At 68.6% G+C, this 48816-nt stretch carries 62 protein-coding genes (1 of these 62 only partly in view); 38 read left to right on the top strand and 24 right to left on the bottom strand.

Annotation, left to right across the window (positions count from 1 at the left end):
- The 13 genes from EZ216_RS17680 to EZ216_RS17620 form a co-directional block, all read left to right on the top strand.
- Window positions 1–74: EF-Tu C-terminal domain-related protein (locus EZ216_RS17680; protein WP_500690378.1), on the top strand; the 74-nt coding region annotated here is incomplete at its 5' end.
- 13 nt (window positions 75–87) lie between these two features.
- The gene (gene rpsJ, locus EZ216_RS17675; RefSeq protein WP_027102403.1) at window positions 88–402 is read left to right on the top strand and encodes a 30S ribosomal protein S10; all 315 of its coding nucleotides are present in this window, start codon (window positions 88–90) and stop codon (window positions 400–402) included.
- 180 nt (window positions 403–582) lie between these two features.
- Window positions 583–1257 carry a 50S ribosomal protein L3 gene (gene rplC, locus EZ216_RS17670; RefSeq protein ID WP_135251107.1) on the top strand — a complete coding sequence of 225 codons (675 nt, stop codon included), beginning with the start codon at window positions 583–585 and terminating at the stop codon, window positions 1255–1257.
- A gap of 2 nt (window positions 1258–1259) precedes the next feature.
- Window positions 1260–1880 carry a 50S ribosomal protein L4 gene (gene rplD / locus EZ216_RS17665; protein WP_135251106.1) on the top strand — a complete coding sequence of 207 codons (621 nt, stop codon included), beginning with the start codon at window positions 1260–1262 and terminating at the stop codon, window positions 1878–1880.
- Window positions 1877–2212, top strand: coding sequence for a 50S ribosomal protein L23 (gene rplW / locus EZ216_RS17660; RefSeq protein WP_135251105.1), 336 nt, complete (start codon window positions 1877–1879; stop codon window positions 2210–2212). Before rplD ends, rplW begins: the two co-directional genes overlap by 4 nt.
- On the top strand, window positions 2212–3036 hold the full coding sequence (gene rplB, locus EZ216_RS17655; RefSeq protein ID WP_135251104.1) for a 50S ribosomal protein L2: 825 nt from the start codon (window positions 2212–2214) through the stop codon (window positions 3034–3036). Before rplW ends, rplB begins: the two co-directional genes overlap by 1 nt.
- A 12-nt stretch (window positions 3037–3048) precedes the next feature.
- Window positions 3049–3327 carry a 30S ribosomal protein S19 gene (gene rpsS, locus EZ216_RS17650; RefSeq protein WP_027102398.1) on the top strand — a complete coding sequence of 93 codons (279 nt, stop codon included), beginning with the start codon at window positions 3049–3051 and terminating at the stop codon, window positions 3325–3327.
- A gap of 9 nt (window positions 3328–3336) precedes the next feature.
- Window positions 3337–3669, top strand: coding sequence for a 50S ribosomal protein L22 (gene rplV, locus EZ216_RS17645; RefSeq protein ID WP_205959702.1), 333 nt, complete (start codon window positions 3337–3339; stop codon window positions 3667–3669).
- A 13-nt stretch (window positions 3670–3682) separates the two neighbouring features.
- Window positions 3683–4612, top strand: coding sequence for a 30S ribosomal protein S3 (gene rpsC / locus EZ216_RS17640; RefSeq protein WP_135251103.1), 930 nt, complete (start codon window positions 3683–3685; stop codon window positions 4610–4612).
- Window positions 4613–4614: 2 nt separating this feature from the next.
- Entirely contained in the window at window positions 4615–5031 is a 417-nt protein-coding gene (rplP, locus tag EZ216_RS17635) for a 50S ribosomal protein L16 (RefSeq protein WP_135251102.1), read from the top strand.
- Window positions 5032–5042: 11 nt separating this feature from the next.
- Window positions 5043–5255, top strand: coding sequence for a 50S ribosomal protein L29 (gene rpmC, locus EZ216_RS17630; protein WP_135251101.1), 213 nt, complete (start codon window positions 5043–5045; stop codon window positions 5253–5255).
- A gap of 9 nt (window positions 5256–5264) precedes the next feature.
- The gene (gene rpsQ / locus EZ216_RS17625) at window positions 5265–5534 is read left to right on the top strand and encodes a 30S ribosomal protein S17 (protein ID WP_135251100.1); all 270 of its coding nucleotides are present in this window, start codon (window positions 5265–5267) and stop codon (window positions 5532–5534) included.
- A gap of 85 nt (window positions 5535–5619) precedes the next feature.
- A complete protein-coding gene (locus EZ216_RS17620) occupies window positions 5620–6126 on the top strand; it encodes a peroxiredoxin (protein ID WP_135251099.1) in 507 nt (168 codons plus the stop codon).
- Window positions 6127–6193: 67 nt separating this feature from the next.
- On the opposite strand, the gene EZ216_RS17615 is transcribed toward EZ216_RS17620, so the two are convergent.
- The gene (locus tag EZ216_RS17615) at window positions 6194–6616 is read right to left on the bottom strand and encodes a GNAT family N-acetyltransferase (protein WP_135251117.1); all 423 of its coding nucleotides are present in this window, start codon (window positions 6614–6616) and stop codon (window positions 6194–6196) included.
- A 148-nt stretch (window positions 6617–6764) separates the two neighbouring features.
- Complete coding sequence (locus EZ216_RS17610; RefSeq protein ID WP_135251098.1) at window positions 6765–7418, bottom strand: cytochrome b/b6 domain-containing protein; 654 nt, start codon at window positions 7416–7418, stop codon at window positions 6765–6767.
- A 152-nt stretch (window positions 7419–7570) separates the two neighbouring features.
- On the opposite strand from EZ216_RS17610, the gene EZ216_RS17605 reads away from it, so the two are divergent.
- Window positions 7571–8026, top strand: a complete 456-nt coding sequence (locus EZ216_RS17605) for a c-type cytochrome (protein ID WP_135251097.1) — start codon at window positions 7571–7573, stop codon at window positions 8024–8026.
- 62 nt (window positions 8027–8088) lie between these two features.
- On the opposite strand, the gene EZ216_RS17600 is transcribed toward EZ216_RS17605, so the two are convergent.
- From EZ216_RS17600 to EZ216_RS17590, 3 genes are all read right to left on the bottom strand, one after another.
- Window positions 8089–8586 carry a TlpA family protein disulfide reductase gene (locus EZ216_RS17600; protein WP_135251096.1) on the bottom strand — a complete coding sequence of 166 codons (498 nt, stop codon included), beginning with the start codon at window positions 8584–8586 and terminating at the stop codon, window positions 8089–8091.
- A gap of 67 nt (window positions 8587–8653) precedes the next feature.
- A complete protein-coding gene (locus EZ216_RS17595) occupies window positions 8654–9391 on the bottom strand; it encodes an alpha/beta fold hydrolase (RefSeq protein WP_135251095.1) in 738 nt (245 codons plus the stop codon).
- A 1-nt stretch (window position 9392) separates the two neighbouring features.
- Window positions 9393–10628: a CaiB/BaiF CoA transferase family protein gene (locus tag EZ216_RS17590; RefSeq protein ID WP_135251094.1), complete on the bottom strand. Its 1236-nt coding sequence runs from the start codon at window positions 10626–10628 to the stop codon at window positions 9393–9395.
- A 39-nt stretch (window positions 10629–10667) separates the two neighbouring features.
- Between EZ216_RS17590 and EZ216_RS17585 the strand changes: the two genes are divergently transcribed.
- The 5 genes from EZ216_RS17585 to ptsP all read left to right on the top strand — a co-directional run bounded on the left by EZ216_RS17585 (window position 10668) and on the right by ptsP (window position 14976).
- A complete protein-coding gene (locus EZ216_RS17585) occupies window positions 10668–11186 on the top strand; it encodes a hypothetical protein (RefSeq protein WP_135251093.1) in 519 nt (172 codons plus the stop codon).
- Window positions 11183–12415: an MFS transporter gene (locus EZ216_RS17580; RefSeq protein ID WP_135251092.1), complete on the top strand. Its 1233-nt coding sequence runs from the start codon at window positions 11183–11185 to the stop codon at window positions 12413–12415. Before EZ216_RS17585 ends, EZ216_RS17580 begins: the two co-directional genes overlap by 4 nt.
- Window positions 12412–12867, top strand: coding sequence for a PTS sugar transporter subunit IIA (locus EZ216_RS17575; protein WP_135251091.1), 456 nt, complete (start codon window positions 12412–12414; stop codon window positions 12865–12867). Before EZ216_RS17580 ends, EZ216_RS17575 begins: the two co-directional genes overlap by 4 nt.
- On the top strand, window positions 12836–13105 hold the full coding sequence (locus EZ216_RS17570) for an HPr family phosphocarrier protein (RefSeq protein WP_135251090.1): 270 nt from the start codon (window positions 12836–12838) through the stop codon (window positions 13103–13105). Before EZ216_RS17575 ends, EZ216_RS17570 begins: the two co-directional genes overlap by 32 nt.
- A gap of 101 nt (window positions 13106–13206) precedes the next feature.
- Complete coding sequence (gene ptsP, locus EZ216_RS17565; RefSeq protein WP_135251089.1) at window positions 13207–14976, top strand: phosphoenolpyruvate--protein phosphotransferase; 1770 nt, start codon at window positions 13207–13209, stop codon at window positions 14974–14976.
- On the opposite strand, the gene EZ216_RS17560 is transcribed toward ptsP, so the two are convergent.
- From EZ216_RS17560 to EZ216_RS17525, 8 genes are all read right to left on the bottom strand, one after another.
- Window positions 14970–17444: a penicillin-binding protein 1A gene (locus EZ216_RS17560; protein ID WP_135251088.1), complete on the bottom strand. Its 2475-nt coding sequence runs from the start codon at window positions 17442–17444 to the stop codon at window positions 14970–14972. The genes ptsP and EZ216_RS17560 overlap by 7 nt on opposite strands.
- 277 nt (window positions 17445–17721) lie before the next feature.
- Entirely contained in the window at window positions 17722–18096 is a 375-nt protein-coding gene (locus tag EZ216_RS17555; protein WP_135251087.1) for a c-type cytochrome, read from the bottom strand.
- Window positions 18097–18168: 72 nt separating this feature from the next.
- Entirely contained in the window at window positions 18169–19017 is an 849-nt protein-coding gene (locus tag EZ216_RS17550) for a DMT family transporter (protein ID WP_135251086.1), read from the bottom strand.
- Window positions 19018–19078: 61 nt separating this feature from the next.
- The gene (locus EZ216_RS17545) at window positions 19079–19756 is read right to left on the bottom strand and encodes a helix-turn-helix domain-containing protein (RefSeq protein WP_135251085.1); all 678 of its coding nucleotides are present in this window, start codon (window positions 19754–19756) and stop codon (window positions 19079–19081) included.
- Window positions 19757–19787: 31 nt separating this feature from the next.
- Complete coding sequence (gene lipA / locus EZ216_RS17540; protein WP_135251084.1) at window positions 19788–20777, bottom strand: lipoyl synthase; 990 nt, start codon at window positions 20775–20777, stop codon at window positions 19788–19790.
- Between the two features lie 8 nt (window positions 20778–20785).
- Complete coding sequence (gene lipB / locus EZ216_RS17535) at window positions 20786–21451, bottom strand: lipoyl(octanoyl) transferase LipB (protein WP_135251083.1); 666 nt, start codon at window positions 21449–21451, stop codon at window positions 20786–20788.
- A 5-nt stretch (window positions 21452–21456) separates the two neighbouring features.
- The gene (locus EZ216_RS17530; protein ID WP_135251082.1) at window positions 21457–21762 is read right to left on the bottom strand and encodes a YbeD family protein; all 306 of its coding nucleotides are present in this window, start codon (window positions 21760–21762) and stop codon (window positions 21457–21459) included.
- A gap of 3 nt (window positions 21763–21765) precedes the next feature.
- Window positions 21766–22656 carry a D-amino acid aminotransferase gene (locus tag EZ216_RS17525; protein ID WP_135251081.1) on the bottom strand — a complete coding sequence of 297 codons (891 nt, stop codon included), beginning with the start codon at window positions 22654–22656 and terminating at the stop codon, window positions 21766–21768.
- A 205-nt stretch (window positions 22657–22861) separates the two neighbouring features.
- Between EZ216_RS17525 and EZ216_RS17520 the strand changes: the two genes are divergently transcribed.
- From EZ216_RS17520 to EZ216_RS17460, 12 genes are all read left to right on the top strand, one after another.
- Window positions 22862–23344, top strand: a complete 483-nt coding sequence (locus EZ216_RS17520; protein ID WP_135251080.1) for an ATP synthase subunit I — start codon at window positions 22862–22864, stop codon at window positions 23342–23344.
- A gap of 8 nt (window positions 23345–23352) precedes the next feature.
- Window positions 23353–24225: a F0F1 ATP synthase subunit A gene (gene atpB, locus EZ216_RS17515; RefSeq protein WP_135251079.1), complete on the top strand. Its 873-nt coding sequence runs from the start codon at window positions 23353–23355 to the stop codon at window positions 24223–24225.
- A gap of 55 nt (window positions 24226–24280) precedes the next feature.
- Entirely contained in the window at window positions 24281–24538 is a 258-nt protein-coding gene (atpE, locus tag EZ216_RS17510) for a F0F1 ATP synthase subunit C (protein WP_135251078.1), read from the top strand.
- Between the two features lie 68 nt (window positions 24539–24606).
- A complete protein-coding gene (locus EZ216_RS17505) occupies window positions 24607–25077 on the top strand; it encodes a F0F1 ATP synthase subunit B (protein ID WP_135251077.1) in 471 nt (156 codons plus the stop codon).
- Between the two features lie 12 nt (window positions 25078–25089).
- The gene (locus tag EZ216_RS17500) at window positions 25090–25620 is read left to right on the top strand and encodes a F0F1 ATP synthase subunit delta (RefSeq protein ID WP_135251076.1); all 531 of its coding nucleotides are present in this window, start codon (window positions 25090–25092) and stop codon (window positions 25618–25620) included.
- A gap of 35 nt (window positions 25621–25655) precedes the next feature.
- Window positions 25656–27209 (top strand): F0F1 ATP synthase subunit alpha, encoded by a 1554-nt coding sequence (gene atpA, locus EZ216_RS17495; RefSeq protein ID WP_135251075.1) that lies wholly within the window; start codon window positions 25656–25658, stop codon window positions 27207–27209.
- A gap of 24 nt (window positions 27210–27233) precedes the next feature.
- Window positions 27234–28109: a F0F1 ATP synthase subunit gamma gene (atpG, locus tag EZ216_RS17490; RefSeq protein ID WP_135251074.1), complete on the top strand. Its 876-nt coding sequence runs from the start codon at window positions 27234–27236 to the stop codon at window positions 28107–28109.
- A 16-nt stretch (window positions 28110–28125) separates the two neighbouring features.
- Entirely contained in the window at window positions 28126–29535 is a 1410-nt protein-coding gene (atpD, locus tag EZ216_RS17485; RefSeq protein WP_135251073.1) for a F0F1 ATP synthase subunit beta, read from the top strand.
- Window positions 29536–29538: 3 nt separating this feature from the next.
- Window positions 29539–29967, top strand: coding sequence for a F0F1 ATP synthase subunit epsilon (locus EZ216_RS17475; RefSeq protein WP_135251072.1), 429 nt, complete (start codon window positions 29539–29541; stop codon window positions 29965–29967).
- 89 nt (window positions 29968–30056) lie between these two features.
- Window positions 30057–31178, top strand: a complete 1122-nt coding sequence (locus EZ216_RS17470; protein WP_135251071.1) for an ankyrin repeat domain-containing protein — start codon at window positions 30057–30059, stop codon at window positions 31176–31178.
- A 93-nt stretch (window positions 31179–31271) separates the two neighbouring features.
- On the top strand, window positions 31272–31628 hold the full coding sequence (locus EZ216_RS17465) for a YciI family protein (protein ID WP_135251070.1): 357 nt from the start codon (window positions 31272–31274) through the stop codon (window positions 31626–31628).
- A gap of 8 nt (window positions 31629–31636) precedes the next feature.
- Window positions 31637–32875: an RNA polymerase sigma factor gene (locus EZ216_RS17460; protein ID WP_135251069.1), complete on the top strand. Its 1239-nt coding sequence runs from the start codon at window positions 31637–31639 to the stop codon at window positions 32873–32875.
- Here the strand turns inward: EZ216_RS17460 and EZ216_RS21495 are convergent.
- Genes EZ216_RS21495 through EZ216_RS17445 form a run of 4 tightly spaced genes read right to left on the bottom strand, consistent with a single transcriptional unit; the run spans window position 32859 to window position 35120 of the window.
- On the bottom strand, window positions 32859–33026 hold the full coding sequence (locus EZ216_RS21495) for a hypothetical protein (protein WP_167772949.1): 168 nt from the start codon (window positions 33024–33026) through the stop codon (window positions 32859–32861). The two genes, EZ216_RS17460 and EZ216_RS21495, sit on opposite strands and share 17 nt — an antisense overlap.
- Before the next feature lie 42 nt (window positions 33027–33068).
- Complete coding sequence (locus tag EZ216_RS17455) at window positions 33069–33578, bottom strand: TPM domain-containing protein (protein WP_135251068.1); 510 nt, start codon at window positions 33576–33578, stop codon at window positions 33069–33071.
- Window positions 33578–34477, bottom strand: coding sequence for a TPM domain-containing protein (locus EZ216_RS17450; protein WP_135251067.1), 900 nt, complete (start codon window positions 34475–34477; stop codon window positions 33578–33580). Before EZ216_RS17450 ends, EZ216_RS17455 begins: the two co-directional genes overlap by 1 nt.
- 13 nt (window positions 34478–34490) lie before the next feature.
- The gene (locus tag EZ216_RS17445) at window positions 34491–35120 is read right to left on the bottom strand and encodes a LemA family protein (protein WP_135251066.1); all 630 of its coding nucleotides are present in this window, start codon (window positions 35118–35120) and stop codon (window positions 34491–34493) included.
- A gap of 45 nt (window positions 35121–35165) precedes the next feature.
- On the opposite strand from EZ216_RS17445, the gene EZ216_RS17440 reads away from it, so the two are divergent.
- The 4 genes from EZ216_RS17440 to EZ216_RS17425 all read left to right on the top strand — a co-directional run bounded on the left by EZ216_RS17440 (window position 35166) and on the right by EZ216_RS17425 (window position 37952).
- A complete protein-coding gene (locus tag EZ216_RS17440; RefSeq protein WP_135251065.1) occupies window positions 35166–35915 on the top strand; it encodes a hypothetical protein in 750 nt (249 codons plus the stop codon).
- A 23-nt stretch (window positions 35916–35938) separates the two neighbouring features.
- Entirely contained in the window at window positions 35939–36388 is a 450-nt protein-coding gene (locus EZ216_RS17435; protein ID WP_135251064.1) for a YybH family protein, read from the top strand.
- A gap of 83 nt (window positions 36389–36471) precedes the next feature.
- Complete coding sequence (locus EZ216_RS17430) at window positions 36472–37488, top strand: YheT family hydrolase (RefSeq protein ID WP_135251063.1); 1017 nt, start codon at window positions 36472–36474, stop codon at window positions 37486–37488.
- 86 nt (window positions 37489–37574) lie between these two features.
- Window positions 37575–37952: a hypothetical protein gene (locus EZ216_RS17425; protein WP_135251062.1), complete on the top strand. Its 378-nt coding sequence runs from the start codon at window positions 37575–37577 to the stop codon at window positions 37950–37952.
- On the opposite strand, the gene mrdA is transcribed toward EZ216_RS17425, so the two are convergent.
- From mrdA to EZ216_RS17405, 5 genes are read right to left on the bottom strand one after another with little or no spacing between them, the layout of a single operon-like run.
- On the bottom strand, window positions 37953–40028 hold the full coding sequence (mrdA, locus tag EZ216_RS17420) for a penicillin-binding protein 2 (protein ID WP_135251061.1): 2076 nt from the start codon (window positions 40026–40028) through the stop codon (window positions 37953–37955).
- Window positions 40025–40150, bottom strand: coding sequence for a hypothetical protein (locus EZ216_RS22005; RefSeq protein WP_275405157.1), 126 nt, complete (start codon window positions 40148–40150; stop codon window positions 40025–40027). The genes mrdA and EZ216_RS22005 overlap by 4 nt, the downstream gene beginning before the upstream one ends.
- Before the next feature lie 26 nt (window positions 40151–40176).
- Entirely contained in the window at window positions 40177–40695 is a 519-nt protein-coding gene (gene mreD / locus EZ216_RS17415; protein ID WP_135251060.1) for a rod shape-determining protein MreD, read from the bottom strand.
- On the bottom strand, window positions 40692–41630 hold the full coding sequence (mreC, locus tag EZ216_RS17410) for a rod shape-determining protein MreC (protein WP_135251059.1): 939 nt from the start codon (window positions 41628–41630) through the stop codon (window positions 40692–40694). Before mreC ends, mreD begins: the two co-directional genes overlap by 4 nt.
- 37 nt (window positions 41631–41667) lie before the next feature.
- Entirely contained in the window at window positions 41668–42711 is a 1044-nt protein-coding gene (locus tag EZ216_RS17405; protein ID WP_135251058.1) for a rod shape-determining protein, read from the bottom strand.
- A gap of 149 nt (window positions 42712–42860) precedes the next feature.
- Here EZ216_RS17405 and gatC point away from each other — a divergent pair, with 149 nt between their 5' ends.
- From gatC to gatB, 3 genes are read left to right on the top strand one after another with little or no spacing between them, the layout of a single operon-like run.
- The gene (gene gatC / locus EZ216_RS17400; protein ID WP_135251057.1) at window positions 42861–43160 is read left to right on the top strand and encodes an Asp-tRNA(Asn)/Glu-tRNA(Gln) amidotransferase subunit GatC; all 300 of its coding nucleotides are present in this window, start codon (window positions 42861–42863) and stop codon (window positions 43158–43160) included.
- Complete coding sequence (gatA, locus tag EZ216_RS17395; RefSeq protein WP_135251056.1) at window positions 43160–44620, top strand: Asp-tRNA(Asn)/Glu-tRNA(Gln) amidotransferase subunit GatA; 1461 nt, start codon at window positions 43160–43162, stop codon at window positions 44618–44620. Before gatC ends, gatA begins: the two co-directional genes overlap by 1 nt.
- Entirely contained in the window at window positions 44617–46068 is a 1452-nt protein-coding gene (gatB, locus tag EZ216_RS17390; protein ID WP_135251055.1) for an Asp-tRNA(Asn)/Glu-tRNA(Gln) amidotransferase subunit GatB, read from the top strand. Before gatA ends, gatB begins: the two co-directional genes overlap by 4 nt.
- Before the next feature lie 63 nt (window positions 46069–46131).
- On the opposite strand, the gene EZ216_RS17385 is transcribed toward gatB, so the two are convergent.
- Together EZ216_RS17385 and EZ216_RS17380 are read right to left on the bottom strand one after the other, a co-directional pair.
- The gene (locus EZ216_RS17385) at window positions 46132–47697 is read right to left on the bottom strand and encodes an ATP-binding protein (RefSeq protein ID WP_135251054.1); all 1566 of its coding nucleotides are present in this window, start codon (window positions 47695–47697) and stop codon (window positions 46132–46134) included.
- On the bottom strand, window positions 47694–48816 hold the 3' portion of the coding sequence (locus tag EZ216_RS17380) for an ATPase domain-containing protein (RefSeq protein ID WP_135251053.1). Its footprint extends 380 nt past the window's final position; 1123 of the gene's 1503 nt are visible here — the last part of the coding sequence; its start codon lies beyond the right edge, outside the window; its stop codon occupies window positions 47694–47696. The genes EZ216_RS17385 and EZ216_RS17380 overlap by 4 nt, the downstream gene beginning before the upstream one ends.

Below are 48816 nucleotides of genomic sequence, written 5' to 3'. Positions count from 1 at the left end.
AAGGCCTGCGCTTCGCCATCCGCGAAGGCGGCAAGACCGTGGGCGCCGGCGTCGTCGCCAAGATCATGGAATAAGGCGGGACTTCAAATGGCTACCCAACAGAAGATCCGCATCCGCCTGAAGGCGTTCGACTACAAGCTCATCGACCAGTCGGCCGCCGAGATCGTGGACACCGCCAAGCGCACCGGCGCCATCGTCAAGGGCCCGGTGCCCCTGCCGACCCGCATGAAGCGCTTCGACATCCTGCGCTCGCCGCACGTGAACAAGAGCTCGCGCGACCAGTTCGAGATCCGCACCCACCAGCGCCTGATGGACATCGTCGATCCCACCGACAAGACCGTCGACGCGCTGATGAAGCTGGACCTGCCGGCCGGCGTGGACGTCGAAATCAAGCTGCAGTAAGCTTCAGCCGGTCGAAGTCAGTGCCCGCTCTTGGCAAGGATGCCGGGAGCGGGCTATAATTTCGGGCTTCGCTCCTCAAGGGCGGAGCTTTTATCAACCTTCCCGCGCCGTTTCCCTCTGGGGAAGCGTCCAACGCAGAAGCCAATTGCAGCGTCTGCGGCCGGGTAACGGAGCAAGAACATGAGTCAAAGCAACTCCCTCGGGTTGCTGGGCCGCAAGGTGGGCATGATGCGCCTGTTCACCGATGACGGGGACGCAGTCCCGGTCACGGTGGTGGACGTGTCGGGCAACCGCGTGACCCAGGTCAAGACCGACGAGAAGGATGGCTACGTCGCCCTGCAGGTGACGTTCGGCAAGCGCAAGGCATCGCGCGTCGCCAAGCCCCTGGCCGGCCACCTCGCCAAGGCGAGCGTCGAGCCCGGCGAGATCATCAAGGAATTCCGCGTGACGGCCGAAGCCGCCGGCAAGTACGCCGCCGGTGCCACGCTGCCTGTGACCGAGCTGTTCGCCGTCGGCCAGAAGGTCGACGTGCAGGGCACCTCGATCGGCAAGGGCTTCGCCGGCACCATCAAGCGCCACAACTTCAGCTCGCAGCGCGCGTCGCACGGCAACAGCCGTTCGCACAACGTGCCGGGCTCGATCTCGATGGCGCAGGACCCGGGCCGCGTGTTCCCGGGCAAGAAGATGACCGGCCACATGGGTGACGAGACCACGACCACCCAGAACCTGGACGTCATCCGCATCGACGAAGCCCGCCAGCTGCTGCTGATCAAGGGCGCCGTGCCCGGCGCCAAGGGTGGTTTCGTCACCGTGCGCCCGGCCGTCAAGGCCAAGGTGGCGAAGGGAGCGAAGTAACCATGCAACTCGAACTCCTGAACGAGCAGGGCCAGGCCGCTTCCAAGGTGGAAGCGCCCGAGACCGTGTTCGGCCGTGAATACAACGAGGACCTGGTCCACCAGATCGTCGTCGCCTACCAGGCCAACGCCCGCCAGGGCACCCGTGCCCAGAAGGACCGCGAGCAGGTCAAGCACTCGACCAAGAAGCCGTTCAAGCAGAAGGGAACGGGCCGTGCCCGTGCCGGTATGACTTCCTCGCCGCTGTGGCGCGGGGGCGGCCGCATCTTCCCGAACAGCCCGGAAGAGAACTTCACGCAGAAGATCAACAAGAAGATGTACCGCGCCGGCATGGCGTCCATCTTCTCCCAGCTCGCCCGCGAAGGCCGCATCGCCGTGGTGGATTCCATCAAGGTCGATTCGCCCAAGACCAAGCAGCTGGCCGCCAAGTTCAAGGCGATGAACCTGGACTCGGTGCTGGTGATCGCCGACGAAGTCGACGAGAACCTGTACCTCGCCTCGCGCAACCTGGCCAACGTGCTCGTCGTCGAGCCCCGTTACGCCGATCCGCTGTCGCTGGTGCACTACAAGAAGGTGCTGGTCACCAAGGCCGCCATCGACAAGCTCAAGGAGATGTTCGCATGAGCCGTGTGAACCCCACCCCCGCCGAACGCAAGTTCGACGAAGGCCGCCTGATGCAGGTGCTGGTCGCCCCGATCGTCTCGGAGAAGGCCACCCACGTCGCGGACAAGAGCAATGCCGTCACCTTCAAGGTGCTGCAGGACGCCACCAAGCCCGAGATCAAGGCCGCCGTCGAACTGATGTTCAAGGTGGAAGTCAAGGGCGTCTCGGTGGTCAACACCAAGGGCAAGACCAAGCGCTTCGGCCGCTCGGTGGGCCGCCGCGACAACGTTCGCAAGGCCTACGTGACGCTCAAGCCGGGCCAGGAGCTCAACCTCTCCGGGGAGGCCGCGTAATGGCAGTCGTCAAGATGAAACCGACCTCGCCCGGCCAGCGCGCCGTGGTCAAGGTCACGCGCGACCACCTGTACAAGGGTGAGGCGTACGCGCCCCTGCTGGAGCCGCAGTTCCAGAAGGCCGGCCGCAACAACAACGGCCACATCACCACCCGCCACAAGGGCGGTGGCCACAAGCACCACTACCGCGTGGTCGACTTCCGCCGCAACAAGGACGGGATTCCGGCCAAGGTGGAGCGCATCGAGTACGACCCGAACCGCACGGCGCACATCGCTCTGGTCTGCTACGCCGACGGCGAACGCCGCTACATCATCGCCCCGCGCGGCCTGGAAGTCGGCGCGCAACTGGTTAGCGGCTCGGAAGCCCCGATCCGCGCCGGCAACACGCTGCCGATCCGCAACATCCCGGTGGGTTCGACCATCCACTGCATCGAACTGCAGCCCGGCAAGGGCGCGCAGATCGTGCGGTCGGCGGGCGGCTCGGCCACGCTGCTGGCGCGCGAAGGCGTCTACGCGCAGGTCCGCCTGCGCTCCGGTGAAGTGCGCCGCATCCACGTCGAGTGCCGCGCCACCATCGGCGAGGTCGCGAACGAAGAGCACAGCCTGCGCCAGCTCGGCAAGGCCGGCGTCAAGCGCCACATGGGCATCCGCCCGACGGTGCGCGGCGTCGCGATGAACCCGGTCGACCACCCGCACGGCGGCGGCGAAGGCCGCACCGGCACGGGCATGCCGCCGGTCGATCCGTGGGGCAACCTGACCAAGGGCTACCGCACGCGTAACAACAAGCGCACGCAGACGTTCATCGTCTCGCGCCGCAAGAAGTAAGGGGTCGCACAAATGACGCGTTCTCTCAAGAAGGGTCCGTTTGTGGACCACCACCTGGTGGCCAAGGTCGACAAGGCCGTTTCCGCCAAGGACAAGAAGCCGATCAAGACCTGGTCGCGCCGCTCCATGATCCTGCCCGACTTCATCGGGCTGACGATCGCCGTGCACAACGGCAAGCAGCACGTGCCGGTCTACATCACCGACCAGATGGTGGGCCACAAGCTGGGCGAATTCGCCCTGACGCGCACCTTCAAGGGTCACCCCGCGGACAAGAAAGTCCAGAAGAAGTAAGGAGCAGACATCATGGAAACCCGTGCAGTCCTCCGTGGCGTGCGCCTGTCGGTCGACAAGGGCCGGCTGGTGGCCGACCTGATCCGCGGCAAGAAAGTGGACCAGGCCCTCAACATCCTGAACTTCACCCAGAAGAAGGCCGCCGTCATCGTCAAGAAGGTGCTGGAGTCCGCGATCGCGAACGCCGAGCACAACGACGGCGCCGACATCGACGAGCTGAAGGTCAAGACCATCTACGTGGAGCAGGGCGCCACGCTCAAGCGCTTCACTGCCCGCGCCAAGGGCCGTGGCAACCGCATCAGCAAGCCCACGTGCCACGTGTACGTGACCGTCGGCAACTGAGGTCAGGAAGAATATGGGACAGAAAATCCACCCCACCGGCTTCCGTCTTTCGGTCAGCCGCAACTGGGCCAGCCGCTGGTACGCGAACAACCGCGACTTCGCCGGCATGCTGGCCGAGGACATCAAGGTCCGCGACTACCTCAAGACCAAGCTGAAGAATGCCGCGGTCTCCCGCGTGCTGATCGAGCGCCCCGCCAAGAACGCCCGCATCACGATCTACTCCGCCCGCCCGGGCGTGGTGATCGGCAAGAAGGGCGAGGACATCGAGAACCTGAAGAAGGAACTCGCCACCCGCCTGGGCGTGCCGGTCGCGGTCAACATCGAGGAAGTGCGCAAGCCCGAAGTCGATGCCCAGCTGATCGCCGACAGCATCACCCAGCAGCTCGAAAAGCGCATCATGTTCCGCCGCGCGATGAAGCGCGCGATGCAGAACGCCATGCGCCTGGGCGCGCAGGGCATCAAGATCATGTCGTCGGGCCGCCTGAACGGCATCGAGATCGCGCGCACCGAGTGGTACCGCGAAGGCCGCGTGCCGCTCCACACGCTGCGCGCCGACATCGACTACGGCTTCAGCGAGGCCAAGACCACCTACGGCGTCATCGGCGTCAAGGTCTGGGTCTACAAGGGCGACACCCTGGGCCGCAGCGACGCGCCGTCCCTGGACAGCACGCCGCGCCCCGAAGGCGAAGAGCGCCGTGGCCCGCGCGGCCCGCGCCGTGACGGCGACCGCCGTGGCGGCCCCGGCGGTGACCGCCGCGGTCCTTCGCGCGGCCCGCGCAGCACCGGTGCCGCCGGCACCACCAATGCCGCCCCCGCGGACGGCAGCGACAAGCCCCAAGAGGCCACTGGAGGCGCCGACGCGCCGAAAACCGCCGTTAAGCGCGTTGCCCGCAAGGTCGCAGGCGCGCCGGCTGCTCCCGCAGCCGACGGCAAAGGAGAGTAAACATGCTGCAACCCGCTCGCCGGAAGTACCGCAAAGAGCAGAAGGGCCGCAACACCGGCATCGCCACCCGGGGCAACTCGGTGGCCTTCGGTGACTTCGGCCTGAAGTCCACGGACCGCGGCCGCCTGACGGCCCGCCAGATCGAGGCCGCGCGCCGCGCGATCTCCCGCCACGTCAAGCGCGGCGGCCGCATCTGGATCCGCGTGTTCCCGGACAAGCCGATCAGCCAGAAACCTGCCGAAGTCCGCATGGGCAACGGCAAGGGCAACCCCGAGTACTACGTCGCCGAGATCCAGCCGGGCAAGGTGCTGTACGAGATCGTGGGCGTGCCCGAGGAACTGGCGCGCGAAGCGTTCAAGCTGGCCGCCGCCAAGCTGCCGCTGCGCACGCAATTCGTCACCCGCATGATCGGCGCCTGAGGAGAGAGAACATGACCAAAGCCGCCGACCTGCGCCAGAAGGACGTCGCCGCCCTCGAAGAGGAAGTGAAGTCCCTGCAGCGCGCCCACTTCGGCCTGCGCATGCAGAAAGCCACGCAGCAGCTGTCCAACACCGGCTCGCTGCGCGTGACGCGCCGCGACATCGCCCGCGCCAAGACCATCCTGGCGCAAAAGCGCGCCGAAACCGCCTCCAAGGCCAAGTAAGGAGTGACCATGACGGAAGCCAAGACCTCCCTCAAGCGCACCCTGATCGGCAAGGTGGTGAGCGACAAGCGCACCAAGACCGTGACGGTCCTGGTGGAGCGCCGTGTGAAGCACGAGCTCTACGGCAAGATCGTCGCCAAGTCGAGCAAGTACCACGCGCACGACGAGAACGGCGAATACCACGTGGGCGACGTGATCGAGATCACCGAGAGCCGCCCGCTGTCCAAGACCAAGAACTGGGTCGCCACCCGCCTGGTCGAGAAGGCCGCAGCGGTCTGATCCCCCGCGCTGCGCCCTGAACCGAAACGGCCCACAATGTGGGCCGTTTTCTTTTTTCAGCCACCACTTTTTCGAGGAGACACCCATGATCAAGGTCGGAGACCAGCTGCCGGACGTCACGCTGCAGGAATATTCGGAAGTCGAAGGCAACGGCTGCAGCATCGGCCCCAACCCGGTGAAGGTGCGCGATGCCGCCAAGGGCAAGACCATCGCCCTGTTCGGCCTGCCCGGCGCCTTCACGCCCACCTGCTCGGCCAAGCACGTGCCCGGCTACGTCGAGAAATACGACGACCTGAAGAAGGCCGGCGTCGACGAGATCTGGTGCGTGAGCGTGAACGACGCCTTCGTCATGGGCGCCTGGGCGCGCGACCAGAAAACCGGCACCAAGGTGCGCATGCTGGGCGACGGCAGCGCCGATTTCGCCAAGGCCACCGGCCTGTCGCTGGACCTGGGCGGCCGCGGCATGGGCACGCGCCTGAACCGCTGCTCCATGCTGGTGAAGGACGGCAAGGTCACGACGCTCAACGTCGAAGGGCCCGGCAAGTTCGAGGTGAGCGACGCGGGTACGATGCTCGCGCAAGCCAAGGGCTGAAGAGGTTCGGCATTGAGCGTTGGGTGTTCGGCGTCTTCATCCGACGCCAAACGCTCAACGCCCAACTTCAGAAGTCGACCTTCAGGAAATGCGTGCCGGCCACCGGGCTGTTGTAGTACGGCTCGATCGGCTTGAAGCCCAGGTCTTCGTACAGAGCGCGGGCGGCTTCCATGTCGTCCAGCGTGTCCAGCAGCACGCTCTCATAGCCGGCTCGGCGGGCGGCATCCAGCGCGGCTTCGGCCAGGCGCCGGCCCAGGCCGAAGCCGCGGAAGGACGAGCGCACGTACAACCGCTTCATCTCGGCCGCCTCGGGGTAATCGCTGGTGATCGCCGGCCGCAGTGCCACACAGCCGGCCAGCTGGCCATCCACATGCGCCAGGTAGATCGCGCCGCGCGGCGCGGCGTATTCGCCGGGCAGGCCAGCGAGTTCTTCCTCGAAGCCCTGGTAGGCCAGGTCCACGCCCAGCTCGCCGGCGTACTCGCGGAACATGGACCGCGCGGCATCCAGCGCCTCGCGCGTCTCGGGGGTCTTCAGTTCGATCAGAGGCAACTCAGCCGTCGCAGGCAAGGTCGTGGGCGAAGAGTAAGGGGGCGGCCAGTTTAGCCATTCGCCGCCGGCCTTCAACCTCAGCGGCCACTCACTTCACCAGCCACCAGACGAAGGCCGAGCAAGCGCCAAATACCGCCAGCGCCAGCACGCGCGAAGCCGCATCGTCGCGTGAAGGCTGCGGCTGGCCGTCCACCGCCTTGTCGCCCGACACCATGGGCCGCACCAGGTTCTCTTTCTTGTGCAGCAGGTAGAACGCGATGGCACCGACGTGCAGCACCACCAGCGCCAGCAGCACCCACTGGCCGATGCGCTTGTGATACCAGGTGGCGGCCAGGCCCTTGCTGGTGGCGACGAAACGATTGAGCGGTCCGGTGAACGTACTCTCGTCGTCGCTCACCAGGCCGGTGGCCACCTGTGCGATCAGGAACACCAGCATCGCGATGACCGAGCCCGTGCCCAGTGGGTTGTGGCCCACCAGGTGGTCCGGGTGCGATTGCCCGCGCAAGTAAGCCATCACGCTGGCGGGCGAATAGAAGAAGGAAGCGAAGCGCGACCAGCGCCCGCCGATGAAGCCCCACACCAGCCGGAACAGCAGCAGCGCGCACACCGCGTATCCCAGCTTCGCATGCCATTCGAGCGCGTTCTCGCGATAAGCCGTGATCGCCAGCGAGACCACGCAGAACACCAGCGCCCAGTGGAACAGGCGCGTGGGCAGGTCCCAGACGCGAACGGTCGATGTCATGTGCCAATCCTCCAGTGGGTGCGGATTGTGCGGGGATTCGCCGTGCCGGTTGCCCCTCGGGACATACCCTAGCGTCCCGCTCCGGCATGAACTTTTGCTAGAAACCCGGGTCAGCGAACCACCCATCACACCTGAAAAGAGAGAGGAAGGTCATGAGATTGATCGCAACGCTGGCCCTCGCGGCCGTCACCGCGGGCGCCGCCACGATCGCGTCGGCCCAAAGCTTCCAGAAGCCCGAGGACGCCATCAAGTACCGCAAGTCCGCGCTCACCGTGCTGGCGACGCACTTCGGCACGCTCGGCGCCATGGCCAACGGGCGCGCGCCGTACGACGCTGCCCAGGCGGCGCGCAGCGGCGATGCCGTCGCCCTGGTCTCTACCCTTCCCTGGGCCGGTTTCGCCCAAGGCACCGACAAGGGCGAAACGCGCGCCAAGCCCGAGATCTGGACCGAGCAGGCCAAGTTCAAGGAGCACCAGGACCGCCTGGTTTCCGACGTGCAGAAGCTGGCCGCCGCCGCCAAGACCGGCAGCCTGGACAACCTGAAGGCCGCCTGGGGTCCCAACTCCGGCAGCTGCAAGTCCTGCCACGACGCCTTCCGCAAGGACTGACACGCGCCGCGCCAAAACGAAAGCCCCGCGATGCGGGGCTTTTTCGTTGGGGCTGGGAAGCTTCAGGCTTCGGCCAGCAGCTTCTCGATCAGCCGATGCAGTTCGGCGAAATCGGGCTCGCCGACGTAGCGCTTGACGATCTCGCCCTTCTTGTTCACCACGTAGGTCGTGGGCGTCAGCTGCACGTCGCCCCAGGCCTTCGCCACCGAACCGGTGTTGTCGATGGCCACCTGGAAAGGCAGCTTGCGCGTCTCGGTGTAGTTGACGACGTAGGCGGGCGGGTCGTAGCTCATCGCCACCGCCAGCGTGTCGAAGCCACGGTCCTTGTACTTGTTGTACGTGGCGATCACCTTGGGCATCTCGCCCACGCAGGTGACGCAGCTGGTCGCCCAGAAGTTGACCAGCGTCACGCGGCCCTTCAGGTCGGCGGTGGTCTTCTTCGAGCCGTCCAGCAGGACGAAGGTGGACGACGGCGCGGCATCCGCGCCGGTGGTCAGGAAGACCGCGGCGCCGGCGGCCAGGACGGCCGCCACGGCCACGCCGATCAGGGCTTTTTTCATGGGAATGCGAAGTGTACGAGGGCTCTGATCGCGGCGCCGGCGAAAGGTTTCCCGCGATTGGCCCGGATCAGCCGGCGCAGCGGCGCAGCAGCTCCGCCAGCTCTGCCGGGCGGCTGACCATGGGGTCGTGGCCGGTAGCCAGCTCGACCACCTGCGCGCCGCCGCCCGAGCGCCACAGGCCGCCCCAGAAGTTGGGGTCGGCCATCCGGGGACGGATGGCGTCGATGGTCGGCAGGGCGGGCTGGGTGCAGTTGACGAAGGTGCGGGGCACGCGGGCGACGCGCGCCGGGTCGAAGTCCAGCGTCGATTCGTAGCAGTGGCCGGGGTGCGGCGTCAGCCGGCGCAGCACCCAGGCGTTGTCCTCGGGCGTCAGCCCATACCCGGCCGGGTCGGGCACGGCCAGCGTGTACTCGGGCGTCGCCGCCGCGCCGGCCAGCCGGGCTTCGCGCGTGGCGCGTGCGTGGGTGCTGCTCCAGCTTTCGCCCGGTCGCGGCACGACCGCGTCGACGTAAACCAGGTGCTTCAGCCGGTCGCCCCACCGGTCGGCGATGGCCGTGCCGATCATCCCGGCGTACGAGTGCACGGCCAGCACGACGTCGCGAAGTTCTTCGGCTTCGATGACGGCGCGCACGTCCTCGATGTGCGTTTCCAGCGTGATGGCGGGCGACATCAGGTGCGCGCGCTCGCCCACGCCCGTGAGCGTGACCGCGAAGACGCGGTGCCCTTCGCGCGCCAGCGGCTGCACCACGCGTTGCCAGCTCCAGCCGCCGTGCCACGCGCCATGGACCAGGACGAAGTTCGCCATCTCAGATCACTCCTTGTTCGCGCAGCGACGCGATGCGCGCCTCATCCCAACCCAGCACGGAAGACAGGACGTCCGCCGTGTGCTGGCCCAGCAACGGCGGCGGCATCGCCTGCCGCACCGGCGTGCCACCGAGCTTCATCGGGCTGGCCACCAGCTTCAGGCCGGGCGCCAGCGGGTGCTGCCACTCGTTCACCATGCCGCGGTCCCGCACGTGCGGGTCGGCGAAAACCTCGTCCAGGGTGTTGATCGCGCCGCAAGGCACCTTGGCCGCTTCCAGCGCCGGCAGCCACTGCGCCTTGGTGCGGGTGCGCATGATCTCTTCCAGCATGGGCACCAGGACCGCGCGGTTGCGCACGCGGTCCTGGTTGCGCACGAAACGCTCATCCTTCGCCAGTTCGGGCCGGCCCGCCACGTCGCAGAACTTGGCGAACTGGCCGTCGTTGCCCACCGCGATGATCACGAAATCCTTGTGGCCGTCGGCAGCCGGCGCCACTTCGAACACCTGGTATGGCACGATGTTCTGGTGCGCGTTGCCCGCGCGGCCGGGCACCTTGCCGCTCACCAGGTAATTGGCGCCCAGGTTGGCCAGCATCGCGACTTGCGTGTCGAGCAGGGCCATGTCGATGTGCTGGCCTTCGCCGGTGTGCTCCGCATGCCGCAGCGCCGCGAGGATGGCGACGGACGCGTACATGCCGGTGAACAGGTCCGCGACGGCGACGCCGACCTTCTGCGGCCCGCCGCCCAGATCGTCGCGCTCGCCGGTGATGCTCATGAGGCCGCCCATGCCCTGCACGGCGTAGTCGTAGCCGGCGCGCTCGCTGTACGGCCCGGTCTGGCCGAAGCCGGTGACGCTGCAATAGACCAGCTTGGGGTTCGCGGCTTCCAGCGACGCGTAGTCCAGGCCGTAGCGCGCCATGTCGCCGACCTTGAAGTTCTCGACGAACACGTCGCAGTGGCGGGCCAGCTCCTTCACCAGCGCCTGGCCCTCCGGCCGCGCGATGTCGCAGGTGACCGACCGCTTGTTGCGGTTGGTACCCAGGTAGTACGCCGCTTCCTTCGTGTCCTGGCCGTCGGCGCCCTTTAGGAACGGCGGCCCCCAGGTGCGCGTGTCGTCGCCGCTGCCGGGCCGCTCGATCTTGATCACGTCCGCGCCCAGGTCCGCGAGGGTCTGGGTGCACCAGGGCCCCGCCAGCACGCGGGACAGGTCGAGGATGCGGATGCCGTCGAGCGAATTCATGGGCGGAATTGTGCGCGGGCCGGCCCGTATCATCGCCCGATGCCCCGTTTCCGTGCAGCGTTGCTGCTGGCGGCCGCCGCGCTGGGCGCGTGCAGCCCCACTTTCAACTGGCGCGAGGTGCGCGTCGATCCCGCCCCGCTCCGCGCCATGCTCCCCTGCAAGCCCGACCATGGCTCGCGCGTGGTGGCGATGGGCCCGCGCCGGGTGGAGCTGGCGGTCACGGGCTGCGACGCGGGCGGTGCGACCTTCGCGGTGCTGCAGGCGGACCTGGGCGACCCCGGCGCGGTGGACGAAGCCTTGCGCAACTGGAACCGCGCCACACTGGCCAACCTGCATGCCCCCGAAGGGCGTTCCCAACCATTCTTGCCTCCGGGCGCCACGCCGCTGCCTTCGTCGGTCCGCGTGAGCGCCTCAGGCCAGCGCGCGGACGGCACCGCGGTGCGCGGCGAGGCGGCCTATTTCGCGCGCGGCAGCAGCGTCTTCCAGGCCGTGGTGTACGCGGCGGACCCCAAGCCGGAGGCCGTGCAAACCTTCTTCGACGGATTGAAGTTCGAATGAACGTGCTGGACCGGCGCAACGCCGTCATCGTCTTCCTCGCCTTCGCTTTCGCCTACTTCTTCTCCGCCGTGCTGCGCGCGGTGACGGCCACGCTGGCACCCACGCTCACGCAGGAATTCGCGCTCAATGCGCGCGACCTGGGGCTGCTGGCCGGCGGCTTCTTCCTGGGGTTCGCCGCCACGCAGCTGCCGCTGGGCACCTGGCTGGACCGGTACGGGCCGCGCAAGGTGATCCTCAGCTTCGTGTTCATCGCGGTAGCCGGTTGCATCGCCTTCGCGGCAGCCGGCAATTTCGCGATGCTGATGGCCGCGCGCGTGCTGTGCGGCGTGGGCGTCAGTGCCTGCCTGATGGCGCCGCTCACCGGCTTCCGGCGCTGGCTGGAGCCGGCCGCGCAGTTGCGGGCGAACTCGTGGATGCTGATGACCGGCTCGCTGGGCATGGTGGCCTCCACGCTGCCGGTGCAGTGGCTGCTGCCGCTGTGGGGCTGGCGGCCGGTGTTCGTGCTGCTGGCCGTGGGCTTGGCGCTGGCGTCACTGGTGCTGGTGTGGCGCGTGCCCGGCTGGGAAGTCGGTCACGTGCCGGGCGGCGCGCCACCCAGCTATGCGCAGGTCTGGCGGCACCCGTACTTCCGCCGCATGTCGCTGATCGGCTTCTTCAACTACGGCGGGATGATCGCCATCCAGTCGCTGTGGGCGGGGCCGTGGATGGTGCGCGTCGCGGGCTACGAGCCGCTGAAGGCCGCCACCGGCCTGTTCGCCATCAACGTCTGCATGCTCGGCACGTTCTGGACCTGGGGCATGCTCAACCCGATGCTGCAGCGCCGCGGGCTCCACACCGACCGGCTGATCACCTGGGGCCTGCCCATCAGCCTGCTGGTGCTGGCTTCGATCATCGTCGCGGGGCCTTCGGCCGGTGCGGCGGCCTGGGCCCTCTTCTGCGTCAGCTCCACCTTCGTCTCGCTGGCCCAGCCGGCGGTGGGCATGGCGTTCCCTTCCGCCCTGGCCGGCCGCGCGCTGTCGGCCTACAACCTCGTGATCTTCGCCGGTGTGTTCATCGTGCAGTGGGGCATCGGCCTGCTGGTCGACGGCTTCGCGGCGCTCGGCTGGGGGCAGGTGGACGCCTTCCGTGGCGCCATGGCCATGTTCCTCGCGGCCAACACGCTCGGCTATGCGTGGTTCCTGCGGGGCAGCCGCGATAATCGGACGGACATACGGCCCGCCGCCACATGAACGCCATCCTGATCATCGGCCACGCTCCCCTGGCGCACGCGCTGCGCCAGTGCGCGCTGCACGTGTTCCCGGACTGCGGCAACGCGGTGGCGGCCATCGACGTGCAGCCCAACCTGTCGCCCGAAGAGACGCTGGCCACCGCGCGCATCGCGATGGACCAGCTCACCCGCCCGCCCGGCACCCAGGGCGTGCTGGTGCTGACCGACATCTTCGGCGCCACGCCCAGCAACGTGGCGCAGAAGCTGGTGGACGGCGTGACCTCGCGCCTCATCACCGGAGTGAACCTGCCGATGCTGCTGCGCGCGGTGAGCTACCGCCACGAACCGCTGGACGCGCTGGTTTCGCGCGCCGTCGTCGGCGGCACCCAGGGCGTGATGCAGGTGGCCATCACCGCGCCGCAGAACCAGCCCCGCCGAAAACATGATCCAGACCACTACCACGATCAGCAATAAGCTGGGCCTGCACGCCCGCGCCTCGGCCAAGCTCACCAAGATGGCCGCCAGCTACCCCTGCGAAGTCTGGATCGCCAAGGGCGAGCGCCGCGTCAACGCCAAGAGCATCATGGGCGTCATGATGCTCGCCGCGGGCGTGGGCAGCGAGGTGGTGCTGGAGACGGACGGCGACAAGGAGCAGGACGCGATGACCGCCCTGTTGGCGCTGATCAACGACAAGTTCGGCGAAGGCGAATGACGAATGACGCCCGCTTCGCCTGCCATGACAAATGACCTGCCGGCCGCATTGTCATTCGCCATCGCCGCGCGCAGCGCGAAGTCATTCGTCATGGTGATCCGATGACCTTCTCGATCCACGGCCTCCCCGTCGCGCGCGGCATCGCCATCGGCCGCGCGGTGATCATGGGCGGGCGCGTGGACGTGGCGCACTACTTCGTCGAGCCGGAGCAGGTCGAAAGCGAGATCAACCGCGTGCGCGAAGGCCGCAACGCGGTGATCGAGGAAATCCAGCGCCTGCAGCAGACCATCTCGCAGATGAAGCCGAAGGAGGCGCCGCACGAGCTGTCGGCGCTGCTGGACGTGCACCTGATGCTGCTGCAGGACCGCGACCTGATCGACGGCGTCAAGCACTGGATCCAGGACCGCCTCTACAACGCCGAGTGGGCGCTGACCACGCAGCTGGAAGTGCTGTCGCGCCAGTTCGACGAGATGGAGGACGAGTACCTGCGCGAGCGCAAGGCCGACCTCGAACAGGTGGCCGAACGCATCCTGCGCTACATGAAGGGCGTGGCTTCGCCGGTGCAGCCCGCGCCGCGGCGCAAGACCTCTCAGGACCTGCTGCTGGACGACAGCGTGGACGTGCCGCTGGTGCTGGTGGCGCACGACCTGTCGCCGGCCGACATGCTGCAGTTCAAGCAGAGCGTGTTCGCCGGCTTTGTCACCGACGTCGGCGGCAAGACCTCGCACACCGCCATCGTCGCGCGCAGCATGGACATCCCGGCGGTGGTCGGCGCGCGGTCGGCCAGCCAGCTGGTGCGCCAGGACGACTGGGTCATCATCGACGGCGACGGCGGCGTGATGATCGTCGACCCGTCGCCCATCATCCTGGCCGAGTACGGCTTCAAGCAGCGCCAGGCCGAACTGGAGCGCGGCCGCCTCGCGCGGCTGAAGCACACGCCGGCGCTGACGATGGATGGCCAGAAGATCGAGCTGCTGGCCAACATCGAACTGCCCGACGACGCGGCCGCCGCGGTGGAAGCCGGCGCGGTGGGTGTGGGCCTGTTCCGCAGCGAGTTCCTGTTCATGAACCGCAAGGGCCGGCTCCCCGACGAGGACGAGCAGTACGAGGCGTACCGCCGCGCGGTGGAAGGCATGAAGGGCCTGCCGGTCACCATCCGCACCATCGACGTCGGCGCCGACAAGCCGTTGGACGACGGCATCCGCGACGCGGCCCACCTCAATCCCGCGCTGGGCCTGCGCGCCATCCGCTGGAGCCTGGCCGATCCGGCGATGTTCCTCACCCAGCTGCGCGCCATCCTGCGCGCCGCCGCGCATGGCCGCGTGAACCTGCTGATCCCGATGCTGGCGCACGCCACCGAGATCCGCCAGACGCTGTCGCTGCTGGACTTCGCGCGCGCCGAGCTGGACAACCGCGGCGTCGTCTACGGTCCGGTGCAGGTCGGCGCCATGATCGAGATCCCCGCCGCGGCGCTGACGCTGCGCACGTTCCTCAAGTACTTCGATTTCCTGTCCATCGGCACCAACGACCTGATCCAGTACACGCTGGCCATCGACCGGGCCGACGAGTCGGTGGCGCACCTGTACGACCCGCTGCACCCCGCGGTGCTGCAGCTGGTGGCGCAGACCATCGCCGAGTGCAACGCGCGCGGCAAGGGCGTCAGCGTGTGCGGCGAGATGGCGGGCGACGTCGCGATGACGCGCCTGCTGCTGGGCCTGGGCCTGCGCAGCTTCTCCATGCATCCATCGCAGATCCTCGCGGTGAAGCAGGAAGTGCTGCGTGCTGACGCGCGCCGGCTGGAGGGCTGGTCGCACGAGGTGCTGGCCGCCGAAGACCCGGGGCGCCTGCTCTCGAAAGAAGAGACTCAGTAAGCGCCGCGCGAGCCGCCCAGCGCGCCCGGCAAGGGCGGATTCGCGGATGCCGGCGGACCGCCACTCGCCTCGCCGATCGACGTGTTGCGACCCAGCGCGGTGGATTCCACCGACCGCGGCGGCGCGACCACCACGGCACGTTCCACCGGCATGCCGGCATAGGGCGCTGCGGGCTCCAGGGGACGCAGCGGCGGCAGCGCACCAGCTTCCGGTGCGGCCGAGCGGGGCGGGGCCACGACCACGGCTTGCTCGATCACCGCCGGGCGCGCCGGTTCAGCCACCACTTCCAGCGGGATCAGCGGCTGTTGCGGCGGCGGGATCAGCGTGCCCCAGTTCAGCGCCGCCTCGTCCCAGCCCGCTTCTTCCGGCTTGGGGAAGCGCGCCTTCGCATCCACCAGCTTCGCTTTCATCACCTGCTGGAAGAAATCCCCCACCATCGGCAGCGCACTGCGCGCACCCTGGCCCCACGCGTCCTGCATGGTGAGGCGGCTGTCGTTGAAGCCCACCCACGCGCCCGCCACCAGCTGCGGGTGCATCAGGATGAACCAGCCGTCGGTGTTGTCCTGCGTGGTGCCGGTCTTGCCCGCCAAGTCGCCCTGCAGGCCATGTTTGGTGCGGATGGCAGTGCCGGTGCCGCGATCGAGCACGCCGCGCATCGCGTCCAGCAGCACCGCGTCGATCGGTGCGTCGAGCGCGGCTTCGCCTTCGGGCGGGTGGAACTGCTCCAGCACCTTGCCGTTGCGATCTCGCACGTCCAGCACCAGCAGCGGCGGCACGTAGCGACCGCCGTTGGCGATGGCCGCGTACGCCGTGACCATCTCCTTCAGTGTCACCGGGCTGGTGCCCAGGCCCAGCGACGGCACTTCGTCGAGCCGGCTGTCGCGCACGCCCAGCGAGCGGGCCAGCGCGGCCACCTGGTCGGGGCCGACGTACTGCATCAGCTGCGCCGTGATGCGGTTGCGCGAATGCGCCAGGCCGTCGCGCAGCGACACCGGCTCACCGGTGGGCTCGCCCGGATCGCGCGGGCGCCACATCTGGCCGCGGTCGTCCTGGATCTCCACCGCCTGGTCCGGCAGCTGGTCGCTCGGGCGCGCGCCCATCGAGAACGCGGCGCCGTACACGAAAGGCTTGAACGTAGAGCCCGGCTGGCGGCGCGCCTGCTGCACATGGTCGTACTGGTCCAGCGCGAAGTCGCGGCTGCCGACCCAGGCCCGCACGTAGCCGGTGGCCGGTTCCATCGCGAAGAAGCCGGACTGCAGCCGGGTCTTCTCTTCGCGCAGGACCTTCATGAACTCGGCGTCGCCGCGCAGGTGCGCGAGCACTTCGGCTTCCGGCTTGCCGGCGCGGCGCGCCTGCTGGAACGCCGCCGATTCGCGCAGGAATGCGTCCACCAGATCGCGCTTCGCCTGCCAGCCGTTGCGGCCGTTGAACGCGGTGTCGGCCAGCTTCTGCAGCCGCTCCATCTGCCGCGCCATCGCCTCGGTGGCCATGTTTTGCGCGCGCGAGTCGAGCGTGGTGCGCACGGTCAGGCCATCCGCGTAGACGTTGTAGCCGTTGCGGTCGGCCCAATCGATCAGCCAGCGGCGCAGCAGCACGGCGTAGTGCGGCGCGGGACCGAGCTGTTCGTCCTGCCGCTCGAAATCCAGCTGCAACGGCTGGTGGCGCAGTGCGGCGTACTCCTCCGCCTCCAGCTTGCCGGCGCGCTTGAGTTGGGCGAGCACGGTGTTGCGGCGGTGCTTGGCGCGCGCGGGATTGAGCACCGGGTTGTAGTAGGTGGTGCCCTTGAGCATGCCCACCAGCGTGGCGCTCTGCAGCACGTCCAGCTCTCGCGCGGGGCGGTCGAAGTAAGTGCGCGCCGCCAGCTCGATGCCGTACGTGTTGTAGAGGAAGGGCACCGTGTTGAGATAGATCTCGAGGATGTCGTCCTTGCTGTAGGCCTGCTCGATCTTCAGCGCCGTGATGGCTTCCTTGACCTTGCGCTCCAGCGTGGGCGCGCGGCCGATCTCTTCCGGGTACAGGTTGCGCGCCAGCTGCTGTGTCAGCGTGGAGCCGCCCTGCAGCCGGCCGCGGAACGTGTTGATCGCGGCGCCGACGGTGCGCCGCACGTCCAGGCCGCGGTGCTGGTAGAAGCGCAGGTCTTCGGTGGCCAGCAGGGCGTCGACGACGTGCGGCGAGATGTCGCCCAGCTTCACCCATTCGCGATGCGCCTTGCGGAACTGCGAGAGCACCTGGCCGTCGGAAGTCACCAGCACGCTGGGCAGTTCCGCCTGCGCGTTCTTCAGGTTGTCGATGGTGGGTGTCTGCGGCACCAGCGACCACACCCAGAGCCCAGTGACGGTGGCCGCAGCCAGCGCGATGACGAACGGCAGGCCCAGCAGCAGCCACCACAGCCTGTGGCGCACGACCGAACCCCACGCGCGCAGGGCGAGGCCGGGGCGGTTCGTCGAGGCGTCCGTTGCTTCTTCCATGGCGTGGCGGGTGGCTTCACTCTGGCCTTGCCGCCATCCCCGCGGTGTAGGACGCGGGCGTTGCGGCCGCCGCCCGCAGGCCCCGATCTGCGCGGGCGGGATTCCGTCACGCGTGCCGGTTTCCAGGATGCGCGGGTGACCCGCTCAGCTTGCCGCGCGGAGGGCCGGCTCAACCTGCTGAGGCAGTGCGAACCATCGTTGCTGGGAGGCGCCCGCTTGTCGCCGGGTGAGACGCTCGGCGCGCCTCACGCTGACGCCGCGATGGCACTGACGCCACTCAAGGCGCCGGCGGCAAGTTGGCGAGGTAGTGCGCCAGGTCGGCGATGTCGCTGTCTTTCAGGCCGTACAGCGCGGCCGTCATGATGCTGTCGCCGCGGGGGCCGGCGCGCACACGCAGCTGCTCCATCGATTCACGCAGCCAGTTCTCCGGGCGGCCGGCCAGGCGCGGGGCGTCGCCGCGCCCGGCGAAGTCCGGGCCATGGCAGGTGGCGCAATGCGAGCGCGCGGCCACGGCCTGCCCGCGCTGGATGGCCGCGTCGTCGGCTGCGGTGGCCAGCGGCGCGGCACCCGCCAACGCCAGCGTCACAAGTCGTGCCAGCGCGCCCGCCGCGGCGCTGCGCGGGTTGACGGTGGGCGCGAGGTGACTGCTCATCCGCGCCAAGGATAGGGTTCGGGCCGTCTTCGCGACCGGCCCGAAGGATGTACGGCCGCCGGGCGCGGTGGCTCACGCCGCCTGCGTTTCGCTCCGGGGTTCGCGTGTGCGCGTGCCGAGCACCGCCCCGCCGACGATCAGCGCAGCGGCCAGCGCGATGCTCCAGCTCAAGCCGCGGCCGGTCACCAGCAACAGCAGGGCGGTGGACGCCAGCGGCGTGATGTAGCTCAGCACGCCGATGTGGCGCGCATCGCCCAGCTTCAGCGCCTTGTCCCACAGGAAGAAGGCGGCGCCCAGCGGGCCCAGGCCCATCAGCGTCAGCAGCACCCAGTCGGCGGGCGCGACGGCCACGCGCGGCTCCAGCGCAACGTGGCACGCCAGCGACAGCGCGCCGGACACCAGCCCGAACAGGCCGATGGCCGCCGTCGGGAAGGCCGGCACGCGGCGGGTCAGCAGCGAATAGCTGGCCCAGATGAAGGCCGCACCCAGCGCCGGCAGGTAGCCCCACGACCACGCCCCGGTGGTACCGCCCGCGCCAAGGATGGCGACCGCCGCGCCGGCGAATCCCAATAGCGCGCCCAGCACGTGGCCCGGCCGCAGCGAAAGGCCCGGCAGGAACAGCGGCGCCAGCACCACGATGAACAGCGGCCACAGGTAGTTGACGAGGTTGGCCTCCACCGGCGGCGCCACGCGCAAGGCGATGAACAGCAGGAAGTGGTACGCGAACAGGCCGTAGATGCCCACGGCCAGCGTCGAAGCCGGCACCTTCCATTGGCGCACCAGCGGCCACGACGGCACGCTGCCGATCACCAGCGCGATGCCGGTCAGCAGGAACGGCGGCAGGTGCTTGAGCGACAGGCCCAGCGAAGCCAGGCCGGCCCACAGCGCGATCGCGCCCAGCGCGTACAGGTTGGCATGCATGGCGGCGAGCTTAGGCGATGCGGTCGTCGCGCAACGCCGGCGCTTCGTTGAGCGACGCCGCTCAGTGCGCTTCCCGGCGCAGCGCGGCGGTCAGCGCGGAAGGCGAGCGGTAGCCGGTGCGGCGCGCGGCTTCCGCCACCGGCACGCCCAGCGCGCGCAGTTGCCGCGCGCGGGCCAGCCGCTGAGACCGCAGCCACTGCATGACCGAGAGGCCGTGGGCCTCATGGCAGCGCAGCGCGAACTGGCTGGGGCTGAGGTGCGCGCGTTCGGCGAGTTGCGCGACGGTCAGCGGCTGGTCGAGCCGGGCCTGGGCCCAGGTTTGCAGCGAGGCCCAGTCGATGCGGCGGCGCGAAGCGGCCGAGGCTTGCGGCGCCCAGGCTTCCAGCAACAGGCCGGGGCCGTGCAGCGTGGCAAGCGGTTGCCGTTTCAGCACCGCCTGCGCGAGGTATTGCGCGAGCGAGCCCACTTGCCGCGCATCGCGTGGCGAGGGTGCGCACAGCGACCAAAGGCCCACGCGCGTGTCCAGCACCAGGCAGCGGCTGCCGCCGGTGCTTTCGAAGTCGTGCCGGTCACCGGGGACGACCAGGAAGCCGTCGCCGCGCCCGACGCGCTGGCCGCGGCCTTCCACTTCCAGTTCGAGCACGCCATCCAGGCCGACGAGCACCTGGAAGTGGTCGTGCGAATGGCTGCCGGGTGAAGGCCCGTAGTCTCGCAGCGAGAGGGATTCCGCTGCGGCCATGGCCTGTCCTGAGCCTGTCGAAGGGAGGCGATCAGGCGCCGGCGACGCCGGCCGCGTGCGCCTGCTGGTCAGCGTGGTAGCTGGAACGCACCATCGCGCCGACGGCGGCGTGCGTGAAGCCCATCTCGTACGCTTTCGCCTCGAACATCCTGAAGGTGTCCGGGTGCACGTAGCGACGCACGGGCAGGTGCGAGTTGGACGGCGCGAGGTACTGGCCGATGGTCAGCATGTCGATGCCGTGCTCGCGCATGTCGCGCATGACCTCGAGGATTTCCTCGTCGGTTTCGCCCAGGCCCACCATGAGGCCGCTCTTGGTCGGCACGCCGGGATGCAGCGCCTTGAACTTCTTCAGCAGGTTGAGGCTGAACCGGTAGTCGGAGCCGGGCCGCGCTTCCTTGTACAGGCGTGGGATGGTCTCCAGGTTGTGGTTCATCACGTCGGGCGGCGCGGCCTTCAGGATGTCCAGCGCGCGGTCGTCGCGGCCGCGGAAGTCGGGCACCAGCACCTCGATGGTGGTCTGCGGCGACAGCTCGCGCGTCTTGCGGATGCATTCGACGAAGTGGCCCGCACCGCCGTCGCGCAGGTCGTCGCGGTCGACGCTGGTGATGACCACGTATTTCAGCTTCAGCCGCGCGATGGTCCTGGCCAGGTTCTCCGGCTCGTTCACGTCCAGCGGGTCGGGACGGCCGTGGCCCACGTCGCAGAACGGGCAGCGGCGCGTGCACTTGTCGCCCATGATCATGAACGTGGCCGTGCCCTTGCCGAAGCATTCGCCGATGTTGGGACAGGAAGCTTCCTCGCACACGGTGTGCAGGTTGCTCTCGCGCAGGATCTGCTTGATCTCGTAGAAGCGCGTGGTGGGCGAGCCCGCGCGAACGCGGATCCACTCGGGCTTCCTCAGGATCTCGCCCTGCTCCACCTTGACCGGGATGCGCGACAGCTTCGCGGCGGCCTTCTGCTTGGCCGACGCGTTGTAGGTCTCGGGCGACTGCGCCTCGCGCACGACTTCGGTGGAGCTCATGGGGCCTTTCAGGCGAGCAGGGCGGCGAGCTTCTGGCCCAGGACCTGCGCGGCTTCGTTCCAGGGGGTGGAGACGCCGATTGTAGAAAGGTCCACCGTCGCCAGCCCGGCGTAGCCGCAAGGGTGGATGCGCGAGAAGGGTTCCAGGTCCATGCCCACGTTCAGCGCCACGCCGTGGTAGGTGCAGTGGCGGCTCACCTTCACGCCCAGCGCCGCGATCTTGCCCAGCCCGTCGAACTCGTGGCCGGGAACCGCGGGGCCGCGCAAGGCTTCATGCGAGAAGGGATCGGCCAGCCGCACGTAGATGCCCGGGGCGCCGGCGACGCGGTGGCCGGTGACGCCGTAGTGCGACAGCGTGCGCAGCACGGCTTCTTCCAGCCGGTAGACGTATTCCTTGACGAAATAGCCGCGCCGGCGCAGGTCCACCAGCGGGTACGCGACGACCTGGCCGGGTCCGTGGTACGTCACCTGTCCGCCGCGATTGGTCTGCACCACCGGGATGTCGCGCGCGGCCAGAACGTGTTCGGCCTTGCCGGCCAATCCTTGCGTGAAGACCGGCGGGTGTTCGCACAGCCACAGCTCGTCGGGCGTGTCCTTGCCGCGCGCGGCGGTGAAGTCCTGCATCGCGCGGTAGGTGGGCTCGTAGTCCACCCGGCCCGGCACGCGCGTGAGCATGGGGATTAGAGGACGACCTTGACCATCGGGTGCGTCGACAGCGTACGGTACAGCTCGTCGAGCTGCTCGCGGCTGGTGGCGGTGATGGTGATCGTGATGCCCAGGTAGTTGCCGGCCTTGCTGTCGCGCAGCTCGATGGTCGAAGCGTCGAAGTCCGGGTCGAACTGCTTCGCGATGGCCGTGACGGCGTGCACGAAGCCCTCGGCCTTCGCGCCCATCACCTTGATCGGGAAGCGCGACGGGTACTCGATCAGCGACTCCTTGCGCGGATCGGTGGGGGTGGTGTCGGAAGCGGGGCTGGAGGAAGTCATGGTTCAGGAAGCCTGTTTCGCCTGCTGGTAGCCGGCGTAGAGCTTCTCGTAGATGGGGCCCGGGCGGCCGTTTGCAACCGGCTTGCCGTCCAGCGTGGTCACCGGGAGGATCTCCTTGGTGGCCGACGACAGCAGCAGCTCGTCGGCGGCGAGGACTTCCTCGCGCGGGATGCGGCGCAGCTCGCAGGAGATGCCCGCTTCGCGGCACAGCTGCTCCATCAGCCCGAAGCGGATGCCTTCCAGCACCAGGTTGTCGCGCGGCACGCCGCTGACCTTGCCGTCCTTGACCACCCACACGTTCGACGAGGATGCCTCGGACAGCATGCCGTCGCGGAACATGATGGTTTCCACCGCCTCGGCATCCACGCTGATCTGGCGCGAGATCACGGCGCCCGCGAGGCTGGTGCTCTTGATGTGGGCCTTCTTCCAGCGGAAGTCGTCGGCGGTGACGCAGGACACGCCCTTGGCCCGTTCGGCCGCGGGCAGCTGCGACATGCGGTTGGCCATGGCGAACACGGTGGGAGTCAGGCCCGGGATCATCGCGTGGTCGCGCATGGCCACGCCGCGCGTGATCTGGATGTACGCCATCTGGTCGCACTCCGCGAGCGGCACCTTGGCGAACTGCGCGTAGTTGCTGGCCAGCTTCACCACCAGTTCACGCCACTGCGCCAGCGTGTTCGGGTTCGGGATGCGCAGTTCGGCCAGGCTGCGCTCCAGCCGCGCCATGTGCTCGTTGAAACGGAACGGCTTGCCGCCGTAGATGGGCACCACTTCGTAGATGCCGTCGCCGAAGATGAAGCCGCGGTCCATCACGCTCACCTTGGCTTCGCGCAAGGTGGTGAATTCGCCGTTGAGGTAGCAGGGCAGGTCGGGGAGCGTGGTGGCGTCGGTCATGGCGCCGATTCTCGCGCCTGTCTCGCGGCCGCCCGCCGGGCCTGGCCGATCTTCATGGTGCAGAAGCCCGGCTCATCCAGGCACCCGCGCCCCATGCCGGGCGTGCAGGGCTCAGGTTTGGGTCAGGTATTCGTTTTCGGGCCGGGGTTTCTACTTATAATCAGGGGCTTTGTGAAATTTCAGGGCCAAGGCGGGGCCATCCGGAATGACAAGAACTATTCCCCCGCTTCCTGAAGTCTCGGAGGACGAGCAACCCCCAATCAAGCCGCTGAGCGCCGAAGAGGCGCGAAAGCTGCGCGAACAGCACCCGCCGGTTTCCCCCTGGCGGGTGGTCGGGGGACAGGCGGTGGTGGGCCTGGCGGTGGCAGTCGCCGCGTGGGCCTTCACCGGCAAGTCCAGCGTCGGGTGGTCCGCCGGTTACGGCGCCCTGGCCGTGGTGATCCCCGCAGCGGTGTTCGCGCGGGGCTTGACCGGCCGGTTCTCCACCCTCAACGCGGGCACGGCGGCCGTTGGCTTCCTGCTGTGGGAGATGGTCAAGATCGCCTTGACGGTGGCCATGCTGGTGGCCGCGCCAAGGCTGGTCCGCGATCTCAGCTGGCCGGCGCTGCTGGTGGGGCTGGTGGTCGTGATGAAGGTGTACTGGGTGGCGCTGGCGTTCAAGCCGCGCGCCCGCCGAACTGGAAACTGAAGACAGACATGGCTGCAGAACAAACCGGACAGACCGCGGGTGAGTACATCCTTCACCACCTGACCTTCTGGCAGAACAAGAAGCCCGGCAACGTCGTCGATTTTTCCGTCTTCAACTTCGACTCGCTGTTCTGGTCCATCGCGCTGGGCGTGCTGGTCTGCTGGCTGATGTGGGCCGCCGCCCGCAAGGCAACTTCCGGCAAGCCTGGCCGCTTCCAGGCCGCGGTGGAAATCCTGGTGGAGATGGTGGACACGCAGGCCAAGGGCATCGTCCACAACGCCAACAGCCGCAAGTTCATCTCGCCGCTGGCGCTGGTGCTGTTCGTCTGGATCCTGCTGCTGAACGCGATGGACCTGCTGCCGGTCGACCTGATTCCGGCGCTGTGGGGTGCCGCGCACCATGACCCGCACCACGCGTACATGCGCGTCGTGCCCACGGCGGACCTGTCCATCACCATGGGCCTGTCGGTCTCGGTGCTGCTGATCTGCCTGTTCTACAACGTGAAGATCAAGGGCATCGGCGGCTGGGCGCACGAGCTGGTCACGGCGCCTTTCGGCACCAGCAAGAACCCGATCCTGGCCGTCATCATGGGCGTGCTGAACTTCGCGATGCAGATGATCGAGTTCGTCGCCAAGACGGTCTCGCACGGCATGCGGCTGTTCGGCAACATGTACGCAGGCGAGCTGATCTTCCTGCTGATCGCGCTGATGGGCGGCGCCTGGGGTTCCCTGGGCATCGGCGGTTCGATCGGGCTGGCCGTCGGCCACGTCGTCGCAGGGTTCGCCTGGGCGGCCTTCCACCTGATCATCATCACCCTGCAGGCCTTCGTCTTCATGATGCTGGCGCTGGTGTACCTGGGCCAGGCGCACGACGCGCACTGATCCGCAAGCCTTTCCTCTTTCCCTTTCCTTAACCAAAGTCCCCTAGGAGCAATCAATGGAACAAGTCATCAGCTTCGTCGCGCTCGCCGCCGGCCTGATCATCGGCCTGGGCGCCATCGGCGCCTGCATCGGCATCGGCGTGATGGGCAGCAAGTACCTCGAGTCCGCCGCCCGCCAGCCCGAGCTGATGAACGAGCTGCAGACCAAGATGTTCCTGCTGGCCGGCCTGATCGACGCGGCGTTCATCATCGGCACGGGTATCGCGCTGTGGTTCGCCACCGCCAACCCGTTCCTGGGCCAGCTGGCCAAGTAAGGCCGCCGCCGTTTCGCCAACCGATTCCCGTGGCCTGCCTTTGAAGGGCCGTGGGGAAGGATGAACAAGTGAGCATCACCGGTACCCTCATCATTCAGATGATCGTGTTCCTGGCCCTGGTCGGGTTCACGATGAAGTACGTGTGGCCGCCGATCGCCGCCGCGCTGGACGAGCGGGCCGCCAAGATCGCCGATGGCCTGGCCGCCGCCGACCGCGCGAAGAGCGAGCTCGCCGCCGCCAACGCCAAGGTCGACGAAGAGCTGGCCAAGTCGCGCAACCAGATCGCCTCGCTGCTGGCCGACGCCGAGCGCCGCGCCCAGGGCATCGTGGAAGACGCCAAGGGCCGCGCCAACGAGGAAGCCGCGAAGATCGTCGCCGCGGCCAAGGCGGAAGCCGACCAGCAGACCGTGCAGGCGCGCGAAGCCCTGCGCGAGCAGGTCGCCGCGCTGGCGGTCAAGGGTGCCGAGCAGATCCTGCGCAAGGAAGTGAACGCCGGCGTCCACGCCGACCTGCTCAACCGCCTGAAGACCGAGCTGTAAGGACCGACGAAGATGGCCGAACTCGCCACCATCGCCCGCCCGTACGCCGAGGCGCTGTTCAAGTCGTCGCAAGCCGACCTGAACGGCGCGTCGCAGTGGCTGGAAGCGCTGGCCGCCGTGGCCGGCAACGCGCAGCTGCTGTCGTTCGCCGAGAACCCGAAGGTCTCCAACCAGCAGGTGTACGACCTGGTCTCCGGCGTGCTGCGCGAGCCGCTGCCGCAGGCAGGCCAGAACTTCCTGCGCACGGTGATCGACAACGGCCGCCTGGCCGCGCTGCCCGAAGCGGCCGCGCAGTTCCGCGCGATGAAGAACGCCCAGGGCGGCGCTTCCGACGCGGTGGTGTACAGCGCGTTCCCCATCCCCGCGTCCTCGCTCGGCGATGTGGCGCAGGTGCTGGAGCGCCGCTTCGGCCGCAAGCTGAACGTCACCGTGCAGGAAGACCCGTCCCTGATCGGCGGCATCCGCGTGGTGGTCGGCGACGAGGTGCTGGACACCTCGGTCAAGGCCCGCCTCGAGCAAATGAAAGTCGCGCTGACGGCTTAGGCCGTCCCCGCTCCCAAGGACACAAGGAACGAGTCATGCAGCTCAATCCCGCAGAAATCTCCGAACTGATCAAGAGCCGGATCGAGGGCCTCTCGGCCAGCGCCGACATCCGCAACCAGGGCACCGTGATCTCGGTGACCGACGGCATCGTCCGCATCCACGGCCTGTCCGAGGCCATGGCCGGCGAAATGCTGGAGTTCCCGGCGACCGCCGATGGCACCCCGACGTTCGGCCTCGCGCTGAACCTCGAGCGCGACTCCGTCGGCGCGGTGATCCTGGGCGAGTACGAGCACATCTCCGAAGGCGACACCGTCAAGTGCACGGGCCGCATCCTGGAAGTGCCGGTGGGCCCGGAACTGGTGGGCCGCGTGGTCAACGCGCTGGGCCAGCCGATCGACGGCAAGGGCCCCATCAACGCCAAGCTGACGGACGTGATCGAGAAGGTTGCCCCGGGCGTGATCGCGCGCAAGTCCGTGGACCAGCCGGTGCAGACCGGCCTGAAGTCCATCGACGCGATGGTGCCCATCGGCCGCGGCCAGCGCGAGCTGATCATCGGCGACCGCCAGACCGGCAAATCGGCGGTGGCGGTCGACACGATCATCAACCAGAAGGGTCAGAACATGACCTGCGTGTACGTCGCCATCGGGCAGAAGGCGTCCACGATCAAGAACATCGTGCGCGCCCTCGAGGCCAACGGCGCGATGGAATACACCATCGTCGTGGCCGCCTCGGCTTCCGAATCGGCCGCCATGCAGTACGTGTCCGCGTACTCCGGCTGCACGATGGGCGAGTACTTCCGCGACCGCGGGCAAGACGCGCTGATCATCTATGACGACCTGTCCAAGCAGGCCGTCGCGTACCGCCAGGTCTCGCTGCTGCTGCGCCGCCCCCCGGGCCGCGAAGCCTATCCCGGCGACGTGTTCTACCTCCACAGCCGCCTGCTGGAGCGCGCCGCTCGCGTGAACGCCGACTACGTCGAAGCGTTCACCAAGGGTGAAGTGAAGGGCCAGACCGGTTCGCTCACCGCGCTGCCCATCATCGAAACGCAAGCCGGCGACGTGTCCGCGTTCGTGCCGACCAACGTGATCTCGATCACCGACGGCCAGATCTTCCTGGAAACCAACCTGTTCAACGCCGGCATCCGTCCCGCCATCAACGCGGGTATCTCGGTGTCGCGCGTGGGCGGTGCCGCGCAGACCAAGCTGATCAAGGGCCTGTCCGGCGGTATCCGTACCGACCTGGCGCAGTACCGTGAGCTGGCTGCGTTCGCGCAGTTCGCTTCCGACCTGGACGCCGCCACCCGCAAGCAGCTGGACCGCGGCGCCCGCGTGACCGAGCTGCTGAAGCAGCCGCAGTACAGCCCGCTGCCCATCTCGCTGATGGGTGCCTCGCTGTTCGCGGTGAACAAGGGCTACTTCGACGACATCGACGTCAAGAAGGTGCTGGCTTTCGAAAGCGGCCTGCATGCCTGGCTGAAGGACAAGAACGCGGCCCTGCTGAACAAGCTGGAGTCGAGCAAGGCCATGGACAAGGACGCCGAGGCCGAACTGACTTCGGCCATCGAAGCGTTCAAGAAGACCTTCGCCTAAGCCTTCCCACACAGGAACCTAGCAATGGCAGCCGGCAAGGAAATCCGCGGCAAGATCAAATCGGTGGAGAACACCAAGAAGATCACCAAGGCCATGGAAATGGTCGCCGCCTCCAAGATGCGCAAGGCGCAGGACCGCATGCGCGCGGCCCGGCCTTACAGCGACAAGGTGCGCAACATCGCCGCCAACCTCGGAAAGGCCAACCCCGAGTACACCCACGCCTTCATGAAGCACAACGACGTGAAGGCCGCGGGGTTCATCGTGGTGTCCACCGACAAGGGGCTTTGCGGCGGCCTGAACACCAACGTGCTGCGCGCCGTGACGTCCAAGTTGCGCGAGCTGCAGGGCGAGGGTTACGACAACCAGGTCGTGGCCATCGGCAACAAGGGCCTGGGCTTCATGAACCGCGTGGGCGCCAAGGTGGTGTCGCACGCCACCCAGCTGGGCGACACGCCCCACCTGGAAAAGCTGATCGGCCCGGTGAAGGTGCTGCTCGACCAGTACGCCGAAGGCAAGCTGTCGGCCGTGTACCTCTGCTACACCCGCTTCATCAACACGATGAAGCAGGAGCCGGTGGTCGAGCAGCTGCTGCCCCTGTCGGCCGAGAAGATGCACGCCCAGGCCAAGGCCGACGGCGACCACGGCTGGGACTACATCTACGAGCCCGACGCCAAGACCGTCATCGACGACCTGCTGATCCGCTACGTCGAGGCGCTGGTGTACCAGGCGGTGGCCGAGAACATGGCTTCCGAGCAGTCCGCGCGCATGGTGGCCATGAAGGCCGCCACCGACAACGCCGGCAACCTCATCGCCGAGCTCAAGCTGGTCTACAACAAGACGCGACAGGCCGCGATCACGAAGGAACTCTCCGAGATCGTTTCCGGCGCCGCCGCTGTTTAAATTTACGGAGCAACAAATGGCTCAAGTCCAAGGAAAAATCGTCCAGTGCATCGGCGCCGTCGTCGACGTCGAGTTCCCGCGCGAAACCATGCCGCGTGTGTACGACGCGCTGAAGATGGAAGGTTCGGCCCTCACGCTGGAAGTGCAGCAGCAGCTGGGTGACGGCATCGTCCGTACCATCGCCCTCGGTTCGTCCGACGGCCTGCGCCGCGGCGCGATGGTCTACAACACCGGCGCGCCCATCACGGTGCCGGTGGGCAAGGCCACCCTCGGCCGCATCATGGACGTGCTGGGCAATCCCATCGACGAGCGCGGCCCGGTCGACCAGTCGCTGACCGCCTCCATCCACCGCAAGGCTCCCGCGTACGACGAGCTGTCGCCCTCGCAGGAGCTGCTGGAAACCGGCATCAAGGTGATCGACCTGATCTGCCCGTTCGCCAAGGGCGGCAAGGTGGGCCTGTTCGGCGGCGCCGGCGTCGGCAAGACCGTGAACATGATGGAGCTGATCAACAACATCGCCAAGGCGCACTCGGGCCTGTCGGTGTTCGCCGGCGTGGGTGAGCGCACCCGCGAGGGCAACGACTTCTATCACGAGATGTCCGACTCCAAGGTGGTCAACCAGGAGAACCTGGCCGAGTCCAAGGTGGCCATGGTGTACGGCCAGATGAACGAGCCCCCGGGCAACCGCCTGCGCGTGGCGCTGACCGGCCTGACCATCGCCGAATCGTTCCGCGACGAAGGCCGCGACGTGCTGTTCTTCGTGGACAACATCTATCGCTACACGCTGGCCGGCACGGAAGTGTCCGCGCTGCTGGGCCGCATGCCTTCCGCCGTGGGCTACCAGCCGACGCTGGCCGAGGAAATGGGCCGCCTGCAGGAGCGCATCACCTCCACCAAGGTGGGCTCCATCACGTCGATCCAGGCCGTGTACGTGCCGGCGGACGACCTGACCGACCCGTCGCCCGCGACGACCTTCGCCCACCTGGACGCTACCGTGGTGCTGTCGCGCGACATCGCCGCGCTGGGCATCTACCCCGCCGTGGACCCGCTGGACTCCACCAGCCGCCAGATCGACCCCAACGTCGTCGGCGAGGACCACTACAACACCACGCGTTCGGTGCAGGCCACCCTGCAGCGCTACAAGGAACTGCGCGACATCATCGCGATCCTGGGCATGGACGAACTGTCGCCCGAGGACAAGCTGGCCGTGGCCCGCGCTCGCAAGATCCAGCGTTTCCTGTCGCAGCCGTTCCACGTGGCCGAAGTGTTCACCGGTTCGCCCGGCAAGTACGTGCCGCTGTCGGAAACCATCCGCGGCTTCAAGATGATCACGGCCGGCGAGTGCGACCACCTGCCCGAGCAGGCCTTCTACATGGTCGGCACCATCGACGAGGCCTTCGAAAAGGCCAAGAAGATCGCCGCCTAAGCCATGGCCGATACCCCGCACACCATCCACGTCGACGTGGTGAGCGCCGAGGAGTCGATCTTCTCCGGTGAGGCGCGTTTCGTCGCGCTGCCCGGCGAAGCCGGCGAGCTCGGCATCTACCCGCGCCACACGCCGCTGATCACGCGCGTGCGGCCCGGCTCGGTGCGCATCGAGAAGGCCGACGGCGGCGAGGAATTCGTGTTCGTGGCCGGCGGCATCCTGGAGGTGCAGCCCAACCGCGTCACGGTGCTCTCCGACACCGCCATCCGCGGCAAGGACCTGGACGAGGAAAAGGCGGCCGAAGCCAAGCGCGCGGCCGAGGAAGCCCTCAAGAACGCCCGCAGCGAGATCGACATCGCCAAGGCCCAGTCCGAACTGGCCGTCATGGCCGCCCAGATCGCCGCCCTGCAGAAATACCGGCAGAAGAAGTAGTGGTCTGCCGGCGAAACAAGCGCTAAGAAAAACCAGCGCTCTCGCAGCCCCGCCTTGCGCGGGGCTTTTTTATTCGTAGCATCCGGCGGATGAGCCTGCGCCTTGCCGCCGTTCTCCTGCTGGTTGCCGCCGCTTCGGCGTACGCGCAGCAGCCACCTCCCGCGCGCGCGGCAGACGACGCGTACCGGCAGCGCATGATCGAGCGCGAGCAGGAGATGAAGCGCCAGTCCATGCGGGCGGCGCTGGGCAACTCGCGCATCGAGTTCCGGCCCGAGACGCCCACGGAAGGCCACAGCGTCACGGCGCGCGTCATCGTCGTCGGCGGTGGCGGACAGCCGGACCAATGTCCCGACCCTGAGGCAGCCGTCGTGCGGCGCGAGGACGCGCGCATCGTGGTGGCCGTTCCTTCCACGCCGTGCGCCGATCCGCGCTCGAAGTCCGTGTGGACGGCCGACATCCCGCTGGGCAGGTTGGCGCCCGGGCCGCAAACCGTCGCGCTGGAAGTCGCCAACACGCTCGGCCTGGCGACGCTGCGCTCGACGGAACTCCAGGTGCGCCGCATCGCTTCCGAGCAGGAGGCCCTTGCGGTCGCCAGCGACGAAGGCGCCGCCGAGCTCGCGTCAAGGCTGGCGGCGCGGCGCTATCCGCAAGACACGCTGGATGCGGTGCTGAGCCACGCCTGCTCCTGGCCGCGCGCTCGCGGCGACGAAGCCGATGTGGTGGACAGGCTGCTCGCCGCCGGCGCTCGCCCCGCGGCCGCGCTGCACACCGCGGCGTCCGGCTCGCCCGGCTGCCTGAAAGCGCTGCTGGCCGCGGGCGCCGATCCGAATCTGGACATCGCCGGCCTGCCGGGCATCCCGCTGGGCGATGGGCCCACCGCGCCGCGATTCAAGCCCGCACCCGCGGGAACGCCGCTGTACTTCGCGGTCCATTCACGCCGGGCCGACAGCGCGGCGCTGCTGCTGGACGCGGGCGCGGATCCCAACCGGCCCTTCGGCGCCGGCCATTCGGCGTACGCGGAAAGCCATGTGATCGGCGACGACGAGAAGGCGCTGGCATTGCGGGGGATGCTGGAAGCCAAAGGCGGCAGGCTGACGTTCGCGCAGCGGGTGGCATTGGCAGGCCGCACGGCCGCGGGCGTGGTCAAGGGCGGTGCCTTCCTCGCGATCTGCCAGCTGGCTGCCTGGACCAGCGGCAGCTGCATGCACTGATTCTCCGGCGCCTGTCGAAATCGGGGCGCCGGCGGCGACATTGCCAGGTGCCGCGCGGTGCGGCATCGTTGACCCCATGCCAAGGAGCCCCTTATGGAATACCTGCTGCTGATCCACAGCGACGACGCCAAGTTCGCCGCCATGCCCGAAGCCACCCGCACCCAGGCGGTGGCCGCCTACCGGGCCTACACCGAGGCGCTGCGTGGCGCCGGCGTGCTGCTCGGCTCCAATCGGCTGCGCCCGCCGTCCGCTTCCACCGTCGTGCGCGTCAAGGGCGAGAAGACCGAGGTGCACAACGGTCCCTTCGCGGAGACGCGCGAGGCGCTGGGCGGCTACTACCTCATCGACGTGCCGGACCTGGACGTCGCCGTCTCGTGGGCGGCGCGCTGCCCAGGCGCGGCGCACGGGTCGATGGAAGTCCGGCCGGTCTGGCCGATGACCGAGTACTGACCGCCGCCATGCCGCAGACCGGCGCCACCCAGGCCGCTGAAGCCGCGGCGCGCCGCAGCTACGGCAAGCTGGTGGCTTTCCTGGCCGCGCGCACGCGCGACGTGGCGGCTGCCGAGGACGCGCTGTCCGAGGCGTTCGCTGCCGCGCTGGCGCAATGGCCGGCCTCCGGCGCGCCGGACAACCCGGAGGCGTGGCTGCTCACGGTCGCGCGGCGCAAGCAGGTGGACGCGGTGCGGACGCGGCTGCGCGAAGAGTCGTATGCGCAGCACGCGCTCCTGCTGGAGGAGCTCGCCGAGGCGCCGGATGACGGCGGCATCCCCGACGACCGCCTGCGCCTGCTGTTCGCCTGCACGCACCCGGCCATCGACGAGGCGGTGCGCGCGCCGCTCATGCTGCAGTCGGTGCTGGGCTTCGACGCCGCCACCATCGCCTCGGCCTTCCTCGTTGCGCCGGCCACGATGGGCCAGCGGCTGGTGCGAGCCAAGGCGCGCATCCGGCAAGCCGGCGTGCCGTTCGAAGTGCCGCCGCGCGCGCTGTGGGCCGAGCGGCTGGACGCGGTGTTTGCTGCCATCTACGCGGCGTATGCCGAGGGTTGGACTGATGCGGCAGGCGCGGATCCCGCGCGCCGCAACCTGGCGGAAGAAGCGATCTGGCTCGGTCGCCTGCTGGTGGCATTGCTGCCCGAAGAGCCGGAGGCGTCGGGCTTGCTCGCGCTGATGCTGCATTCGCACGCGCGCCGCGATGCGCGGCGGGAGGGCGGCGAGTACGTGCCGCTGCCGTGGCAGGACCCGCGCCGCTGGGATGCCACGATGATCGACGAAGCCGAGACGCTGCTCTGGCGCGCGGGACAGCGGGCTGCGCCGGGCCGCTACCAGCTCGAAGCCGCGGTGCAGTCCGCGCACGCCGTGCGCCAACGCGGCGAATCGCCCGACGCGCGCGCGATCCTGCAGCTGTACGAAGCGCTGTGGCAGCTCACCGGCTCGCCGGTGGCCGCGTTGAACCGCGCGGTGGCGCTGGCGGAAGTCGAAGGCGCGGCGGCGGGACTGCGGGCACTGGCGCCGCTGGAACAAGAACAGCGATTGAACGAGTACCAGCCGTACTGGGCGGCGCGCGCCCATTTGCTCGTCGCTTGCGGGTGGCGCGCCGAGGCGGCGGAGGCTTACCAGCGCGCGATCGGGCTGGAGCGCGACCCCGCGGTGCGCGCCTTCCTGCAGCGGCAGGCCGCGCGCGTCAGTCCAGCAGCATGAGCGCCGCGGCGCCGAACAGCGCGCCCGCGCCCATCATGCGGCGCACCTGCCGCCGGGGGCTGACGTTGCGCCGGCGCGCCCAGCTCGCCAGCAGCGCGGCCAGGGCCAGGCTCAGGGCGAGCAGCGCGAAGAAGTCGTCGTCGAAGTCCATCGGGCGCAGCATACGTCGCGCAGGCGCCGCGCAAGCCCCGGGCTAACCCAGCACCGGCTCGTCGGGCAGTTCGTTGGGTCGCACCTCGCCTTCGGCCAGCGGGAAGTGCTGCACCAGCAGCGCAGAGACTTCCGACAGCGCCTGTGTCAGCCCGTCCTCGAAACGGCCTTCGCGGAAGGCCGAACCCATGCCGGCGACGATGCGCTGCCATTCGCCCGCCTCGACTTTGCGCGCCAGGCCGCGATCGGCCACGATCTCGATCGCGCGTTCGGCCAGCAGCAGGTAGATGAGCACGCCGTTGTTGTGCTCGGTGTCCCACATGCGCAGCTTGCCGAACATGGCCACCGCGCGTTCGCGAGGCCGCGCATCGCGCCAGAGGTAGCTGAGCGGCAGGCCCGCTTCGGCGTAGATGCGCACTTCGCCGCTGTGGCGGCGCTCGCTGGCGGTGACGCGCGATGCGAGGCGTACGACCAGGTCGGGCGGGATCGCCTTGCGCAGGTCGCGCTCGTCGACCCAGCGATGCTTGAGGATGCGCTGCAGGCGTCGAAGCATCACCAGTCTCCCGAGGCGCCGCCGCCGCCGAAGTCGCCACCGCCGCCGGAGCTGAAGCCGCCGCCGGAATCACTGCTGCTGCTCGAGCCTCCGCCGCTGCTCCAGCCGCCGGGAAATAGCGCCGGCCCGCCCCAGCCGCTGCGACGCGCGGCGGAGCCCGATCCCCGGCCGCCCGACAACAGCGCCAGCACCAGCCCGATGAACCCCGCGATGGCCGCGATGAAGGCGCTGCTGGTCGCGAACAGCGCGAGCATTCCGGTGCCGCCGCCCGTGATCAGGGGCCCCAGCTTGCCGCCGAAGATGCCGCGCAGCACGGTGCCCGCGATGGGCACCGCGAAGAACAGGAAGATGGCAAGGTCGAAGTAGTCGAAGCCCGCGGTGTTGCGCTGCTGGCGTTGCGCGGGCGCGGGCAGCGGTTCGCCATCGATGCGCGCGATCAGCTGGTCGGCCGCGGCGTTGAGTCCGCCCGCGAAATCGCCTTGGCGAAATCGCGGCGTCATCGCGTCGTCGATCACTTGCTTGGCCGCCAGGTCGGGGATGGCGCCCTCCAGCGTCTTGGCGACCTCGATGCGCACCTTGCGGTCATTCTTGGCGACGACCACCAGCACGCCGTCGCCCACCTGGCGGCGGCCGATCTTCCACGCGTTGGCCACGCGGTTGGCGTAGCTGGCGATGTCTTCCGGCTGCGTGGTGGCGACCAGCAGCATCGCGATCTGGGTGCCCTTGCGCTGCTCGAAAGCCTGCAGCTTCTGCTCCAGGCCCGTGCGCTGGATGTCGTCGAGGGTGCCGGTGCGGTCGATGACGCGAGCGGTGAGCTCGGGCACCGGCTGCACGGATTGCGCCCACGCGCCGGCCACCCACAACAGGGTGGCGGCCAGAAGCGCGATGAAGCGACGCACGCGGCGCGGAGCGTCAGCGGGACGGCGGCGTGCCGGACGCGGCCACGCCAGGCGGAGGCGACGCGCCGAAGTCCACCTTCGGCGGCGCGGAGATCTGGGCTTCGTTCTGCACCGTGAAGTTGGGCTTCGGCTGGTAGTGGAAGGCCATCGCGGTGAGGTTGGAGGGGAAGCTGCGCGCCAGCACGTTGTACTCCTGCACCGCCTGGATGTAGCGGCCGCGCGCGACGGTGATGCGGTTCTCCGTGCCTTCCAGCTGCACGCGCAGGTCGCGGAAGCTCTGGTTGGACTTCAGGTCGGGGTAACGCTCGCTCACCGCCAGCAGGCGGCTGAGCGCGCTGCCCAGTTCGCCCTGCGCCTGCTGGAATTTCTGGAACTGCTCGGGGTTGTTCAGCACTTCGGGCGTGACCTGCACCGAGGTGGCCTTGGCGCGCGCTTCGACCACGCGGGTGAGCGTCTCCTGCTCGAAGTTGGCTTCGCCCTTCACCGTGGCGACCAGGTTGGGCACCAGGTCCGCGCGCCGCTGGTACTGGTTCAGCACTTCGGCCCAGGCCGAGCGCGTCTGCTCGTCCAGCCGCTGGAAGTCGTTGTAGCCGCAGCCCGTGAGGGCGAGCACGGCGGCCAGCACCGCAAGCCAACGTCTCATTCGAGTTCTCCTTCGTGACAGGGAGGGGACGGTAGCATAGACGGGATGCATGACGGGCCGATTCAAGCCCTGCAGGCCGCGGCACGCGGCGCTCCGCCGGCCGGTCCGGTATTGCCGCGTCTGGTGATCGCCGGCGCCACCGGCTTGCTTGGCAACGAAGTGCTGCGGCGGCTGGTCGGCCTGCGGCATTTCCGCGCGGCCGAAGTACTGGCGCGCGAACCGATACGCACCGGCCTGCGCGGTGTCGGCGCGATGCTGGTGCCGGGTGACGACCCGCAGGCATGGCCACCCGGCGCGGCCGACACGGGCCTGGTGCTCTTCGAGCCGCCACGCCTGTTCTACGACCGCGAGCGTGCATTGTGGACGCCGGCGCCCGGACAGCTGCCTGCGGTCGCGGACTGGATGCGCCGCAGCGGCGTGCGCACCATCGCCATCGTGCTGCCGCACGCGCAGGGGCGCCTGCCGGAAGCGCTCAAGCGAGGGCTCGCCAGCCTGGACGAGCACGCCGTCGCTTCGCTCGGGTTCGATCGCGTGCTGATCGTTCGCACCGCGCAGAAGCCCGGCGCGGCGCCGCCCGCAAGCTTCCTGGCGCGCATGGCCGGCTGGATGCTGGGCGTGTTCCGCTACATGGTGCCCAGCAGCGAACAGCCGGTGCGCTCCACGAAGGTGGCGGAGTTCGTCGCCGCCGCGCTGCAGCTCGCACCCGCGGGCATCCACGTGGCCTCATCCGAGACCGTCTGGCGGGCGGCACAGGGCGACGTGCGCGAAGCCGTGCGCCGCTGGTTGGTCCGCTGAATCGCGGCACAATCGCGCTTCCCATGCGCAAGTCCAAGCTCCAGGCCGCGAACCTCGAAGGCAACGCCGACGAAGTGGAAGCCGCGTTCTACGACGCGCTGCAGAACGCCGACATCGAGAAGCTGATGGCCTGCTGGGCCGACGAGGACGAGATCGTCTGCATCCACCCGGGCGGCCCGCGCGTGGTGGGGCCCGTGGCCATCCGCGCGACGTTCGAGGCGATGTTCGCCAACGGCAGCATCCGCGCCTGGCCCGAGCGCGTGCGCAAGGTCGAATCGCTGGCCAGCTGCGTGCACAACCTGCTGGAGCGCGTGGAGGTGCTCACGCCGCAGGGCCCGCGCGAAGCCTGGGTGATCGCCACCAACATCTGGCACAAGACCGCGCAAGGCTGGCGGCTGGTGGCGCACCACGCCAGCCCCGGCACGCCCAGCGAGATCCAGGAAGTTTCGGACACGCCTTCGGTGCTGCACTGAAGGCGGGCCGGTGCCGGCCGCTCAGGCCGCGCGCGCCCGCCGGCGTGGCGCCGTCGGTCAGGCAGAATCGATCCGCCCGCGTCATGACGACAGCCGACTCTTCCTGGCCCTATGCCGCGCCCGCCTGGCTGCCGGGCGGCAACCTGCAGACGATCTGGCCCGCGCTGCTGGCGCGGCGCACCGATGGGCCCGCGCCCGCGTATCGCCGCGAGCGGTGGACCGCCCCCGACGGCGACTTCGTCGACCTCGACTGGCTCGACGCGCCGCACGCGCCCGATGCGCCGCTGCTGGTGCTGTTCCACGGGCTCGAAGGCTCTTCGCGCAGCCACTACGCCGAAGCTTTCGCCAGCTGCGCGCGCGAGCGCGGCTTCGCTTTCGTGGTGCCGCACTTCCGCGGCTGCAGCGGCGAGATCAACCTGGGGCCGCGCGCCTACCACTCGGGCGACTTCGAGGAGGTCGACTGGATCCTGCGCCGGCTGCGCGAACGCCACACGGGGCGCCTGCTCGCGGTGGGCGTGTCCCTGGGCGGCAACGCGCTGATGCGTTGGGCTGGTGAGATGGGTCAATCCGCCGCGCGGCTCGCGGATGCCGCGGCCTCGGTGTGTTCGCCGCTGGACCTGGCAGCCGGCGGCGAGGCCATCGGCCGCGGCTTCAACCGGCTCGTCTACACCACGATGTTCCTGCGCACCATGCGGCCGAAGGCGCTGGCGAAGCTGGCGCAGCACCCGGGCCTGTTCGATCGCGAAGCGCTGCTCGCCGCGCGAGACCTGTATGAGTTCGACAACCTTTTCACCGCGCCACTGCACGGCTTCCGCGACACCGACGACTACTGGGCGCGCGCGTCGGCCAAGCCGCACCTGCCCCATGTGCGCATCCCCGCGCTGGTGCTGAACGCACGCAACGATCCGTTCGTCCCCGCGCACAGCCTGCCGACGCCGGGACAGGTGGGTCCTTCCGTGACGCTCTGGCAGCCCTGCACCGGCGGCCATGTCGGCTTCCCTTCGGGCGGGCCGCCCGCGCATGTGCTCGCGATGCCGCGCACGGTCACCGATTGGCTCGCCGCCGCGGCGGGAAGCTCCTCGACGCACGACGCCCGCTGACGCCGCGCGTGGCATTCGGCTGATGCGGCCTGCGCCGTGCGGCTGGCAACTTCCAGGCACGGCAGGGTGCCGGCGAGGTGCACAGCATGGATGGGCGACTGTTGCGTTGCATGGTGGCGATCGGCGCGCTGGCCTTCGGTGGCGAGGCGCTGGCGGAACCCGGCGCACTTTCGCCGCCGAAACCGCAAGCGGTGCCCTCGGGTTGCCACGAACCCGAGCACGCCGGCAATCCGCTGCTCCACCGCGACGAACGCATCCGCCAGTACGAGAACCTGGGCGAGCCCTGCCTGAAGCGGCTGCTGGTCGAGTGCAACGCGGCGGCCAGCCGGCAGTTGCTGGACGAGGGGCAGGCCTTCGCTTGTTCGATCGGCTACGAGGCTTTGCTCAAGCGCGGGTTCGGCGGCGACTTCCAGGCGATGCTGGCCTGGTGGCGCACGGCGCCGGAACGCACCGCGCTGAATTGATCAGCGGGGCCGCGCGCTGACCGGGATGGCCGCGTCGGGCGGCAGGTCGGCCATCGACGGCGTGGCCGCCACGGGGAAGGGCGACGAAGCAGGTGCCGCGGCAGCGGCCGCCGCGGCGGCCGCATTGCCGCCCGGGAAACCCACTTCCGAAGCCTTGCGCGGCTTGCCGATGGGCGTGGTGGCCTGGCCCTTCTGCACCGCGGCCATGTCTTCTTCGCTGGGGTACAGCCCCTGCAGCCAGTAGTCGAACACGCGACGCGCGATGGGCGCCGCGTTGGCCGCGCCGAAGCCGGCGTTCTCCACCACCATCGCCAGCGCGATCTTCGGGTCTTCGGCCGGCGCGAAGGCCATGAACAGCGCATGGTCGCGGTGGCGTTCGTCCAGCTGCGAAGCGTTGTACTTGGCGTTCTGCGCGATCGTGATCACCTGCGCCGTGCCGGTCTTGCCGCCGCTGGTGTACGGCGCGTTGCGGAACGCGGCCGCCGACGTGCCTTCCAGGTTCACACCGATCAGCGCCTTGCGGATCACCGCCAGGTTTTCGGGCTTGGCGGTCAGCTGGCCCACTTGCTGCGGCTCCACCTTCGTGCCCTTGCGCGAGGTGATGTCGATCACCTCGCTGACCAGGTGCGGCTTCATGCGCGCGCCCTGGTTGGCGATGGTGGCCGTGGCGGTGGCCAGCTGCAGCATGGTGAAGTTGTTGTAGCCCTGGCCGATGCCCAGCGAGATGGTTTCGCCGGCGTACCACTTCTGCTGCTCGGGCCGCTTGTAGGCCGCGCGCTTCCAGGCCGTGGACGGCAGCAGGCCGCGCGACTCGCCCAGGATGTCGATGCCGGTGATCTCGCCGAAGCCGAAGTGGCTCATCTGTTCGTGGATCAGGTCCACGCCCATGTCGTTGGCCACCATGTAGTAGTAGGTGTCGCACGACATCACGATGGAACGGTACATGTCCATCGGGCCGTGGCCGCCTTCCTTGTCGTCGCGGAACTTGTGGTTGCCGAACCAGAAGTAGCCGGGATCCGCGAACACCTGGTTGGGCGTGCGCTTGCCCGTCTCCAGGGCCGCCAGCGCCATGAAAGGCTTGTAGGTGGAACCGGGTGGATAGGTGCCGCGCAGCGCGCGATTGAGCAGCGGCTTGTCGATGGACTCGTTCAGCGCCGCCCAGTTCTCGGCGTCGATGCCGTCGACGAACAGGTTGGGATCGAACGTGGGCTTGGAGACGAAGGCCAGGACCTCGCCCGTTTTCGGCTCGATGGCCACCAGCGCGCCGCGCCGGTTGCCGTACAGGTCTTCCACCAGCTTCTGCAGCTGGATGTCCAGGCCCAGCTTCACCGTGTCGCCGGGCGTGGCGGGGCTGCTGGCCAGCTTGCGCACCGCGCGGCCGCCGGCGGACGTCTCCACCTGCTCCACGCCGGTCTGCCCGTGCAGCTGCCGCTCGAAGCTCTGCTCCACGCCCAGCTTGCCGATGTACTCGGTGCCGCGGTAGTTGGCCTGGTCCTCGTCGGGCCAGTCTTCCTGCTGCTTCTTCTCGGCCTGGTTGATGCGGCCGATGTAGCCGATGACGTGGCTGGCGAGTTCGCCGAACGGGTAGCTGCGGAACAGGCGCGCCTTGATCTCCACGCCGGGGAAGCGGTAACGCTGCGCGGCGAACCGCGCCACTTCCTCGTCGGTGAGCTTGGTGCGGATGGGCAGCGACTCGAAACTCTTGGATTCTTCCAGCAGCTTCTTGAAGCGGCGGCGATCGCGCGGCTGGATTTCCACCACCGTGGCCAGCTGGTCGATCACCTGGTCCAGGTTGCCGGCCATGCGCGAGGGCGTCATCTCCAGCGTGTAGGCCGAGTAGTTGCTGGCCAGCACGATGCCGTTGCGGTCCAGGATCAGGCCGCGGTTGGGGACGATGGGCACGACCGCGGTTCGGTTGTTCTCGGCCTGCTCGCTCAGGTCTTCGTGGCGGAACACCTGCAGGTACACCAGCCGCATCGCCAGCAGGAAGAAGCACGCCAGCACCACCAGGCTGGCCGCGAGCACGCGCGCGCGGAACCTCGAAAGGTCGGCTTCGACGTTTCTGAGCTCTGTCATGACGAATGACCGCTTCGCTCCGCACGCATGGCCTCGCCGCCGCGCGGCGGCGATGACGAATGACGGCCGGGCAGCGTCTTGCCGCTGGTCCGGTCATCGGTCATCGAGCGCAGCGAAGTCATGCGAGCCTTGGCGAGCGGTCATGCCGCTACAGCGGCCGATTCTCGTCCGGATCGGGCGCGCGGCGCTGCGGCGCCAGCAGGATGATGCTCACCACCGGCCAAAGCAGGGCTTCGATCACGGGTGCGAGCATGATGGACACACCCGGGAACATGCCGCCCGCGATCAGGCGGATGGCCAGCTCGATGGCGTGCGACGCGAAGAAGAGGGGCAGCACCTGCACCGCCTGCGACGGCACCGTGAACCAGAGCAGGCGGCGGTGGATGGTGATGGCGAAGAACGAGAGCGCGGTGTACGCCAGCGCGTGCTGCCCGAGCAGCGTGGCCTGGTGCACGTCCATCGCGATGCCGAACAGGAAGGCCGCGCCGATGCCGATGCGAAGCGGCTGGTGCACGCTCCAGAACACCAGCGTCAACGCCACCAGGTCGGGCATCCACGGCGTGCGCCCGAGCGGCAGCATGTTGGCCAGCATGGCCACGATCAGGCTGAACCAGATGAAGAAGGGATTGGCAGGCAGCAGCAGCTGCTGGCCCGGGCGCATGATCATGGCGACACCCCTCCCGGCCCCTTCTTCTGCGGCTTGACCGGCTGCACCGGTTCCGCCGGCGGCCGCTGCGGGATTTGCGCGGAGACGGGCTTGAGCACCATGACGTGGCGCGCGCCGTCCACCAGCGCCTGCGGCACGCAGTAGATGCGGGCGAACGCGGAATCGGCGCGACGCTCCACCTTGTCGACCTTGGCCACCGGCAGGCCCGGCGGGTAGATGCCGTCCACGCCGCTGGTGGTGAGCAGGTCGCCGGACTGCACGTCGGCGTTGCCGGCCATGAAGCGCAGTTCCAGCGCGCCGGCGTGCGCGCCGGTGGGATCGCCGAAAGCTACGCTGCGCGCGCCGGTGCGCGAGTTGAGCACCGGGATGGACTGGTCGCGGTCGGTGATGAGCGTCACTTCGGCGATGAAGGGGTGCACGCGCGTCACCTGGCCCAGCACGCCGGATTCGTCGATCACCGGCGAGCCTTCCTCGATGCCTTGCGTCAGCCCCTTGTCGATGATGACCTTGCGGGTGTACGGGTCCTGCGCGTCATAGAGCACCTCGGCCGCCTGCGCGGGCGTGGTGATGCGCTCGCGCAGCGCCAGCAGCTTGCGCAGCCGGGCGTTTTCCTGCGCCAGCTGCTCCACCTGGTTGGCGCGCTGCGATTGCTGGGCCAGCTTGGCGCGGGCCTGCGCTTCCAGCGCCTGCGCGTCGCGCAGGGCCTCGAAGTATTCGCCGCCTTCGCGCAGCAGCAGCACCGGCCGCAGCACGGTCCATTGCAGCGGGTACAGCACGGTGCCGACGGCCTGGCGCAGCGGCTGGGTGATGCGGAAACGGACGTCCGCCACCATGAGGAACAGCGCGAGCGCGCTGAACACCATCAGCTTGGACAACGCCGACGGGCCCTGCTTGAAGAAGGGCGGTGGCGTGCGGTCTAGGGTGCCTAACGGCATGGTGAGCCCTTCTTCCGGGTGGAAGAAGGGAAAAGCCTCATTCGCTGGTGAAGATCGATCCCAGGCGTTCCATCCGCTCCAGCGCGATGCCGCAGCCGCGCACCACGCAGGTCAGCGGGTCTTCGGCCACCAGCACCGGCAGGCCGGTTTCCTCGGCCAGCAGGCGGTCCAGGTCGCGCAGCAGCGCGCCGCCGCCGGTGAGCATCATCCCGCGTTCGGCGATGTCGGCGCCCAGCTCGGGCGGGGTGGACTCCAGCGCGTTCTTCACCGCCGACACGATGTTGTTCAGCGGGTCGGTCAGCGCTTCCAGGATCTCGTTGGAGGAGATGGTGAACGAGCGCGGCACGCCTTCGGACAGGTTGCGGCCCTTGACCTCGATCTCCTTGACTTCGCTGCCCGGGAAAGCCGAGCCGATGTTCTTCTTGATCGCTTCGGCGGTGGGCTCGCCGATCAGCATGCCGTAGTTGCGGCGGATGTAGCTGATGATGGCTTCGTCGAACTTGTCGCCGCCGACGCGCACGCTGCCCTTGTAGACCATGCCGCCCAGCGAGATGACGCCCACTTCGGTGGTGCCGCCGCCGATGTCGACGACCATGGAGCCGGACGCTTCCGACACCGGCAGGCCGGCGCCGATGGCCGCGGCCATGGGTTCCTCGATCAGGTAGACCTCGCTGGCGCCGGCGCCCAGCGCCGATTCGCGGATGGCACGGCGCTCCACCTGGGTGGAGCCGCAGGGCACGCAGATGATGATGCGGGGGCTGGGTTTCATCATGGACCGCGGGTGGACCATCTTGATGAACTGCTTGAGCATCTGCTCCGTGACGGTGAAGTCGGCGATCACGCCGTCCTTCATCGGCCGGATGGCTTCGATGTTGCCGGGCACCTTGCCCAGCATGGCCTTGGCTTCGTGGCCCACGGCCTGGATCGTCTTCTTGCCCTGCGGGCCCCCTTCGTGGCGGATGGCGACCACCGACGGTTCGTCCAGCACGATGCCCTTGTCCCGGACGAAGATCAGCGTGTTGGCGGTGCCCAGGTCAATGGCCAGGTCGGTCGAGAGGTACCGACGGAACGCTCCGAACATTTGGGGGAATCCTCTTCTTGTGTGAAAGCGGCCCCGGAAAAGGGGCCGTGCACCGAAGGCGGGATAATACCTGATCCCCTGTGAATAACTCGGCCGTGACGGGCCTCCGCACGGTCGCGCTTACATTCGGTTTCCCGGCTTCCGAACCCATGGCACTCACCCCTGACGACATCCGGCGCATCCAGCACCTGGCGCGCCTGGAACTGCAGCCTCACGAGAGCGAGCGCATGCTGACCCAGATCAATGGCTTCTTCTCCATCGTGGAGACGATGCGGGCTGTGGATACCGCGGGGATCGAACCCCTGGCCCACCCGGTGGCCGCCTTCGAGGACGTGCAGCTGCGCCTGCGCGACGACGTGGCGAGCGAGCCGAACCAGCGGGAAGCCAACCAGCAAAGCGCGCCCGCGGTCGAACGCGGGCTGTTTCTCGTGCCGAAGGTGATCGAGTGATGGCGCTGCACGACCTCTCCGTCGCCGAACTCGCGAAGCAGCTTCGGACCAAGGACGTTTCAGCCACCGAAGTCGCGAAGCATTTCCTCGCGCGCGGCCAGGCCGACACGCTGGGCACTTACCTTTCGACCAACGAAGAAGCCACGCTGGCGCAAGCCCGCGCCGCCGACGAGCGCATCGCCAAGGGCGACGCCGCGCCGCTGCTGGGCGTGCCGGTCGCGCACAAGGACATCTTCGTCACGCGCGACTTCCCCAGCACCGCGGGCTCGAAGATGCTGGAAGGCTACCGCTCGCCATTCGATGCCACCGTCGTGCGCAAGCTGGCCGAGGCCGGCATGGTCACGCTGGGCAAGCTGAACTGCGACGAGTTCGCGATGGGCTCGTCCAACGAAAACTCCGCGTACAAGCCCGCGAAGAATCCCTGGGACACCGCGCGCATTCCGGGCGGTTCCTCGGGCGCCAGCGCGGTGGCCGTCGCCGCGCGTCTGGCGCCGGCCACCACCGGCACCGACACCGGCGGCTCGATCCGCCAGCCCGCTTCGTTTTGCGGCATCACCGGCATCAAGCCCACCTACGGCCGTGCGTCGCGCTACGGGATGATCGCCTTCGCGTCCAGCCTGGACCAGGCCGGCCCGATGGCGCGCAGCGCGGAAGACTGCGCGCTGCTGCTGTCGGCGATGTGCGGGCCCGATCCCGACCGCGATTCCACTTCGCTGGACGTGCCGCCGGAAGACTTCACGAAGTCGCTGGGCAATTCCCTGGAAGGACTGCGCATCGGCGTGCCGAAGGAGTTCTTCGGCGAGGGCCTTGCGGCCGACGTGCGCGAAGCCATCGACGCGGCGCTGCGCCAATACGAGAAGCTGGGCGCGAAGCGCGTCGAGATCTCGCTGCCGCGCACCGAGCTCTCCATCCCTGTCTACTACATCATCGCGCCCGCCGAAGCTTCGTCCAACCTCTCGCGCTTCGACGGCGTGAAGTTCGGCCACCGCGCGAAGCAGTACGGCGACCTGATCGACATGTACAAGAAGACGCGCGCCGAAGGCTTCGGCGACGAAGTCAAGCGCCGCATCATGATCGGCACCTACGTGCTCTCGCACGGCTACTACGACGCGTACTACCTGCAGGCGCAGAAGATCCGCCGCATGATCGCCGACGACTTCAAGCGCGCTTTCGCCGAGTGCGACGTCATCGCCGGCCCCGTGGCACCCACGGTGGCCTGGAAGCTCGGCGACAAGTCCGGCGACCCCGTGGCCAACTACCTGGCCGACATCTTCACGCTGCCCGGCTCGCTGGCGGGCCTGCCCGGCATGAGCGTGCCCTGCGGTTTCGGCGAGGGCGGCCTGCCCGTGGGCATGCAGCTGATCGGCAACTACTTCCAGGAGTCGCGGCTGTTGAATGCGGCGCATCGCTTCCAGCAGGTGACGGACTTCCACCAGAAGAAGCCCGGGGGCGTGCAATGAGCGCCGCCAAACTCGTCCAGGGCTACGAAGTCGTCATCGGCTTCGAGACGCACACGCAACTGGCGACGAAGTCCAAGATCTTCAGCCGCGCGCCCACCGATTTCGGCGCCGAGCCGAACACGCAGGCCAGCGCGGTGGACTTGGCGCTGCCGGGCACGCTGCCGGTGATGAACAGGGAAGCCGTGGTCTGCGCCATCAAGCTGGGCCTGGCGGTCGGTTCCACCATCGCGCCGCGCAGCGTGTTCGCGCGCAAGAACTACTTCTATCCGGACCTGCCCAAGGGCTACCAGATCAGCCAGTACGAGATTCCGGTGGTGCAGGGCGGTGTCGTGGCGTTCTACCTCGGCGAAGAGAAGAAGTCCGTCCGCCTCGTGCGCGCCCACCTCGAGGAAGACGCCGGCAAATCGCTGCACGAAGACTTCATCGGCCAGTCGGGCATCGATCTGAACCGCGCGGGCACGCCGCTGCTGGAGATCGTGACCGAGCCGGACATCCGCTCCACGGAAGAAGCGATCGCGTACGCGAAAGAGCTGCACAAGATCGTCACCTGGATCGGCATCTGCGACGGCAACATGCAGGAAGGCAGCTTCCGCTGCGACGCCAACGTGTCGGTGCGCAAGCCCGGCCAGCCGCTGGGCACGCGGCGCGAGATCAAGAACCTGAACAGCTTCAAGTTCATGCAGCAGGCGATCGATTACGAGATCCGCTGGCAGATCGAGGAACTGGAAGACGGCCGCGCCATCCAGCAGGCCACCGTGCTGTTCGACCCCGACACGGGCGAGACGCGCGCCATGCGCACCAAGGAAGACGCGGCCGACTACCGCTATTTCCCGGACCCCGACCTGCCGCCGCTGGTGGTGGCGCGCGAGTGGGTGGAGCAGGTGCGCGGCCAGATGCCCGAGCTGCCGCGCGCGATGGCCGCGCGGTTCGTGTCGCAGTACGGCCTGCCCGAGTACGACGCCACCACGTTGACACAGAGCCCGGCGATGGCGGCCTACTTCGAGGCGGCCGCGAAAGCCAGCGGCCAGCCCAAGCCGGCGAGCAACTGGGTGATGGGCGAAGTGTCGCGCCGCCTGAATGCGCAGGAGATCGGCATCGAGCAGGCGCCGGTATCCGCCGCGACGCTGGCCGCGCTGGTCGGCCGAATCGCCGACGGCACGATCTCCAACAACGCCGCCAGGCAGGTGTTCGATGCGCTGTGGACCGGCGAAGGTTCCGGCGTCGATGCCGTCATCGAGGCCAAGGGCCTCAGGCAGATGAGCGACAGCGGCGAGCTGGAGAAGATCCTCGACGACATCCTCGCCGCCAACGCCGACAACGTCGCGCAGTTCAAGGCCGGCAAGGACAAGGCGTTCAACGCGCTGGTCGGCCAGGCGATGAAGGCCACCAAGGGCAAGGCCAACCCGCAGCAGGTGAACGAGCTGCTGCGCAAGAAGCTCTCCGCCTGACAGGCTTGCTCCCTCCCCTCCGGGGGGAGGGCTGGGGTGGGGGCTGACCCCGAACGGTTTTCCCTACAACCCGTGCAGCACGGCCTGCACCTGCTTCGGGTCCGCGGGCTTCGTCAGGTGCAGGTCGAACCCCGCGTCGAACGTGCGGCTCTTGTCGCTTTCCGCGCCCCAACCCGTCAGCGCCACCAGCCTCACGTCGCGCAGCCGCGGCTGCGAGCGGAAGGCGGCCGCGAATGCATAGCCGTCCATGCCCGGCATGCCGATGTCGCAGAACACCGCGTCCGGGCGCACCCGGTCGAGGGCCCGCAGCGCGTCGGTCGCGCTGTAGACCACGTCGGTGTCGTGGCCCAGCGCGCGCAGCAGCATGCCCAGCGAATCGGCGGCGTCGACGTTGTCGTCGATCACCAGCAACTGCAATGCGCGCTGCGATTGCGTGTCCGCGGCGGTCGGCGCGGCCGCGGGTTCGTCGGCCGGGGCGGGGGCTGCAGGCAGGTGCAACTCGAAGGTGCTGCCGCGGCCGCTGCCTTCGCTGCGCGCCTGGATGGAGCCGCCGTGCAACTGCACCAGCCGGCGTGCCAGCGACAAGCCGATGCCCAGCCCGCCCTGCGCGCGGTCCAGCGTCTGGTTCACCTGCGCGAACAGCTCGAACACCTGGTCCAGCATGGGCGCCGGGATGCCCGCGCCGTTGTCGGTGACGGCCAGCCGCACTTCGCCGGCCGCCTCGGCGAGACGCACCGAGATTTCGCCGCCGGCCGGCGTGTACTTGACCGAGTTGCCCACCAGGTTGCTCACCACCTGGGCCAGCCGCGCCGCATCGCCATCGACGCAGACCGGCTGCCCGGGCAATTCCGTCGTGACCCGATGCCCGGCCGCCGCGACGGCAGGCTCGCAGCTCTCCAGCGCGAGCTGCACGATCTCGCGCATGTCCACGCGCTTGCGCTCCAGCGCGATCTTGCCGGTGGCGATGCGCGAGACGTCCAGCAGTTCGTCGATCAGTTTCACCAGCTGTCGCAGCTGGCGGTCCATCATGCCGCGCAGGTCGCCCACGCGCGCGTCGCCGGGCGGCAGCCGCTCCAGCAGCGAGATGCCGTTGCGCAGCGGCGCGAGCGGGTTGCGCAATTCATGCGCCAGCGTCGCGAGGAATTCGTCCTTGCGGCGGTCCACCTGCCGCAGCGTTTCTTCCGCTTCGCGCAGCCGCGCGATCTGGTCGCGGATCTGGTACTGCGCCTGGCGTCCCCGCAGCGCCGCCTGCAACGCGCTGACCAGCGTGCGCGTGGACGTGGGCCGGTCCAGGATGGTGACGTTCACCATGGTGCGCAGCAGCTGCTCCACCACCGGCGACTGCGTGCCCTGCTGGCAGAGGGCGAGGACCGGCAGGCCGGACCACGAGGGCTGCTGCCGCAAGGCCTGCAGCACGACGTCCACTTGCGCGTTCGCCAGCGCCAGGTCGGTGATCAGCAAAGCCCCGACGCCTTCGTCGATGCGGCGCGCGACCGCCGCGAAATCCGCCTCGGTGTCGACGCGGATGCCGGCCTGGCCCAGCAGCTTGCGCGTGACCGCGGCGTCCTTCTGCGTGGGCGTCACCACCAGCACGAGGTCGCTGGTAGTGTCCCCGGTGGCCTCGTTCATCCGCCGGGCAACCGCTGCGCCGGCGGCATGGTCGACGGCATTTCGATCTCCACGGGCACGCCCGCCAGCACGCCGCGCAGGTTCATCAGCGGCTCGCTCAGGTGGATGCCATGGCCGTCGAACCAGATATGGCGGATGGATTCCTCGTGGCGTCCGCTGCGCTTCTTCATCACCGAGATCGCCTTTTTGATGGCGCCCGCGTGCTCGAACATGCGCAGCAGCACCACCGCGTCGGCCAGGTAGCTGGTGTCCACCGTGGCCTTGGTCACGCCCAGCATGCCGGTCTGCGCCGCGACCAGGAACGTGGCGACGCCGCAGTTGTTCAGGAAGGCCAGCAGCTCGTGCAGCTGCACCATCAGCGCCCGCTCCTCGGGCATCGCGTTCAGGTAGCCGTTGAGGCTGTCGATGACGATGACGCGAGCGCCGTTGCGCTCCACCGCTTCGCGCACCAGGCTGATGAAGTGGCCGGGCGACACTTCGCCGGGATCCAGCTGGCGGATCATGATGTTGCCGGGCCCGGTGCCCTCCCGAACGTCGATGCCCAGCCCGCGAGCGCGGCTGAGGAGCAGGTTGCGGCCCTCCTCGAACATGAACATCGCGGCATGGCCGCCGCGCCGCGCGGCCGCCGCCGCGTACTGCAGCGCGATGGTGGACTTGCCGCTGCCGGCCGGGCCGATCAGCAGCGTCGAAGTGCCGCGCTCGATGCCGCCGCCCAGCAGGTCGTCCAGCCGTTGCACGCCACTGGGCACGGTCTCGCGCTCGAACTCCACGCCGTGGTCGGCCGCCACCAGCCGCGGGTAGACCTGCACGCCGCTGCGAATGATGTCGATGTCCTGGAAACCGCTCTCGAACGCGCTGCCGCGGAACTTGGTGATCTTCAGCTGCCGCAGCGCCGCGCCGTACGCGGGGGCCGTGTGGTACATCGAGATCACGCCGTGCGCGATGCTTTGCAGCTGCAGGTCTTCGCCGTGCGCCGTGCGGTCGTCCAGCAGCAGCACGGTGCAGCCGCGGCCGTGGAAGTACTGCTTCAGCGCCAGGATCTGGCGGCGATAGCGCAGCGAATCCTGCGCCAGCAGGCGCAATTCGGAGAGCGAGTCGAACACCAGCCGCTTGGGCGAG

It is taken from the genome of Ramlibacter humi, from assembly GCF_004681975.1.
In the GTDB taxonomy this organism is placed as follows: domain Bacteria; phylum Pseudomonadota; class Gammaproteobacteria; order Burkholderiales; family Burkholderiaceae_C; genus Ramlibacter; species Ramlibacter humi.
The sequence above is the reverse complement of the archived record's forward strand: the minus strand, read 5'-3'. Positions and strand labels throughout refer to the sequence as shown.

Coding starts and splice junctions, on each gene's coding strand:
- rpsJ (WP_027102403.1), top strand. CDS start 88: ATGGCTACCCAACAGAAGATCCGCATCCGCCTGAAGGCGTTCGACTAC.
- rplC (WP_135251107.1), top strand. CDS start 583: ATGAGTCAAAGCAACTCCCTCGGGTTGCTGGGCCGCAAGGTGGGCATG.
- rplD (WP_135251106.1), top strand. CDS start 1,260: ATGCAACTCGAACTCCTGAACGAGCAGGGCCAGGCCGCTTCCAAGGTG.
- rplW (WP_135251105.1), top strand. CDS start 1,877: ATGAGCCGTGTGAACCCCACCCCCGCCGAACGCAAGTTCGACGAAGGC.
- rplB (WP_135251104.1), top strand. CDS start 2,212: ATGGCAGTCGTCAAGATGAAACCGACCTCGCCCGGCCAGCGCGCCGTG.
- rpsS (WP_027102398.1), top strand. CDS start 3,049: ATGACGCGTTCTCTCAAGAAGGGTCCGTTTGTGGACCACCACCTGGTG.
- rpsC (WP_135251103.1), top strand. CDS start 3,683: ATGGGACAGAAAATCCACCCCACCGGCTTCCGTCTTTCGGTCAGCCGC.
- rplP (WP_135251102.1), top strand. CDS start 4,615: ATGCTGCAACCCGCTCGCCGGAAGTACCGCAAAGAGCAGAAGGGCCGC.
- rpmC (WP_135251101.1), top strand. CDS start 5,043: ATGACCAAAGCCGCCGACCTGCGCCAGAAGGACGTCGCCGCCCTCGAA.
- rpsQ (WP_135251100.1), top strand. CDS start 5,265: ATGACGGAAGCCAAGACCTCCCTCAAGCGCACCCTGATCGGCAAGGTG.
- EZ216_RS17620 (WP_135251099.1), top strand. CDS start 5,620: ATGATCAAGGTCGGAGACCAGCTGCCGGACGTCACGCTGCAGGAATAT.
- EZ216_RS17615 (WP_135251117.1), bottom strand. CDS start 6,616: ATGTTCCGCGAGTACGCCGGCGAGCTGGGCGTGGACCTGGCCTACCAG.
- EZ216_RS17610 (WP_135251098.1), bottom strand. CDS start 7,418: ATGACATCGACCGTTCGCGTCTGGGACCTGCCCACGCGCCTGTTCCAC.
- EZ216_RS17605 (WP_135251097.1), top strand. CDS start 7,571: ATGAGATTGATCGCAACGCTGGCCCTCGCGGCCGTCACCGCGGGCGCC.
- EZ216_RS17600 (WP_135251096.1), bottom strand. CDS start 8,586: ATGAAAAAAGCCCTGATCGGCGTGGCCGTGGCGGCCGTCCTGGCCGCC.
- EZ216_RS17595 (WP_135251095.1), bottom strand. CDS start 9,391: ATGGCGAACTTCGTCCTGGTCCATGGCGCGTGGCACGGCGGCTGGAGC.
- EZ216_RS17590 (WP_135251094.1), bottom strand. CDS start 10,628: ATGAATTCGCTCGACGGCATCCGCATCCTCGACCTGTCCCGCGTGCTG.
- EZ216_RS17585 (WP_135251093.1), top strand. CDS start 10,668: ATGCCCCGTTTCCGTGCAGCGTTGCTGCTGGCGGCCGCCGCGCTGGGC.
- EZ216_RS17580 (WP_135251092.1), top strand. CDS start 11,183: ATGAACGTGCTGGACCGGCGCAACGCCGTCATCGTCTTCCTCGCCTTC.
- EZ216_RS17575 (WP_135251091.1), top strand. CDS start 12,412: ATGAACGCCATCCTGATCATCGGCCACGCTCCCCTGGCGCACGCGCTG.
- EZ216_RS17570 (WP_135251090.1), top strand. CDS start 12,836: ATGATCCAGACCACTACCACGATCAGCAATAAGCTGGGCCTGCACGCC.
- ptsP (WP_135251089.1), top strand. CDS start 13,207: ATGACCTTCTCGATCCACGGCCTCCCCGTCGCGCGCGGCATCGCCATC.
- EZ216_RS17560 (WP_135251088.1), bottom strand. CDS start 17,444: ATGGAAGAAGCAACGGACGCCTCGACGAACCGCCCCGGCCTCGCCCTG.
- EZ216_RS17555 (WP_135251087.1), bottom strand. CDS start 18,096: ATGAGCAGTCACCTCGCGCCCACCGTCAACCCGCGCAGCGCCGCGGCG.
- EZ216_RS17550 (WP_135251086.1), bottom strand. CDS start 19,017: ATGCATGCCAACCTGTACGCGCTGGGCGCGATCGCGCTGTGGGCCGGC.
- EZ216_RS17545 (WP_135251085.1), bottom strand. CDS start 19,756: ATGGCCGCAGCGGAATCCCTCTCGCTGCGAGACTACGGGCCTTCACCC.
- lipA (WP_135251084.1), bottom strand. CDS start 20,777: ATGAGCTCCACCGAAGTCGTGCGCGAGGCGCAGTCGCCCGAGACCTAC.
- lipB (WP_135251083.1), bottom strand. CDS start 21,451: ATGCTCACGCGCGTGCCGGGCCGGGTGGACTACGAGCCCACCTACCGC.
- EZ216_RS17530 (WP_135251082.1), bottom strand. CDS start 21,762: ATGACTTCCTCCAGCCCCGCTTCCGACACCACCCCCACCGATCCGCGC.
- EZ216_RS17525 (WP_135251081.1), bottom strand. CDS start 22,656: ATGACCGACGCCACCACGCTCCCCGACCTGCCCTGCTACCTCAACGGC.
- EZ216_RS17520 (WP_135251080.1), top strand. CDS start 22,862: ATGACAAGAACTATTCCCCCGCTTCCTGAAGTCTCGGAGGACGAGCAA.
- atpB (WP_135251079.1), top strand. CDS start 23,353: ATGGCTGCAGAACAAACCGGACAGACCGCGGGTGAGTACATCCTTCAC.
- atpE (WP_135251078.1), top strand. CDS start 24,281: ATGGAACAAGTCATCAGCTTCGTCGCGCTCGCCGCCGGCCTGATCATC.
- EZ216_RS17500 (WP_135251076.1), top strand. CDS start 25,090: ATGGCCGAACTCGCCACCATCGCCCGCCCGTACGCCGAGGCGCTGTTC.
- atpA (WP_135251075.1), top strand. CDS start 25,656: ATGCAGCTCAATCCCGCAGAAATCTCCGAACTGATCAAGAGCCGGATC.
- atpG (WP_135251074.1), top strand. CDS start 27,234: ATGGCAGCCGGCAAGGAAATCCGCGGCAAGATCAAATCGGTGGAGAAC.
- atpD (WP_135251073.1), top strand. CDS start 28,126: ATGGCTCAAGTCCAAGGAAAAATCGTCCAGTGCATCGGCGCCGTCGTC.
- EZ216_RS17475 (WP_135251072.1), top strand. CDS start 29,539: ATGGCCGATACCCCGCACACCATCCACGTCGACGTGGTGAGCGCCGAG.
- EZ216_RS17470 (WP_135251071.1), top strand. CDS start 30,057: ATGAGCCTGCGCCTTGCCGCCGTTCTCCTGCTGGTTGCCGCCGCTTCG.
- EZ216_RS17465 (WP_135251070.1), top strand. CDS start 31,272: ATGGAATACCTGCTGCTGATCCACAGCGACGACGCCAAGTTCGCCGCC.
- EZ216_RS17460 (WP_135251069.1), top strand. CDS start 31,637: ATGCCGCAGACCGGCGCCACCCAGGCCGCTGAAGCCGCGGCGCGCCGC.
- EZ216_RS21495 (WP_167772949.1), bottom strand. CDS start 33,026: ATGGACTTCGACGACGACTTCTTCGCGCTGCTCGCCCTGAGCCTGGCC.
- EZ216_RS17455 (WP_135251068.1), bottom strand. CDS start 33,578: ATGCTTCGACGCCTGCAGCGCATCCTCAAGCATCGCTGGGTCGACGAG.
- EZ216_RS17445 (WP_135251066.1), bottom strand. CDS start 35,120: ATGAGACGTTGGCTTGCGGTGCTGGCCGCCGTGCTCGCCCTCACGGGC.
- EZ216_RS17440 (WP_135251065.1), top strand. CDS start 35,166: ATGCATGACGGGCCGATTCAAGCCCTGCAGGCCGCGGCACGCGGCGCT.
- EZ216_RS17435 (WP_135251064.1), top strand. CDS start 35,939: ATGCGCAAGTCCAAGCTCCAGGCCGCGAACCTCGAAGGCAACGCCGAC.
- EZ216_RS17430 (WP_135251063.1), top strand. CDS start 36,472: ATGACGACAGCCGACTCTTCCTGGCCCTATGCCGCGCCCGCCTGGCTG.
- EZ216_RS17425 (WP_135251062.1), top strand. CDS start 37,575: ATGGATGGGCGACTGTTGCGTTGCATGGTGGCGATCGGCGCGCTGGCC.
- mrdA (WP_135251061.1), bottom strand. CDS start 40,028: ATGACAGAGCTCAGAAACGTCGAAGCCGACCTTTCGAGGTTCCGCGCG.
- EZ216_RS22005 (WP_275405157.1), bottom strand. CDS start 40,150: ATGACTTCGCTGCGCTCGATGACCGATGACCGGACCAGCGGCAAGACG.
- mreD (WP_135251060.1), bottom strand. CDS start 40,695: ATGATCATGCGCCCGGGCCAGCAGCTGCTGCTGCCTGCCAATCCCTTC.
- mreC (WP_135251059.1), bottom strand. CDS start 41,630: ATGCCGTTAGGCACCCTAGACCGCACGCCACCGCCCTTCTTCAAGCAG.
- EZ216_RS17405 (WP_135251058.1), bottom strand. CDS start 42,711: ATGTTCGGAGCGTTCCGTCGGTACCTCTCGACCGACCTGGCCATTGAC.
- gatC (WP_135251057.1), top strand. CDS start 42,861: ATGGCACTCACCCCTGACGACATCCGGCGCATCCAGCACCTGGCGCGC.
- gatA (WP_135251056.1), top strand. CDS start 43,160: ATGGCGCTGCACGACCTCTCCGTCGCCGAACTCGCGAAGCAGCTTCGG.
- gatB (WP_135251055.1), top strand. CDS start 44,617: ATGAGCGCCGCCAAACTCGTCCAGGGCTACGAAGTCGTCATCGGCTTC.
- EZ216_RS17385 (WP_135251054.1), bottom strand. CDS start 47,697: ATGAACGAGGCCACCGGGGACACTACCAGCGACCTCGTGCTGGTGGTG.